The 57,671-nt window shown below is 71.1% G+C and carries 43 protein-coding genes (1 of these 43 running past the window's edge); 25 read left to right on the top strand and 18 right to left on the bottom strand.

All coding sequences use genetic code 11. The features are described 5' to 3' along the window. From NRP21_RS16490 to glgX, 3 genes are all read left to right on the top strand, one after another. On the top strand, window positions 1-686 hold the 3' portion of the coding sequence (locus NRP21_RS16490) for an efflux RND transporter periplasmic adaptor subunit (protein WP_257717315.1). The gene continues 484 nt to the left of window position 1, outside the view; the window shows 686 of its 1,170 coding nt (coding positions 485-1,170); its start codon lies off the left edge, out of view; its stop codon occupies window positions 684-686. After that, a complete protein-coding gene (locus NRP21_RS16485; protein WP_257717314.1) occupies window positions 683-3,799 on the top strand; it encodes an efflux RND transporter permease subunit in 3,117 nt (1,038 codons plus the stop codon). Before NRP21_RS16490 ends, NRP21_RS16485 begins: the two co-directional genes overlap by 4 nt. Window positions 3,800-3,965: 166 nt before the next feature. Beyond that, the gene (gene glgX / locus NRP21_RS16480; RefSeq protein ID WP_257717313.1) at window positions 3,966-6,101 is read left to right on the top strand and encodes a glycogen debranching protein GlgX; all 2,136 of its coding nucleotides are present in this window, start codon (window positions 3,966-3,968) and stop codon (window positions 6,099-6,101) included. 369 nt (window positions 6,102-6,470) lie between these two features. On the opposite strand, the gene NRP21_RS16475 is transcribed toward glgX, so the two are convergent. Together NRP21_RS16475 and NRP21_RS16470 are read right to left on the bottom strand one after the other, a co-directional pair. Further along, entirely contained in the window at window positions 6,471-7,391 is a 921-nt protein-coding gene (locus NRP21_RS16475) for a LysR family transcriptional regulator (protein ID WP_257717312.1), read from the bottom strand. A gap of 75 nt (window positions 7,392-7,466) precedes the next feature. After that, window positions 7,467-7,898, bottom strand: coding sequence for a DoxX family protein (locus NRP21_RS16470; protein ID WP_257717311.1), 432 nt, complete (start codon window positions 7,896-7,898; stop codon window positions 7,467-7,469). A 188-nt stretch (window positions 7,899-8,086) separates the two neighbouring features. On the opposite strand from NRP21_RS16470, the gene NRP21_RS16465 reads away from it, so the two are divergent. Together NRP21_RS16465 and NRP21_RS16460 are read left to right on the top strand one after the other, a co-directional pair. Beyond that, window positions 8,087-9,010, top strand: a complete 924-nt coding sequence (locus NRP21_RS16465; RefSeq protein WP_257717310.1) for a ring-cleaving dioxygenase — start codon at window positions 8,087-8,089, stop codon at window positions 9,008-9,010. Window positions 9,011-9,057: 47 nt separating this feature from the next. Further along, a complete protein-coding gene (locus NRP21_RS16460) occupies window positions 9,058-9,672 on the top strand; it encodes an alpha/beta hydrolase (RefSeq protein WP_257717309.1) in 615 nt (204 codons plus the stop codon). 105 nt (window positions 9,673-9,777) lie between these two features. Here NRP21_RS16460 and NRP21_RS16455 read toward each other — a convergent pair whose 3' ends face one another. The 13 genes from NRP21_RS16455 to NRP21_RS16395 form a co-directional block, all read right to left on the bottom strand. After that, the gene (locus NRP21_RS16455) at window positions 9,778-10,758 is read right to left on the bottom strand and encodes a transglycosylase SLT domain-containing protein (protein WP_257717308.1); all 981 of its coding nucleotides are present in this window, start codon (window positions 10,756-10,758) and stop codon (window positions 9,778-9,780) included. A 243-nt stretch (window positions 10,759-11,001) separates the two neighbouring features. Next, a complete protein-coding gene (locus NRP21_RS16450) occupies window positions 11,002-11,490 on the bottom strand; it encodes a hypothetical protein (RefSeq protein ID WP_257717307.1) in 489 nt (162 codons plus the stop codon). Next, window positions 11,487-12,047, bottom strand: coding sequence for a type II secretion system protein GspM (gspM, locus tag NRP21_RS16445; RefSeq protein ID WP_257717306.1), 561 nt, complete (start codon window positions 12,045-12,047; stop codon window positions 11,487-11,489). Before gspM ends, NRP21_RS16450 begins: the two co-directional genes overlap by 4 nt. Further along, complete coding sequence (locus NRP21_RS16440) at window positions 12,044-13,141, bottom strand: PilN domain-containing protein (RefSeq protein ID WP_257717305.1); 1,098 nt, start codon at window positions 13,139-13,141, stop codon at window positions 12,044-12,046. Before NRP21_RS16440 ends, gspM begins: the two co-directional genes overlap by 4 nt. Further along, entirely contained in the window at window positions 13,138-13,743 is a 606-nt protein-coding gene (locus NRP21_RS16435) for a prepilin-type N-terminal cleavage/methylation domain-containing protein (RefSeq protein WP_257717304.1), read from the bottom strand. The genes NRP21_RS16440 and NRP21_RS16435 overlap by 4 nt, the downstream gene beginning before the upstream one ends. Then, the gene (locus NRP21_RS16430) at window positions 13,740-14,108 is read right to left on the bottom strand and encodes a type II secretion system protein (protein WP_257717303.1); all 369 of its coding nucleotides are present in this window, start codon (window positions 14,106-14,108) and stop codon (window positions 13,740-13,742) included. The genes NRP21_RS16435 and NRP21_RS16430 overlap by 4 nt, the downstream gene beginning before the upstream one ends. Beyond that, window positions 14,089-14,523 (bottom strand): GspH/FimT family pseudopilin, encoded by a 435-nt coding sequence (locus tag NRP21_RS16425; protein ID WP_257717302.1) that lies wholly within the window; start codon window positions 14,521-14,523, stop codon window positions 14,089-14,091. The genes NRP21_RS16430 and NRP21_RS16425 overlap by 20 nt, the downstream gene beginning before the upstream one ends. A 5-nt stretch (window positions 14,524-14,528) precedes the next feature. Then, complete coding sequence (gene gspG, locus NRP21_RS16420; protein WP_257717301.1) at window positions 14,529-14,975, bottom strand: type II secretion system major pseudopilin GspG; 447 nt, start codon at window positions 14,973-14,975, stop codon at window positions 14,529-14,531. A gap of 10 nt (window positions 14,976-14,985) precedes the next feature. After that, window positions 14,986-16,416: a type 1 periplasmic-binding domain-containing protein gene (locus NRP21_RS16415; protein ID WP_257717300.1), complete on the bottom strand. Its 1,431-nt coding sequence runs from the start codon at window positions 16,414-16,416 to the stop codon at window positions 14,986-14,988. Next, on the bottom strand, window positions 16,404-17,018 hold the full coding sequence (locus tag NRP21_RS16410; protein ID WP_257717299.1) for an SCO family protein: 615 nt from the start codon (window positions 17,016-17,018) through the stop codon (window positions 16,404-16,406). Before NRP21_RS16410 ends, NRP21_RS16415 begins: the two co-directional genes overlap by 13 nt. A 1-nt stretch (window position 17,019) precedes the next feature. Further along, window positions 17,020-17,664: an SCO family protein gene (locus tag NRP21_RS16405; protein ID WP_257717298.1), complete on the bottom strand. Its 645-nt coding sequence runs from the start codon at window positions 17,662-17,664 to the stop codon at window positions 17,020-17,022. Further along, window positions 17,661-19,553 (bottom strand): YncE family protein, encoded by a 1,893-nt coding sequence (locus NRP21_RS16400; RefSeq protein WP_257717297.1) that lies wholly within the window; start codon window positions 19,551-19,553, stop codon window positions 17,661-17,663. The genes NRP21_RS16405 and NRP21_RS16400 overlap by 4 nt, the downstream gene beginning before the upstream one ends. 11 nt (window positions 19,554-19,564) lie before the next feature. Then, window positions 19,565-24,781 carry a cupredoxin domain-containing protein gene (locus tag NRP21_RS16395; protein WP_257717296.1) on the bottom strand — a complete coding sequence of 1,739 codons (5,217 nt, stop codon included), beginning with the start codon at window positions 24,779-24,781 and terminating at the stop codon, window positions 19,565-19,567. Between the two features lie 478 nt (window positions 24,782-25,259). On the opposite strand from NRP21_RS16395, the gene NRP21_RS27920 reads away from it, so the two are divergent. The 17 genes from NRP21_RS27920 (at window position 25,260) to NRP21_RS16300 (ending at window position 51,134) form a co-directional block, all read left to right on the top strand. Next, window positions 25,260-30,488, top strand: a complete 5,229-nt coding sequence (locus tag NRP21_RS27920; protein ID WP_308219907.1) for a M10 family metallopeptidase C-terminal domain-containing protein — start codon at window positions 25,260-25,262, stop codon at window positions 30,486-30,488. 82 nt (window positions 30,489-30,570) lie between these two features. Beyond that, window positions 30,571-34,938 carry a calcium-binding protein gene (locus tag NRP21_RS16375; RefSeq protein ID WP_257717295.1) on the top strand — a complete coding sequence of 1,456 codons (4,368 nt, stop codon included), beginning with the start codon at window positions 30,571-30,573 and terminating at the stop codon, window positions 34,936-34,938. 248 nt (window positions 34,939-35,186) lie between these two features. Then, a complete protein-coding gene (locus NRP21_RS16370) occupies window positions 35,187-35,738 on the top strand; it encodes a prepilin peptidase (RefSeq protein WP_257717294.1) in 552 nt (183 codons plus the stop codon). Continuing rightward, window positions 35,723-37,426, top strand: a complete 1,704-nt coding sequence (locus NRP21_RS16365) for a GspE/PulE family protein (protein WP_257717293.1) — start codon at window positions 35,723-35,725, stop codon at window positions 37,424-37,426. Before NRP21_RS16370 ends, NRP21_RS16365 begins: the two co-directional genes overlap by 16 nt. A 4-nt stretch (window positions 37,427-37,430) precedes the next feature. Then, on the top strand, window positions 37,431-38,663 hold the full coding sequence (locus tag NRP21_RS16360) for a type II secretion system F family protein (RefSeq protein WP_257717292.1): 1,233 nt from the start codon (window positions 37,431-37,433) through the stop codon (window positions 38,661-38,663). Next, a complete protein-coding gene (gspD, locus tag NRP21_RS16355) occupies window positions 38,660-40,981 on the top strand; it encodes a type II secretion system secretin GspD (RefSeq protein ID WP_308219906.1) in 2,322 nt (773 codons plus the stop codon). The genes NRP21_RS16360 and gspD overlap by 4 nt, the downstream gene beginning before the upstream one ends. Next, window positions 40,956-41,789 carry a general secretion pathway protein GspK gene (locus NRP21_RS16350; RefSeq protein WP_257717291.1) on the top strand — a complete coding sequence of 278 codons (834 nt, stop codon included), beginning with the start codon at window positions 40,956-40,958 and terminating at the stop codon, window positions 41,787-41,789. Before gspD ends, NRP21_RS16350 begins: the two co-directional genes overlap by 26 nt. Window positions 41,790-42,227: 438 nt before the next feature. Beyond that, complete coding sequence (locus tag NRP21_RS16345; RefSeq protein WP_257717290.1) at window positions 42,228-44,096, top strand: ABC transporter ATP-binding protein; 1,869 nt, start codon at window positions 42,228-42,230, stop codon at window positions 44,094-44,096. 147 nt (window positions 44,097-44,243) lie between these two features. Next, window positions 44,244-44,543 (top strand): AtpZ/AtpI family protein, encoded by a 300-nt coding sequence (locus NRP21_RS16340; protein ID WP_257717289.1) that lies wholly within the window; start codon window positions 44,244-44,246, stop codon window positions 44,541-44,543. Window positions 44,544-44,558: 15 nt separating this feature from the next. Further along, window positions 44,559-45,314 (top strand): F0F1 ATP synthase subunit A, encoded by a 756-nt coding sequence (locus tag NRP21_RS16335; protein WP_257717288.1) that lies wholly within the window; start codon window positions 44,559-44,561, stop codon window positions 45,312-45,314. A gap of 46 nt (window positions 45,315-45,360) precedes the next feature. Continuing rightward, window positions 45,361-45,600, top strand: coding sequence for an ATP synthase subunit C family protein (locus NRP21_RS16330; protein WP_043832786.1), 240 nt, complete (start codon window positions 45,361-45,363; stop codon window positions 45,598-45,600). Window positions 45,601-45,661: 61 nt separating this feature from the next. Next, window positions 45,662-46,429, top strand: coding sequence for a F0F1 ATP synthase subunit B family protein (locus tag NRP21_RS16325; protein WP_257717287.1), 768 nt, complete (start codon window positions 45,662-45,664; stop codon window positions 46,427-46,429). Beyond that, a complete protein-coding gene (locus NRP21_RS16320; protein WP_257717286.1) occupies window positions 46,429-46,935 on the top strand; it encodes a F0F1 ATP synthase subunit B family protein in 507 nt (168 codons plus the stop codon). The genes NRP21_RS16325 and NRP21_RS16320 overlap by 1 nt, the downstream gene beginning before the upstream one ends. Before the next feature lie 402 nt (window positions 46,936-47,337). Continuing rightward, window positions 47,338-48,921 carry an ABC transporter substrate-binding protein gene (locus NRP21_RS16315; protein ID WP_257717285.1) on the top strand — a complete coding sequence of 528 codons (1,584 nt, stop codon included), beginning with the start codon at window positions 47,338-47,340 and terminating at the stop codon, window positions 48,919-48,921. Between the two features lie 93 nt (window positions 48,922-49,014). Beyond that, window positions 49,015-50,169 carry a homoserine O-acetyltransferase MetX gene (metX, locus tag NRP21_RS16310; RefSeq protein ID WP_257717284.1) on the top strand — a complete coding sequence of 385 codons (1,155 nt, stop codon included), beginning with the start codon at window positions 49,015-49,017 and terminating at the stop codon, window positions 50,167-50,169. A gap of 49 nt (window positions 50,170-50,218) precedes the next feature. Beyond that, window positions 50,219-50,821: a methionine biosynthesis protein MetW gene (metW, locus tag NRP21_RS16305; RefSeq protein WP_257717351.1), complete on the top strand. Its 603-nt coding sequence runs from the start codon at window positions 50,219-50,221 to the stop codon at window positions 50,819-50,821. Window position 50,822: 1 nt separating this feature from the next. Beyond that, window positions 50,823-51,134 carry a hypothetical protein gene (locus NRP21_RS16300; RefSeq protein ID WP_257717283.1) on the top strand — a complete coding sequence of 104 codons (312 nt, stop codon included), beginning with the start codon at window positions 50,823-50,825 and terminating at the stop codon, window positions 51,132-51,134. Between the two features lie 306 nt (window positions 51,135-51,440). Here NRP21_RS16300 and NRP21_RS16295 read toward each other — a convergent pair whose 3' ends face one another. After that, window positions 51,441-51,788 carry a hypothetical protein gene (locus NRP21_RS16295; protein ID WP_257717282.1) on the bottom strand — a complete coding sequence of 116 codons (348 nt, stop codon included), beginning with the start codon at window positions 51,786-51,788 and terminating at the stop codon, window positions 51,441-51,443. Between the two features lie 87 nt (window positions 51,789-51,875). Continuing rightward, complete coding sequence (locus NRP21_RS16290) at window positions 51,876-53,408, bottom strand: LutB/LldF family L-lactate oxidation iron-sulfur protein (protein WP_456300240.1); 1,533 nt, start codon at window positions 53,406-53,408, stop codon at window positions 51,876-51,878. 83 nt (window positions 53,409-53,491) lie between these two features. Between NRP21_RS16290 and NRP21_RS16285 the strand changes: the two genes are divergently transcribed. Further along, window positions 53,492-54,703: an MFS transporter gene (locus NRP21_RS16285; protein WP_257717281.1), complete on the top strand. Its 1,212-nt coding sequence runs from the start codon at window positions 53,492-53,494 to the stop codon at window positions 54,701-54,703. Between the two features lie 303 nt (window positions 54,704-55,006). Here the strand turns inward: NRP21_RS16285 and phaR are convergent, their stop codons facing one another. Next, a complete protein-coding gene (gene phaR / locus NRP21_RS16280) occupies window positions 55,007-55,645 on the bottom strand; it encodes a polyhydroxyalkanoate synthesis repressor PhaR (RefSeq protein WP_408639637.1) in 639 nt (212 codons plus the stop codon). Window positions 55,646-55,824: 179 nt separating this feature from the next. Between phaR and NRP21_RS16275 the strand changes: the two genes are divergently transcribed. Together NRP21_RS16275 and NRP21_RS16270 are read left to right on the top strand one after the other, a co-directional pair. Next, window positions 55,825-56,502, top strand: a complete 678-nt coding sequence (locus NRP21_RS16275) for a hypothetical protein (RefSeq protein ID WP_257717280.1) — start codon at window positions 55,825-55,827, stop codon at window positions 56,500-56,502. A 70-nt stretch (window positions 56,503-56,572) separates the two neighbouring features. Beyond that, the gene (locus NRP21_RS16270) at window positions 56,573-57,550 is read left to right on the top strand and encodes an alpha/beta fold hydrolase (RefSeq protein ID WP_257717348.1); all 978 of its coding nucleotides are present in this window, start codon (window positions 56,573-56,575) and stop codon (window positions 57,548-57,550) included. Window positions 57,551-57,671 lie beyond the last annotated feature (121 nt).

Here is a 57,671-nt window from a genome sequence, read left to right as displayed (position 1 = left end):
CGCAGACCCGGCTGACCCTGGAATTCGCGACCATCCGGGCGGAGGCGGGCGGCCGGCTGGGAGCGCTTCCGGTGAAGGAGGGGAACTTCGTGCGGGCGGCGGAGGGGGCGGTGCTGGCCACCATCACCCAGACCGACCCGATCAACGTGGCCTTCTCCGTGCCCGAGCGCTGGCTGGCGGAACTGCGGGAGGCGCAGGGGCGCGGCGAGCGGCCGAAGGTGCGGGCCCAGGCACCGGGCGACAGCGCCCGCCCGGCCGAGGGCGAGCTGATCTTCGTGGACAGTTCCGTGGATACGGCCACGGGCACGATCGGGCTGAAGGCGCGCTTCGCCAACGCCCCCGCCCGGCTGTGGCCGGGGCAGTACCTTGAGGTGGTGATGGTGCCGCGGGTGGAGGCGCAGGCCGTCTCCGTGCCCGTGGCCGCGGTGCGCGTTGGGCAGGGGGGCAATTTCCTCTACGCCCTGACGCCGGAGAACACCGCCCGGCGGGTGGCGGTGAAGGTGGTGCGCTACGCCTCCGGCCGCGCCGTGATCGAGGGCGGGGTGGCGAATGGCGAGATGGTGGTGACGGAGGGCATCGAGCGGCTGCGCGACGGCGCGCGGGTGGCGGTGCGGAACCCCGGCGGCCCGCCGGGGGTGCAACCGCAGGCGGAGGCAACCTCCGGCCGGCAGGCGAGCGCCCGATGAACCTTTCCGCGATCTTCATCCGCCGCCCGATCATGACCGGGCTGCTCTCCGCCGCCATCGTGCTGGCGGGGATCATGGGCTACCGGCTGATGCCCGTGGCGGCCGTGCCGCGGGTGGACTTCCCCGTGATCACCGTCTCCGCCCAGCTTCCGGGCGCGAGCCCGGAGACGATGGCAACCAGCGTCGCGCTGCCGATGGAGCGCGAGTTCTCCACCATCACGGGGATCGATTCGATCTCCTCCACCTCCGGCCAGGGCACGACGCAGATCACGCTGCAATTCGTGCTGAACCGGAACATCGATGCGGCGGCGCAGGACGTGCAGGCGGCGCTGACCCGCGCGCAGCGGCGCCTGCCGATCGAGATGACGACGCCGCCCTCCTACCGGAAGGCGAACCCGGCGGATGCGCCGGTGGTGCTGCTGACCCTCTCGGGCGGCGACGTGCCGCTGTACCAGCTGAACGACATCGCCTCGACCCTCGTCTCCCCCGCGCTCTCCCGCGTGCCGGGGGTGGCGCAGGTGGTGACCTATGGCGAGCAGCTGTTCTCCGTGCGCGTGCGGATGCGGGCGGACCGGCTGGCCTCCATGGGGCTGACGCTGGACCAGGTGAGTAGCGCGGTGGCGACGGCCAACTCCAACACGCCGGTCGGGACCCTCTCCGGCCAGCGGCAGCAATTGGTGCTGCGGGCGAATGACCAGCCGCCGGACGCTGAGGCCTTCGGCAAGCTGGTGGTGGCCGGGCGCTCCGGCGCGCCGGTGCGGCTGGCCGACATCGCGGAGGTGGTGGACGGGGTGCAGAACGACCGCATCGCCTCCTACCGCAACGGGGTGCGCGGGCTGACGCTGGCGGTGCAGCGCCAGCCGGACGCGAACACGGTGGAGGTGGTGGACGGGGTCTTCGCGGCCCTGCCGGAGCTGCAATCAGCTCTGCCGCCAGGGGCGCGGATCGACGTCTCGCTGGACCGCTCGCTCTCCATCCGGGCGGCGGTGCACGACGTGCAGGAAAGCCTGTTCATCGCCATCGGGCTGGTTGTGCTGGTGGTCTGGCTGTTCCTGCGCCGGCTGCTGGCGACGCTGATCCCGATGATCGCGGTGCCCATTTCACTCTGCGGCACCTTCGCGCTGATGTACGCGATGGGCTACGGCATCGACAACGTGACCCTGCTGGGGCTGACGCTGGCCGTCGGCCTGGTGGTGGACGACGCCATCGTGATGCTGGAGGCGATCATTCGCCACGTGGAGGAGGGGATGAACCCCTTCGAGGCGGCGATGAAGGGATCGCGCGAGATCGGCTTCACCATCATCTCCATCACCCTCTCGCTGACGGCGGTGTTCCTGCCGATCCTGCTGATGGGCGGCGTGGTGGGGCGCGTGTTCAACGCCTTCGCGGCCACCGTGACGCTGGCCGTGGCGGTCTCCTGCTTCGTCTCCCTCACCCTCACGCCGCTCATGGCCTCCTGGCTGCCGGCGCATTCCCACGACGCCAAGCCCGGACGGGTGGACGCCTTCCTGGAGGCGGGGTTCCGGGGGATCGAGCGGGCCTATGCCTGGCTGCTGGACCTGGCGCTGCGTTTCCGGCTGGTGGTCTGGGGTGTGTTCTTCGCGTCCCTCGTCGCGGCCGGGTGGCTGGCCATGGCGATGCCGAAGGGCTTCTTCCCCATCGAGGACACGGGGCTGGTCAGCGTCTCCACCGAGGGGCCGCGCGACGCCTCCTACGAGGCAATGACGGAGATGCAGGGGCAGGTTGCCGCGACCATCGGCCGCAACCCCTATGTGAAGAGCGTGTCCTCCAACATCGGGGCGGTCGGGCAGAGCCTTTCGGTCAACCAGGGGCGCATGTTCGTGGAGCTGAAGCCCCGCGCCGAGCGGCCGATGGTGACCGAGGTGATCCAGGGGCTGCGGCGGGAGGTTTCCCAGGTGCCGGGCATGCAGGTGTTCCTGCAGCCCATCCAGAACCTGAACTTCGGGGCGCGGCAATCCCGCACCCTGTACATGTACACGCTGCAGGGGTTGGAATCGAAGTCGCTGTACGACTTCGCCCAGCGGCTGGCGGCGCGGCTGCGGGGTAACCCCCTGCTGCAGGACGTGAACACGGACCTGCAGCTGGATGCGCCCGTGGTGAACGTGCAGGTGGACCGCGACCGGGCGGCCGCGCTGGGCGTGAACGTGGACCAGGTGCGGCAGGCCCTCTACTCCGCCTTCGGGGCGCGGCAGATCTCCACCATCTACGCCCAGGCCAACGCCTATCCCGTGATCGTGGAGGCGCTGCCGGAGGACCAGCGGGACGAGAACGGGCTGCAGAAGCTCTATCTCCGCTCCAACACCGGGCGCCTGGTGCCGCTCTCGGCCCTGGCCACCATCCAGCGCGGCACGGGGCCGCTGACGGTGGGGCACCAGGGGCAGCTGCCGGCCGTGACGATCGGCTTCAACCTGCCGCCCGGCGTGGCGCTGGGGCAGGCCACCGACGCGATCCGGGCGACGGAGCGGGAGATGCAGCCGCCGCCGGGCGTGATCGGCGCCTTCTCCGGCACGGCGCAGGTGTTCCAGCAGGCGCTGGCGGGCCAGGGCATGCTGATCCTGGCAGCTGTCATCGTGATGTACGTGGTGCTGGGCGTCCTCTACGAGAGCCTGGTTCACCCGCTGACCATCCTCTCCGGCCTGCCGGCGGCGGCGCTGGGGGCGCTGGCGACGCTGTGGCTGTTCCACATGGACCTCTCCGTCATCGCGGTGATCGGCGTGCTGCTGCTGATCGGGCTGGTGAAGAAGAACGCCATCATGATCGTGGACGTGGCGCTCAGCCGGCAGCGAGAGGGGGCGGACCCGCGCGTGGCGGTGCGGGACGCCTGCGTGCTGCGGTTCCGGCCGATCCTGATGACCACGCTGGCGGCGGCGGCGGGCGCGGTGCCCATCGCGGCGGGATGGGGCGCGGCCGCCGAGCTTCGCCAGCCGCTGGGCCTGGCGGTGGTGGGCGGCCTAGCGGTGAGCCAAGTGCTGACCCTCTTCGTGACGCCCGTGCTCTATCTCGGCTTCGACGCGCTGGAGCGGAGCGTGAAGGGGCTGCGGCGCGGGCGGCGGGTGCCGCACGGGGCGGCGCACCCGGCCCCGGCGGAGTAGCAGCGAGGGCCGCTGCGGCCCTAAGGCCGCGGCGGCGGAAAAAATGCAGGGGCCGGGGGGATTCGCGTCCCTCCGGCCCTTTTGCCGTCAACCGCCGGGCCTGCCGCCCGTTCCGCTGTCCGCGATCGACGCCCTGGGGCGCGGGCATATTGGACGGAACGGGACGTTGGCAGAGATCATCAAGGGCCGGATCAAAGAGGGCTCGCCCGCCAAGCGCGGGGCTCACTGGGACGGGGGAGGCACGAACTTTGCCCTCTTCTCCGCGAATGCGACGAAGGTGGAGGTCTGCATCTTCGACGGCAGCGGGGAGAAGGAGATCGAGCGCGTCGAGTTGCCCGAGTACACGAACCAGATCTTCCACGGGTACCTGCCCGATGTGGGGCCGGGAACTTTCTACGGCTACCGCGTCCACGGCCCCTACGAGCCGGAGGCGGGGCACCGCTTCAATCCGAACAAGCTGCTGCTGGACCCCTATGCCCGCGCCCATGCGGGGTCCCTGACCTGGGATCCGGCCGTTTTCGGCTACAAGATGGAGACCGGCGACGATCTGACCTTCGATGAGCGCGACAGCGCGCCCTTCATGCCCAAATGCGTGATCGTGGACCCGAACTTCGACTGGCAGGGCGAGCCCGGGCGGCGCTTCGTGCCCTGGGACCACACGGTGGTCTACGAGACGCATGTGAAGGGCTACACGAAGCTTCACCCGGAGGTGCCGGAGAACCTGCGCGGCACCTACGCCGGGCTGGGGCAGAAGCCGGTGGTGGACTACATCAAGTCGCTCGGCGTCACCTCGGTCGAGCTGCTGCCGGTGCACACCTTCATCAACGACGACTTCCTGCTGCAGAAGAACCTGGTGAACTACTGGGGCTACAACAGCATCGGCTTCTTCGCGCCCGACCCGCGCTACGCCTCCGATGTGCCGAACAGCCTGCGCGAGTTCAAGGAGATGGTGGCGCGCTTCCACGAGGCGGGCCTCGAGGTGATCCTCGACGTCGTGTACAACCACACGGCCGAAGGGAACGAGAAGGGGCCGACGCTGTCCTTCAAGGGCATCGACAATGCCAGCTACTACCGGCTGCTGCCCGACCAGAAGCGCTACTACATCAACGACACGGGCACCGGGAACACGGTGAACCTCTCCCACCCCCGCGTGATCCAGATGGTGGCGGACAGTCTGCGCTACTGGGTGCAGGAGATGCACATCGACGGGTTCCGCTTCGACCTCGGCACCATCCTGGCGCGTGAGCCGCACGGCTTTGACGAGCAGAGCGGCTTCCTGAAGGTGTGCCAGCAGGACCCGCTGCTGCAGACCGTGAAGCTGATCGCCGAGCCCTGGGACATCGGCCCCGGCGGCTATCAGGTGGGCAGCTTCCCCGCCGGCTGGGCGGAGTGGAACGACAGCTTCCGCGACACCGTGCGCGATTTCTGGCGCGGTGAGGCGAGCGCGCAGGCGCTGGCACCGCGGCTCTGCGGCTCGCCGGACAAGTTCAACCACAGCGGCCGCCGGGCCTGGGCCAGCGTGAACTTCGTGACCGCGCATGACGGGTTCACGCTGAACGACACGGTGACCTACAACGAGAAGCACAACGAGGCGAACGGGGAGGACAACAAGGACGGCCATTCCGACAACCGCTCCTGGAACTGCGGGGCGGAGGGGCCGACCGACGACCCGGAGATCAACGCGCTGCGGGAGCGGCAGATCCGGAACATCCTCTCCACCCTCGTCCTCTCCCAAGGGACGCCGATGATCCTGGCCGGGGACGAGTTCGGGCGGACTCAGGGCGGGAACAACAACGCCTACTGCCAGGACGACGAGATCAGCTGGGTAAACTGGGCGATCGAGGAGAAGGGGCAGACCCTGATCCGCTTCACCCGGAAGCTGCTGGAACTGCGGCACAAGTACCCGATCCTCCGCCGCACGCGCTTCCTGACCGGGGAGATGAACGAGGAGCTGGGCGTCCGGGACGTGACCTGGATCAACGCCAACGGGTCCGAGATGCAGCCTGTCGACTGGGACAACGAGACCACCAAGTGTTTCGGCATGCTGATGGACGGGCGCGCGCAGGTGACGGGCATCCGGAAGCGTGGGCAGGACGCCACGGTGCTGATGGTGATCAACGGCCACCACGACGTCGTGGAGTTCACCCTGCCGGAGGCGGCAGGCTGCCAGGGCTGGACGCTGCTGGCGGACACGAACATTCCCGAAGACGAAGAGGAGCGCGCCTTCGAGTGCGGTGCGACCTACCAGGCGACAGGGCGTTCCGTGATCCTGTTCCTCCTGCAGGCTGAAACGACCGGGTGAGACTAGCAGGGGGCGCCGCCCCCTGAACTCCCGGGCAAACGCAAAGCGCTTGTCCCGGGCCAGAAGTCTCTGGACCTGCATCGGACTGCTGCAGGCCTGACCCAAAATCAGGTTCCGGGCGAGGAGCCCGATCCTGCCCCTGCAGTCGCCTCGGCTCCACCGGCCGAGGCGCACCGCCAGCGAAGCCCAGACCAGCTGGTAGAAAAAGATGATGGAGAGGGGTCCAGGGAGAGGAAGAATTCCTTCTTTCTCTCCCTGGGACAGACCAGCGCCAGAGGATCAGACCAAAAGACGGCGCTCAGCCTGAATCCGGGAATCCGGCGGAGGGCTTTGCGCCGGTGCCGAGATCCAGCCCCCGCACGTCACGCCTCATGTTCCGGGGCTAGTGTCGCGTGGTGCTCCGCCTTCGATGAGGGTGCGTCTCGCCGCGACCGCCGCGGCGAGGTGGTCCAGCAGTGCGCGCACGCGCGGCGTGTGCCGCAGGTCGGGGTGGGTGAGGAGCCAGAGGTCGGAGGCGTAGGCCGGGTCGGGTGGCGCGAGGCGGGTGAGGCCCGGCCAGGAATCCCCGAGGAAGCAGGGCAGGTGCCCCACCCCGATCCCCGCAGCCACCGCGTGGGCCAGGCCGAGCACCGTGTCGAAGCGCGCGGCCAGCCGCCCGGGGGCGACGGCGGCCTGGGCGAAGCGCACCACCCTCAGCCCCGACAGGTTGTCGCCGAGGCAAACCCAGCGCGCGCTTTCCGCCGGGTCCGGCGGGTGCTCCGCCCCGGCCGCGCCGTAGAGGGCCCAGGCGATGCGCGCGGCGCGGCGGCCGACCAGCGCGTCCGGCGGGCTGTCCGTCGCGCGCACCGCCACGTCCGCGTCGCGGCGTGAGAGGTTCAGCGCGGCATTGCCGGTGACGATGTCCAGCCGGATTGCCGGGTTCGCCGCGCGGAAGCCGGCGAGCATCGGCATCAGGAGATCCGAGAGCAGGCTGTCGCTGGTGGCGATCCGCACCTCGCCGGAGGGCGCGACGTCCTGGCCCGCCAGGCGGCGCGTGACGGTGGTGATGTCCTCGTCCACCCGCGCCGCGAGGGCTGCCATCTCCTCGCCCGCCGGCGTCAGCGCGTAGCCGCTGCGATGGCGCTCGAAGAGCGCCTGGCCGAGCGTCGCCTCAATCGCCTTGAGGCGACGGAAGACGGTGGAGTGGTCCAGGCCCAGCCGTACCGCGGCGGCGGGCAGGTTGCGCGTGGCCGCCACCGCGTCGATCAGGCGGAAGTCGTCCCAGGCGAGGGTTCGGGCGGGTTCCTTCACGGCGATGGTCCTGACGCACGAAGCCGGCGGCACGGGGAGCCGTGCCGCCGGCAGGGGGCGCCAATGCTAGGCCGTTCAGGCGGCAGCGGCGAGGGCCGGGCGGGAGGCGGGCACGGGCGTCGCACGGAGCGCCAGCGCGCCGTCTCCGGCCAGGGCCTGCACCAGGGCGCCGACGATCAGGAAGGCCGGGTATTCCCAGCCGCCGTTCGGCGCGTTGAACACCCAGCCATTGCCGGCATGCACCATCAGCGCGCCGGCCAGCACCGGCAGCAGCACGACGGAGACGGCGCGGGCGTAGAGGCCGAGGATCAGCGCAACGCCGCCCAGGGCCTCCGCCACGATGACGGGCAGGGCGAGGCTGGGCGGGAAGCCGGCCTGCGCCATGAAGCCGGCGAAGCCCGGCACGGTGAAAACCGCCACCTTCAGCCAGGCATGGGCGATGAACATCACGCCGAGCGAGAGGCGCAGCAGGGTGAGGGCGTAAGGGGCGAAACGAGGGTCGGTCATCGGGAATCTCCGTTGCGACGGGTTGACTGCGCCGCAAGGTGGCTGGCGTTCGGGTGCAACACTATTCCGCATCCGGCAATGGCGGGATTGCGTGAGTGCAATCGGTTTGCCCTGTCCATCCGGCCCCGGCCTGCACAATTGTGGGGCCAGCGGAGCCGCAGGGGCTCCACCCCACAGGAGCAGCCATCATGGCGACCAACGGCATCCACCACGTCACCGCCATTGCCGGGCAGGCGCAGCGGAACCTAGACTTCTACACCCGCGCCCTCGGGCTGCGGCTGGTGAAGAAGACCGTCAACTTCGACGATCCCGGCGCCTACCACTTCTACTACGGCGACGCGGCCGGCAGCCCCGGCACGATCCTCACCTTCTTCCCCTGGGAGCACGCCGCCCCCGGCCGGGCCGGCGCGGGCGAGCTGCAGGAGACGGTGTTCCGCATCCCGCAGGCCGCGATCGGGTACTGGACGGCGCGGCTGGTGAACCACGGGTTGGAGCGCGCGACGCGCTTCGGGGAGACCGTGCTGACCTTCCGCGACCCGGACGGCCTGCGCCTGGCCCTTGTCGGCATCCCCGGCATCGAGGCCGAGCCCGCCTGGGACAATGGCGAGGTGCCGGTGGAGCATGCCGTCCGCGGCTTCCACAGCGTGTCCCTGATGCTGGACCGCACCGAGCGCACGGGCGCGATCCTGACGGACGTGTTCGGCTTCCGCGAGGTGGCGAAGGAGGGGAACGTCACGCGCTACGCGGTGGATGGCACGGCCATCGGCGGCATCGTGGACCTGCAGGCGGTCGGCGGCTTCCTGCCGGCGCGGCTCGGGCGCGGCTCCGTCCATCACCTCGCCTTCCGCGCGGCGGACGACGCGGCGGAGATGGAGATGGTGCGCAAGCTGGCGGAGAATCACGGCCTGCACACCACGGAGCAGAAGAACCGCGATTACTTCCGCTCCGTCTACTTCCGCGAGCCCGGCCACGTGCTGTTCGAGATCGCGACGGACATCCCCGGCTTCGCCGTGGACGAGCCGGCCGAGAGCCTCGGCGGCGCGCTGAAGCTGCCGAAGTTCCTCGAGGGGCACCGCGCCGCGATCGAGGCGGCGCTGCCCGTCCTCGCCTGACATCCCCCATGCGGGCCGCGCCCCGGCGCGGCCCAGGAGGCACGGCCATGAGCGCCACCACGGACTTCATCCACGTCTTCGAGCCCGGCACCGATCCTGCCCGGCCGCCCGTGCTGCTGCTGCACGGCACGGGCGGCAACGAGAGCGACCTGCTGCCGCTCGGCCGCATGGTCGCGCCCGGCGCGGCGCTCCTCTCCCCGCGCGGGCAGGTGCTGGAGAACGGGATGCCCCGCTTCTTCCGCCGCCTGTCGGAGGGGGTGTTCGACGAGGACGACCTGCGCCGCCGCACGGACGACCTGGCGGCCTTCATCCGGGACGCGCAGGCCCGCCATGGCATCGCCGCGCCGGTCGCGCTCGGCTTCTCGAACGGGGCGAATGTCGCGGCCAGCCTGCTGCTGCGCCATCCCGGCCTGCTGCGGGGCGCGGCGCTGCTGCGGGCGATGGTGCCCTATGCCGAGCCCCCGGCGGCCCGGCTGGAGGGGACGAAGGCCCTGCTGCTCTCCGGCGCCGCCGACCCCATCGTGCCCGCCGCGAACAGCGAGCGGCTGGCGGGGATTCTCCAGGCCGCGGGCGCGTCGGTGAAGCACCACGCGCTGCCGCTGGGGCACGGCCTGTCCCAGATGGACGTGGCCCTCACCCGGGACTGGCTGGCGGCGCTCTGAACGGCAGGGCCGTGCCCTGTGGCCAGGAGATGACGCGGTGGCACCGGCGGCCGGAAGCGCCGGAAGATGCCGGGCATCTCCTCGGGGCGCAGCGGCACGGGCCCGTTACCGCGCGCCGGCCATCGGCGATGCCACGAGGGCGACATTGCGGGCGGAAGAGAGGGTGCGGAAGCCGGCGCCGCCTTCGGCCCGCATGAGGCCGGACCGGGCGCGCATGCGGATCTGCTCCAGTTCCAGCCGCTGGGCGGCCAGGGACGCCATCGCAGCCCGCTGCTCCTGCGTCAGCCCCCTGTACTGGCGGCTGTCGCTCAGGGCCTGCACGGCCGCGGCGGGATTGACGGCGCTGAGCAGGCGGATCGAACCGAGATCGTTCTCGGCCATGAGGTGCCGCTCCAGCCGTTGTGCCTCCGCCCTGTCGAGGCCCGCCGTCAGGACACCTCGCAGGACGTTCGCGGTTCTCGTCGGCGTCGGCGTCAGTGTCGGCATTTGCGGCGCGGGAAGGCTCCTCGTTCCGCCCGGCTCGCTCCGGGCCAGGGCGACCTTGCGGCTATAAGCCCCGCCGCGCTCCGGCTCGGCCGAATGGTAGCGTGCTATGGCCTGTTCCCAATCCCCCGTGCGGGCGTGCAGCTGCAGCAGGAAGCGGATGGCATAGGCCAGGTTCGCCTGCGGGTCGAAGGCCTGGTCGAGGCTGGCGAAGGCATTCGGATGGTGAAGCAGGTTCACCTGCATGCAGCCGACATCGATGGAGCGCATGCCGCGGCGGAGCAGCGCCGACACCTCGTTGATGGCTGCCGCCTTGCTTGGCGCGGCGCGGCCGGCACCCTCCGCGTTGTAGGACCAGGGCCAGGGTTCGGCACGGCCGGTGCGCGGGTCCCGCCCGCCGCTCTCCACGAGCGCGATGGCGCCGAGCACGCCCACGGGAATGCCGGAGGCCGGCTCGGCGGCGGCGATCGCCTGGCGGCACGTCGTCCAGTCATCCTGCCGCCCTGGATCCTGGGCCGGCTGCGCGCCCGGCCGTCCCGGCCATGCTGTGAGAACGACGAGCAGGAGCGCGGCGGCAAGGGCGAGCGACGCTTCATGCTTCATGCGCGACAATTCCGAAGTCGTTTCGGATATTCTGGCGCAGGATGCAGGTTTTCGCGCGCGCTTCTCGTCTCCTGATCCGAATGGCGCGTGAGCGCGGCCGGAAAGCAACAGCGTCGTCGGGAGGGCTGCCCTGGCAGGCCCAATCGCCCGGGCCGCCGAGCCGCAGGGGCGGGCCACCTGGCCATGCGACCCTATGCCGGCATCGTCCCGGCGCGTCCTGCGCCTCCCGATCGGCCTGCCGTCCTAGTTGCTGCGCACGACCCCCACCGCCGAAGGCACGCGCGCGCCGAGCGACAGGGATCGCGTGCCGCGCATCAGTTCCACACCCTCCCCGGAGATCCGCTCCACCTGCCAGCCATCCACCTGGTCGCCCACGGCGACCCGCATGAGCCGGCCGTCGGCAAGGCGGAGCAGCGCGAGGGAGCTTTCCGCGCGGACGATCACGCCCGATGCGGCCGTGGGCGGCGGTGCCTCCTCCGGCTGTTCGGCGACCTCCGGCGCGGCCTTCGCCGGAGGCCGGCGCCCCATGGAGAAGAGCGGGCGTTCGCTCTGCTCGGACCAGGGGCCGGCGGGGGGATCGGGTGGCGGCACGATGGCGATCCCGGAGACGGCTCCGGTGGTCGCAGCCTGACCGATGGCGGGGAGCGACGGCAGGGTCACGGCCTGCTCGCGCGTGGAGAGGTAGCCGAGGCCGAGGCAGGCCGCCGCCAGGAGCGGAAGGCGGAGCATCATCGAGGTGTCTCCTCTCGCCGGGTGCCGAAGAGTTCGATCTGCACGTCGAGGGGCCGGTTGGGGCCGTTCCCCGCCGTGGTCAGGGTCAGGGTCTGCACCTGCAGCAGCGCCTTGCCGGTCTCCAGCTCGGCCAGCAGGTTCTGCAGGCCCTCAGGGTCGGTCTGCAGGCGGGCCCGCACGCCGACCCGCCCCTTGCCGCCGTCGCCGCGTCCCTCGGGGAGCGTCTCGATGCTGTTGATCGTTCCCCGATGGCGGCCGGCCGCCTCTCGCAGCCGCCGCTGCAGCTCCGCCCCGGCCAGCGCGTAGCTGCCGCCGGAAAGGTCGGTGACGCCGGACAGGGCCTGCCGGAGGGCTGCCGCCTCGGCGAGGAGCGCGGGCTCCCTTGCCGCCACGCTCATGGATCGGGCAGCGACCGCCATCGCGTTCTCGGCACGCGCGGAGAGTTCCGCGCGGGCGTCCAGCCACGGCACCACGACGAACAGCCACGCCACGGCGGGAATGAGCGCCAGCAGGGCCAGGGCGACCAGCCGGCGGACCGGCTTAGAGAGGTTCATCATCCGGACGGCTCCCGCCCTGCGAGGCGCTGGGGCACCGGGGCCGGCACGACCCGCAGCCCGATCTGGAAGCGGTCCGCCACCTCGCGCTGGGCGCGTGTCACGGGCGCCGCGAAGCGGACCTCCTTGAAGATGGAGGAAGTGTCGAGCAGCTCGAGCAGCGTGTCCGAGCGCGCCGCGAAGCCGGAGACGATGAGCTGGTCGCCGGTGAGCCGAAGCTCGGACAGCCAGACATCGTCCGGAAGGAGCTGCGCCAGCTCCTCCACCACCGCGACGCTGGCGGGGCGCTCACCGCGCAGCTGCGAGGCGGCTGCCAGGCGCGCGCGCAGGGCCGCCGTGTCGGAGTCCAGCGCGAGGACCTGCTCCGCCACCTTGCGCGCGCTGGCCGCGCGCGCCTCGATGGCCGCAACCGCACTCTCCTGCTGGCGCAGCCCGGCCTGCGCGAACTGCAGCCCGAGGAGCAGGATGACCCCCATGAGGCACGCCTCGGCGGGGCGGCGCCAGCGCAGCTTCGGCGGCGCCAGCCTGTCCAGCGAAATGGCCGGCCACTCGGCGGCCGGATCGACCCGCGCGACGAGTGCAGCCGATCCCGCCACGCCCCGGACATCCGCGGCGACGGAGGCGATGAGGCTCCGCGGCAGCACGGCCACCTCCACCTCGATCCGCTGCGCCTCGGGCAGGCGCCGGAGGATGCGCGCGGCCCACACCACCTCGCTCGCGGCGAAGGGCACGTGCTGCTCGATCTCGAAGTCCAGCACCGCGTTCAGCCGGGACTCGGCCATCGCGGGAAGCAGCAGCGTCCGGCGCAGCATCCAGGAGGACGGCACCGCGACGACGAGGCTGTCCTCCGAGGCGAGGGCGCGCAGGCCGCGGCTCCGGCCGGCGGATCCCTCCTGCGGCGGGAAATCCGCGATGCGGCGCCAGCCCTGGCGTGTCGCCCTCGCGAGGAAGGGCTGCCCCTCGCGCAGGTCGAGCAGGAGGCTCGGGCCGTGACCCTTGATGCGGGCGGGCACCATGTCCGAGAGCTCGCTGCGCCACCACTTCAGGAACTCGGAGCCGTGGGCGCGAGCCGAAGAGAGACTTGTCAGAGCCGTCATTCCGCGCGCTCCTCCCTCAGGCTTGCCAGGCGTGGCGCCACGATCATGGGCGGCCATCGCCGTGTGTCGTCATTCGCAAAGGACACCCGCATCTCGATCGCCGCCGGAAGCCGCGCGGCATCGGACCAGAGGTCGCGCCAGGCGGGCGCCTCCGGTCCGCGGGGGGTGCCGAAGTAGCGGAGCCGCAGCTCCGCGGCACGGTCGATCAGGAGGCGCCCCTGCAGGCCCTCGCCGCCCGCGTGGCCCGTGAGGGGCCGCCAGAGCAGGCGCAGGCCCTCCTCCTCCCGCCGCACCTCCACGAGCGCGGGGCCGGCCACCCCGAAGCGGGCGGGCAGCTCCGTGACGAAGGCCACGCGGTCGGGGTTGCCCTGGAACAGCACGGCGGGCTGGCCCCCCGGCCCGATACCGATGAGCGGCATCGCGCCGACCAGGCGCAGGCGCAGGAGATCCTGCACGGCGGCCAGCGCGCCCTGGTCCGCGGCCGCGACCTTGCCGGCCTGCCCGATGAGGTTCAGCGTCGAGAGCCCGAGCGCGGCCACCAGCCCGAGCACCACCAGCCCGACCAGCGTCTCCACCAGCGTCATGCCGGGGCGGGTCATCATGGCCGTGCCGCCGGGCCCGGGCGGAGCGTCTCGAGGATCACGGGGCCGAGCACGACGCGCACGGGGCGCAGCACCACGCCGCCCGCGCCTGCCTGGCCAGGGCCGATCTCGATGCTCCACCGCCCTTCCGGAGCCTCGCCGGCCTGGCGTCCCTCCCGCGCGGCGCCCGGCGGGGCATAGGCATCCAGCAGGGACTGCGCCGCCAACACCGCCGAGAAGTCCGCCTCGCGCTCTCCCTTGGACCGCATGGCGTTGCCGAGCGCCGGCAATACGGCTGCCACGGCCCCGCCGATGACGAGAAGGGCGATCAGCGCCTCCACCAGCGTGAAGCCGGGCCTGTGCAGGCTAGCGGGAGGGCTGGACATGACCGGTCATCCAATCCACCGCGACATCCGCGGCGCTGCTGCTCTGCACAATCCTCACCCGGCCGCCGGTCGAGCCTCCCTCGGCATCGAACAGGATGGCGATGCGGCCATCCGGGCGGAGCCCTGCCTGCGTCGCCTCCACGATGAGGGCCGAGCCCGAGGGCAGGTAGCCGGTGCGGCCGCCGCTCGCCCGGCGGAAGCTGCCGAGCTCGGTGTCGAACACCACGCCCGTCTCCCGCCCCGTGCGCCGGGCCTCCATGCGCGCTTCCCGCAGCATGGCCGCCGCGTCGTCGGCGGCCGCCCTGAGCAGCGCCCCGCGGCCCGCGCCCCACAGGCGCGGCAACGCGGTCGCGGCCAGCGCGAGGATCAGCAGGACGACGAGCGTCTCGATCAGGGTGAAGCCGGGGCTGCGCATGGCGGCTACCAGCTCGTCACGTCCGAATCTTCACCGCTGCCGCCCGCGCGGTCGTCGGAGCCGAGGGTGAAGAGGTCGTAGGGCCCGTGCTCGCCGGGGGCGCGGTAGCGGTAGGGGCGGCTCCAGGGGTCCAGCAGCTGGTCGGCCTTGCGCACGTAGGGGCCGTTCCAGCGCGGCGCGCCCGACGGCGCCTGCATCAGCGCGCCCAGCCCTTCCTCGCGCGAGGGGTAGCGGCCGACATCGAGGCGATACAGGTCGATCGCCGTCATCAGGCCTTGCAGCTGCAGCTTCGCCGCATCGTGCTTCGCGCCGCCGAGATAGCGCATCGCCTGGGGCGCCGCGACGGCAGCCAGCAGGCCGAGGATGACCAGGACCACGAGCAACTCTACGAGCGTGAAGCCGGGCCGCCTGGCAAGCCACCCCGATCCTCCACGCACACCCAGAACGCGCACCTTCGCCTCCCTATTCCGCAGCTTTGTTGTCAGACGCACGGAGAACCGAACCTTCGCCATCGATACGCACCACCAGAATTCTTTCCGCCCGGGGCCGGGCACCGTTCACGAGCCGGATCTGCGGCAGTGAGCCCGGCTCGAACGGCTCGGCCGCGAAGGCCGCCACCAGCCGCTCCCTGGTGAGGCGGCGGCCGGCCCGGCGCAGCGCTTCGACGAGGACCTCGCCCGCCGCGTGGCCGAGGCGGCCCGTCAGGCCGCTCGAGGCCGCGCCGCTCGCGGCGAAGCGGGTTCTGGACATGCCTTCGCCCTCCTCCGGCGGCACGCCGAAGCCGGCCAGGACCGGGCGCCCCAGGGCCGCGGCCGCGGCCTGCGCCGCGCTGCCGCCCACCGCGCCCGGCACGAGCAGCGGCATGTTCTGCCCCCGCAACAGGGCTGCCGCCTCCGGCAGGCTGTCCGGCCCGAGGAGCAGCAGGACCGCGGAGGCGCCTTCCGCGCGCCGCGGCAGGTCGTGCACCGACCCGATCGGCGGAACGGCTTCGCCCAGGTCGCCGACGCGGTCAGCGATGCTCGCGGCCAGCCGGCGCTCCGCCGCGCCGTCGCCCGCGACGATGAGGGCCTTGCCGGGATCCCCGGCCTGGCGCAGCAGCGCGATGGCCTCCTCGGCCGCCCCGGGGAGCAGGGCGAAGCTCCCGCCCGGCCTGGCCAGGCCCGCGCGCGCGGACAGGACGGGCACGCGCTCCGCGGCCGCGATGGACAGCACATCCTCGTTCACGCCGCCCGGCAGCGCGGAGACAAGGGCGAGCACGCCGGCGTCGAGCAGGCGGCGCGCCTCCTCCGAGGCGTCGCGCGCCCGCGCGGCGGCGGCCCGGACGACGGTGACGCGCCGGCCGAACACGCCGTCGGGCGCCGCGCCCTCCAGGGCCGCCTCGAAGGCCGCGGCGAAGGCCTCGCCGGGCCGGCCGGGCGGCAGCAGCAGGGCGACGCGCAGGCTCCGCTCCTCGACGCCGGGGACGGCGATCCCGTCCAGCGCCCTCAGATAGGCCGCGAGCGCCCGCCCGTCCTCAAGGCTCAGCCCGTAGCGGGGCATGACCGCATCGAGCGTGCGGCCGCCCGCGGCCGTTCCCTGCACCACGGCCCGCAGCAGCAGCGGCTCGTCATAGGACGGGCGCAGGGATGCCGGCCGGGATAGGGCCGACCAGACGATCGGCGGGGGGCGCAGGCCGGCCTCGGCCTGGCCGCCGCCCCCGTCCCGGCCATGGCAGCCGGCACAGGGCAGGGCGGTCGCGGGCAGCACGGTCCCGCCCGCCGTCGTCACCTGCGGCGGCGGCGCGCCGGGGCGTGCGCCACGGGTGAACAGCGCCTCCCCGTCCTCGACAGGGCCGGCCTGCACCGCTCCGGCCAGGGGCAGGAGCAGCAGGGAGAGGGCGGTCAGCCCGCGCATGTGGTGGGGTCCACCACCTGCGGCGCCGCGGCCAGGTCCGTCAGCTGCACGGCCGCCGCCGGCGGCTGGACATCGGGGCGCAGCTTCATCCAGCGGCGGGCCCCGACATTGCCGGCGAGCATCAGCGTGGTGTGGCGGTCCGGGCGCGCCTCATCGACGGCCTGCCCGAGCCGCTGCGCCACGTCGCGCAGGTCGCCCGCGCCGCCGGTCAGCAGGGTCCAGTCCTCGTAGTTGCCGAAGCGGGCGGCCCAGGCCTTGAGCTTCGCCGGCGTGTCGCGGTGCGGATCGGTGGTGAGGTGCACGATCCGGGGCGGCGCGCCCGCCTCCTTCGCCGCGTCGGCGATGGCGAGGCTGCGCGCGGCGAGGAGCGGGCAGGCATCCGGGCAGCTGGTGAAGATCCAGCCGATCAGGACGGTGCGCCCGCGCAGCACGTCGTCGTAGAACCGCACGCGCTGGCCTTCCTGGTTCGTCAGGACGCGGTTGCTGAAGTAGTCGCGCTCGCGCTGGTCGCACTCCAGCGCGGCCGCCCGCCCGGCGCGCAGGCCGAGGGCCAGTGCGGGCGCTGCCAGGAGCAGATTCCGGCGGAGGATCCGGTCGGTCACGCTAGGCCTTCCTTGCCGCCAGAGCGGCCTCGATGGTGTTTGCGATGGCTTCGGGCGAGGGAATGCCGAGGAGGCGGCGCACCTCCCGCCGCAGCGGGTCCAGCACGACGACCATGGGGGAATGGCTCTCCCCGGCGATGGGGCCGCCGAGGCTGCGCAGCACCTCGTCGAGCTGCGTCTCCGGCACGTTGACGAAGCTCCAGGCGGGACCGGCCCCGAAGCGGGCCGCGTACTCGTTCAGCTGCTCCGGCGTGCCGCCGAACGGGTCCAGCGCCACGCTGACCAGCCCCGCCTCGCGCGACAGGCGCGGGCCGAGGGCCTCCTGCGCGCCGGCCATGGCGGCCGAGATGGCGCTGCAGAAGGTGCCGCAATCCGTCAGCACGAAGTCGATGGCGACCACCCGCCCGCCGAAGACCTCGGAGACGAGGCGCCGGCGCCGGCGGTGCGAGTCCGTCACGCGCGCGTCGGGGATGCCCTGGCGCAGCCGGATGGCCGCGCTCCCGGGCGGCGCGGCCTCCGCCTCCGCGTGGACGTGGGCGTGGGCGTGGGCGTGCTCCTCGCCCGCGCCCGCTGCCCGCGCGGCGGCAAGGCCGAGCAGCAGGCCGAGCGCGGAGCGGCGCCCGAGGGGGATGAGGGATCGGCTCATGGGGACTCCGCCTGGAGCATGATGTGGGGGAGGGTTCCGGGCTCGAGCCCGAGGGAAGGGGATTCGACGTAGAGGTTCACGGTCCCGGCCTCCGGCGGGGCCACTGCCTCGGCCTCGTAGAGCCCGTCGCCGAGGGGCCGGAGCGGCACCGAGGTCTGCCAGTGCCCGGCGAGCTGCACGACGCGCACCGTGAGGTCCCCCGCCTCGCGCCACTGCCCGTTGTCCGACGGCCCGCGCAGGCGCATGCGGAGCGGGGCGGGTGCGCCGGCGTGCAGCGCGCGCCCGGCCGGTTCCTCGAGTTCCAGGCGCAGGCGCTTGCTCAGCGGCAGCCCCTCCTCGCCGCCCAGGTCGATGCTGAAGCAGTGCAGGAAGCCGCCGCCCTGCACCATCACCGGCAGCACGTAGCGCCCACCCACCGGGAAGATGGCCTGGGTCTCGTAGCGGCCCGGCGCCGTCTCGCGCAGCGCGTGGTCCACGGCGGTGATGGCCAGCGGGCGGCCCTGCGGGACGCGGATGACGCCGGCCGGCGCCGCCATGCCCTCCATGTAGTAGTGCACCACCCGCTCGTTCGGCGCGGCGATCAGCATCGCCGCCCCGCCGGGGCCCGAGGCGACCATGGGCCCGAGAGCCTCGCCCGCGACCAGGCCGCTCTCGCCCGCGGCGATGCTCGTCACCGCCGGCGTGCCGGCCTCCACGAGGCTGCCGAGCGCGACGAGGGACACCGTCGCGCCGGCCTCCGACTGGACGTAGGCCTGGGTGCCGCTGAAGCCCACGCTGAGCGGCGCGCCGCCCAGCGGCACGCGGTGGGCGACGGCGCCGCGCGCCAGGTCGATGACCGTGACCCGCGCCTCGCCGGGCTCCGGGACGAAGAGGAGGCGCCCGGCCGGCTCCAGGAACAGCCCCGCCGCGCCCGGCGCCACGGGCCAGAGGCCGACGACGCCTCCGTCCTGCCCGAGGGCGAGGACGCGGCCCTCGCGGGGGTCGAGCAGCAGCATGGCGTCCGCGAGGGAGGAGAAGATCATGTCGCTGAACCCGCCGCCGAGCTGCGGTAGCGGTTCGGAGGAGCCCTCCCGCAGCAGGGAGACGCCGGCGGAGGAGGCGACCGCCGCGCGGCCGGTCCCCGCGGATGCGATCGCGTGGGGCCCGGGGCCCGCCGGCAGCCGCGCGACGACGGAACCGGACTGCCGGTCCACCGCCACCACCTCGTTGCTTGTGCCTTCCGCGCCGTCCTGGCCGACCCAGAGGCGCACGCCATCCGGATCCAGCGCCATGCGGGCCGGCCGCCCCCCCACGGCGAGGCGGCGGCGCTCCCGCCAGCGCATCGTGTCGATCTCCACGACCTCGCCAGTATCGGGCAGGGCGACGAAGAGCGCGTCACGGGCCTGGTCCTCGGCCCAGCCACCCGGGCGCGCCCGCAGGTTGATCACGGCGAGCGACCGCGTGCGCGAGGTCCCGCCCACGGGGTCGAGCACCTGGACCGCGCCGGAATCGCTGGCATAGGCGATGTGCCAGGCATTCAGGTCCACGTCGGCCCTGCGCCCGAGCCGGTTCTCGATGAGGGTCCGCACCCGCTCGCGGCATTCGAGTGGGCGGTTGCTCTCGCGCTGGGCCCAGGCGGCCGGCTTCAGCCCTCGGGCGGGGCCGCCGCCTTCGGAGGTGAAGTTCAGGGCCACGACCGCCGGCTCTCCGGGCCGGAGGGACGGGCCGCCCGCCGGGCGAACCTCCAGCTTCAGTTCGAGGCCCGCGGCGCTGTGAGACGCCACGACGGCGGGAACCTCCGCCGCCGAGGCACCCCCCGCCGCCAGGGCGAGGAGGGCGGGCAGAAGCCCGCCCCCCGTCCTGGACCGCCGGGAGCGCGCCGGCAGCAGGGCCGGCGCTTCCCTATCCATGCGCCCCTTCCTCACGGCGTCACCCGCAGGATGCCCCAGACGCCGTTGTCGAAGACGTCGGGGGACTGGTTCCGGAACAGGTAGTCTCCGGTGACCAGGCTGGGGCCGCCCGCCTTCTCGATCACGACGTTGTAGTGCATCGCCGGCCCGATCGCGTCACGGCTGCCCGTGGCCGGCGAGGGGCGGTAGTCCTGCTGCGTCCGGACGCCTTCGATCCGCTGCGAGGGCACGATGCCCTGTGCTGAGGAGCCGGAGGTGTAGGGCGACATGGACCAGTTGTGGCCGTGCAGCGTGAAGGTGCCCGGCCGCGGGTGGCCGCCCGGCTGCAGCAGCCGGAAGCGGAGCTCCTGCCCGGCCTTGGCGGTGAAGATCGGCGTGACCGGATCCGCACCACCCACGCGGGTGTTGGACAGGGCGTTGTTGAAGTTCAGCCGGCGCGTGATCTCGAAGTTCTCGCCGGGGGCATGGCCGACACGCAGCCACATGGGCTCCGCGCGGTAGTTCAGGCCGGCATTGCCCGAATCCTCGGCATCGTCGAGGCCCTTGCAGCCGGTCGTCCGCACGCTCTGCGGAGCGCCCGCATCCCCGAACTCCACGTCCGGCTCGCCTGCGCCAACCGGGCAGACAGGCTTGTTGCTGGCCCGCAGGTTCAGGTCGTTCTGGAACATCAGGACGAGGTCACGGAACTGCCGCCCGCCGGGCATGGTGACGGTGGCGGCCATGCGCGTGTTCGCATCCGTGGCCCAGCTGGAGCCCTGGGGCAGGATGACCATGCCGGCGATCAGGCCCTTGCCGCTATGGCGCAGCCGGTCCGACGGCATGAGGTTCAGCGCCCCGAACTCGATTGGAGTCGCGATCAGGTTGTTGGTGGGGTCCATGGTCAGCAGGCCGGCATACCACCGGTAAGTCGTGCTCTCCCCTACCGCCACGGTCTGGTTCACCGGCCGGACCGCCCGGGGCGGAACCCGGTTGGAGCCGATGTTCTGGCCGTCACTCCGGGTGATGTCGGTCGCGAGGAGCTGGGGGTTGAGGCCCACCTCCATCGACGGCCGCACCTGGTTGGCATTGAACCGCTCGACCAGCATCGGGAAGCCGTTGAAGCCCTGGTTCGCTGCGGACACGACCTGGGCGGCCCAGTTCGTGGGCAGACGGTTGGTCAGGGTCACCTCGATGCAGTCGCCGGCATTGGCGCGCAGCAGCAGCGGCTCCACCGGAACGTCAGGCTTCAGCTTGCCGTTGGTGAGGTCACTGTCGAGCACGTAGAGCGCCCCGGTCGGGTCCGTGATCGGCCCGCGCTGGGCCGCGTAGTTGCCCGCACGGTTGTTGTAGACGATGCCGGAGGCGCCGATCGCACTGCTCGCCGCCACGGCCGAGACCGCGTAACGCCGCACGGGCGCGTCGGCCGGGCAGACGCCGTTGAAGTTGGCCAGGTTGCGCACCGTTCCCGTGGTGCCGAGCTGCACCGTCTCACCCGTGCTGATCGTCTGGGCACGCGGCGCGGGAGGGATGTTGTTCGGCAGGGGCTTGAGGTCGCCCCGGCGCGATTCATAGGCCCGCAGCAGGCCCCACACGCCGTTCCAGTACCCGTCGGCGCTGGCATCGGCGGTGTAGAGGTGATCCGTGTGCGGCCCGATATCGCCCTCGGGCGGGACGATAGGCATGTCGAACTCGAAGTGCTCGGAGATCGCCTGCATGTGGGAGGAGCGCCAGCCCGAGTTGGGGTCGTTCTGGTTCATCAGCCAGCGCAGCCCGCTGAACTGGATGACGTGCCCTTCCTCATGCGCGCCCACCATCATCCGCACCTGGACCCGGTCCCGCCGATAGGCGCGCAGCATGGGGGTCCAGGGATCGCCCTCCGCCAGGCCGGCGGTCAGCGGCGGGTAGATGTTGGGCTGGCTGTTGAACTGCGTCATGGCCCGGGTGACGTCGGACCGGAAGGCGTAGGAGGGGTCGCCCGCCTTGCCTGCGGCCTGGGACTGGGTGTTCGGGTTGTAGAGGCGCAGCGACAGCGGCTCGTTCCGGTAGTTCAGCAGGAAGGTCCCGGTATCCGCGGCCGAGACCGCCTCCGGGCAGGGCGCCGGCCCGCCGCCCGGGCAGTCGTTCTCCCGAAGCTGCAGGAAGGGCAGCCCAACGCGAGAGCGCGCGGGCGGGTTGATGGCCCGCGCGGGATCCGGGCCGGTGCTGCCGCCGCCCGCCTCATAGGCGCTCGCGAAGTCCGCCACCTGGAGGACGAACTCACGGTAGGAGTCCTTCGGGTCGGGGGTGCGGACGTTCGCCATCCAGCTGGTCGGGCCGCCATCCTCGCGGGTGCCCCGCTGATTCAGCGCGGCCCCGGTCTCGGGATGCGTCCAGGTCGTGCCCGTCGGCGCGACCACCAGTGCGGCGTAGAGACCGTTCTGCTGGTGCGTGGAAGGACCGAAGTGATCGTGCGTGAAGACGGTGCGGAGCGTGTTGTCCTTTCCGTTCTGGTTCACGATGGGATCCGCGTACCACCGCTGCACCGTTGTCTGCGCGCCCACCCAGTTACGACGGGCGTTGTTGGGATCGTTGGGGTCGTTGGGATTATCGCGGGACTGGGGGGGGCCAGCGGCCGGGAAGAAGGGGTGCACCACCGCCGTCGGGCAGAAGGCCGAGGTGACGCCATCGGCGCAGTTGTAGTTCGTGCGGATGGCGTGGATACGCTCCCGCACCTCAGCCGGCGCCAGCGTGCCGTCCTCGTAGTTCCAGCCATTGCCCGAGCCGTCGGCGCTCGTCACGTCGAACTTCACAAGGTGGATGTGCTGCCCGACGACGTCCGTCGGCGTGCGCACCTGGAAGTCGTCCACTTCGCTGACGCTGGGTATCAGGTTGGTGTGGTGAACCTCGACGCAATCACCGGAGTTGGCGCGCATCACCAGGGGCTCGGGGGCCCGCTGCCGGTTCTGGGTCGGCATGACGTCGTCCCAGAGCGAGAGGATGCGGCCCTGGCTGAAGTGCCAGCCCACGCGGTTCATCACCAGATCGACCTGATGTGCCGCCACCTTGTACCGGCGCGGGTTGCTGGCGCCCGGCGCAGGATCCCCGTTGTCGAGCACGCAGGGATCGGCGAAGGGCGCGCCAGGCGCTGGGGGGCGGCCGTTGGTGATGAAGTTGCGGCGCGTGCCCCCGCCCTCGCCCGTGAGGGCGTAGCTCGGGTGGGCGCGCTGCGCGTGGAACGCCATCGCGGCCCGCTCGACGGGCTCGCCGTCCTGGCTGAGCCAGCGGATCTCGAGCCGGTCGCTCACCTTGTCCAGGTCCAAACGATCCAGTTGCGCCGTCGCGCCGCCGCCCACCACGACATGCCGGCGCAGGCCGCCATCATGCACGAGGTCGAGTGGGGCCTGCGGCGGGCGGTGGCCGGCCTGCCCCGCGATGAAGAACGGGTAGCCGGGATTGCCCTGCTCGGAGCCAGCCGGGGCCCCGTCGAAGACCGCCTGGCCGTTCGCGATGCGCACCGGCGCCGGCAGCGGCGCAAGGGCCATGGTGGGGATCGGCACGATCGCGGGAATCGCGGTCCCGGCGAGGATCTCGCCGTCCGGGAGCGCCCGCGCGGTCGGCAGCGCGACGCCCCGGCTGTCCAGCTCGGTGCCGCGCTCGAAGGTGTCGTGCACGCGCCACATCCCCCACATGCCCTGGGCGAAGTGCGGGTAGAGGTGGCAGTGGAAGATGCTGTCGCCCACGGTCTGGTTGCGGTTGCCCGAGCCATTGAAGGCGATCTCGTAGGTGTAGCCAGAGCCCGGCGAGATCAGCTGGCTGTCCAGGTAGGAGGAGCCGGGCTCGTCCGGGTTGTAGAGCCACTGATGCGCGTGCAGGTGGAAGATGTGCTGCTCCTTGCCGATGTGCGTGTTCCGCAGGATCACGCGGTCGTTCAGGTAGCTGCTGAAAACGTTGGAGGGGTCGTCCGGGTAAAGCGCGCGCTCCGAGCGCCTCGCGTTCGGATCGCGCCTCCGCCCGGTGCTGTCGAGCTGGGCGTTGGCCGGGTTGTCGACCAGAAGCGCGGGGTCGCCGCCCGCCCAGGAGGTGAGGAAGAACTCCTCGTACTTGCACTCCGCGCACTGCGCGGTCGGGCCAACGCCGAAGCGGTTCGACAGGATCTGCGCGCCCACGCCCGTGACGCCGTAGTTGACGCCGAAGGCATCCCCGACGCTGTGCAGGGTGTGCCCCAGCTCCTCGTCCTCGAACTCGGCGAAGGCCTGGATGGACTTCATCTCGTCGTGGAACTGGATGACGAACTCACGGTACGGGTCGCGGCGGTCGCGCGTTTCCGCCGTTCCGCCGGCCGAGGCTGCCTGCGGCACGGTCCGGTTCGGCTCCAGAACCGGGTTGTTGAGGAAGGTTCCCTCCGGGAAGCGGCCGCGGCCCGGGCCAGTGATGATGGCGCCCAGGTCGCCGTGCACCAGCTGGTTTCCGTCGCGCATCGCGAGGATGGGCAGGTTCCTCAGCCCGGCGATCGGGTAGTCCGCCGGATAACGGGCGAGGTAATCGATATCGGGATAGCCGGTATCCACGCCATCCACGGTGAGGTTGAGAAGCGTCTTCCCGTCAGGGCCCCGGCGCGTCGCCAGATCGAGGTCGGCGCGGCTGACCTGGCTGCGGTACCACTCCGCGCCCTTGGGCTGCACGGCGACGGCGCCGAACATGCCGAATGAGGCGGAGCCGGTGTTGCTCTCGCCGCCCGTCATCACGGCCGGATTGTAGAAGGAGAAGATCCCCTCGCGAGAGGCGAGGAGGCGATAGGTCCTTGATCCGCCGGGGTTGGCGAGGCTTGTGGGGTTGGCGCCGACGAAGGCGCCGTCATCGGCCATATTCGGCGAGGTGTAGTTCAGCCCGGCGACGTGCAGGCCCGCCTGCCGCGTGGCCGGCTGGTCCACCGAGACGTTAGGAACCGAGATCGGCGTGGAATTCAGCAAGTTCTGGAAGTTGATGACGAGGCAATCGCCGACGTTGGCACGGAGCACGAGCGGCCGCGGGCGCTTGCCCGGCCGCAGCATCACGTTGCCCGGGGTCAGCGAGCTGCTGCCGTTCTTGGAGACCACGTCGCCTCTCAGCGCGTAGATCATGTAGCCCGGATGGTGCCCACCGTAGCGGTTGAACTGCACGGCCTGATCGAGGGCGACGACGTCGGCGGTGACCGTGTTGCCGCTTCCGCACGCGCTCTGCGCCGCTGCCTCGCCCGCCGCCAGCACCGGGCCAGCAAGCGTCAGCGCCAAAATGGACCGGAATAGGACCGTCCTGGTCCTATCTGGGCCGGTCCACCTCGCCCTCATCATCATCTCTCGTTCCTCTTTGCGTTACGAGTAAGAAACGTGCTGACGCCTCTTACACTACAGGTTAACGACAAGGAGGCGGCCCGTTTAACAGAACGAAAACGTAGTGCAAATTTACGCAAACAAAGAAAACGCATCCAACTGTTCTCGGGCCGCTACTTGATCGTCTCGATGACGGAATCAAACAGTTGCATCGTTCCAAATCAAGAAGTATTTATCACGCCGTTGAGAGCGGGTCCTGGAAGGCCAGGACGCCAAGCCGAATCGATCATGCCGTTGATAAAGAACGGCTTTGTGGAATCACGAGAACGATCGAGAAACGAGGGGAGTGAGACACCGATGCTTCGCATTCCCCTCACGGCAAGGTGTTCGCCGTGCGTTGCAACCTTTTTCGAACGAGCTGAATAAGGAGTGCTGATCCATGGCGACGACCGCACCCAGCGCCTGGGGAACATCGATCGAGGATCTGGACGGGTTCAACGTCAATGAGCCGACGTTCGGAGCCGGAACGATCCAGTCTGGCGCGGCGGTCTCGAACAATGCGGGCCAGAACTTCGGTGTGGCCTACCGGATCGACATCCTCGATCCAGTGACGGAACTCCCGGTCAACTCGCACATCCGGTTGCAGGCTTTCGACCAGGCTCTTGATACGCTGACCACGGTCTCGCCGGGGCCGGTGCAGCTGGACAATGGTCGGGGCGTCATCCTCGGTGGCCCGAGCGTGGTGGGCTGGGGCGACGGCTACGCCGCGGTCTGGCAGGAGCAGGTGGCCGTCGGGAGTCCCGTCACCCTCCAGGCCCGCGTGAGCGGCCCGACGGGGCTGGTGGGGGCGGAGTTCACGCTCACCCGGCCGGCAAGCCTGCCCGCAGGCTTCCGGCAGCACAGCGTCGCTCTCTCCTCCGGCAGTTCACTCGACACCGAGGACGGGAGCAGCCCCATCCCGGGCTTCACCGCGGTCTGGGTCCAATCGGTTCCCGGCGCCGAGGGCCGGATCATGCTCCAGCGCTACGAGGTTCTGCTCGGCGCCGGCGGCACCCCCACATCGGTCGTGGCGGCCGGCAGGGACGGGCGGGACGGCGGGGCCGATGGCGACGCCGCGCTCAACCTCGCCGCGGGGCGCGATCCATCCGTCGCGACTCTCAAGGGCGGCGAAACGGTTGTCATCTGGATCGGGGCAAACGGCAGCCTGCACGGGCAGGTGAGGAATGCCACCTCCGGGGACGTCATTCCATCCGCGACCGCCGCTCTCGAGGCAGCGCTGACGGATGTGGCCGTGCCCGCGGACCAGCTCGCGCGCGTGACCGCGCTGGGTGACGGCGGCTTCGGGATCTTCTGGGTGGAAGGCACGGCCGGCGCCTTCGTGGCGAAGGGCGTTCCCTTCCTCCAGTCCGGCCCCGGGAGCTGGACCGTAGGGCAGGAGGCGACCATCGCCGACCTGCCCCCCGAATTCAACGGGAGCCTCACCGTCGCCGGTGACGTCGAGCAGGGGGGAGGCGGCGTCGTCTCCTTCGGAACCACGGATGGGCGCATCCTGGTGCAGCACTTCGCGCGCGAGGCTGGCACGGACGTTTTCGCCATTCCCGCCACTGGTCCCTACGGCGCGTTCCAGGACGACGGATCGCTGACCTCGCGCCCCTTCGGCGTGACGGGCCTGGCCGATGACCGTGCGGTGGTGGTGACCCAGGACCCGACAGGGGACATCGTCGCCCAGATCCTCGACACGCGCGAGCCCGGCCTCACCCTGGTGGGTGACGAGGCCCCGGCGGGTGGCCCCGCAGGGCCCGACTCAATAGCCGACCTGATTGTCGGCACCGTCGGCAATGACGTGGTCATCGCCGACCGGGGCGATGCCACCGGGAACGGTGCCGACGACACCGCCTTCGGAGCCCTCGGCGACGATACTCTCTATGGGGGCGGCGGGAACGACAGGCTGAACGGGAACGAGGGAACGGACGTGGCCGCCTATCGCGGCGCCAGGCAGTTCTACTCCATCACCATTAACAGCGATGGCAGCTACACCGTGAAGGATATGCGCCCCCTCTCCGGCGGGGCGCATGATGGACAGGATATCGTCAAGGCGATCGAGCAGCTCGCCTTCGGTGCGCAGGCCAGCGGAACGGGCGTCACCTTCGACCCGGACGCGCTTCTTCCGACGGGCCTGTTCTTCGACGCGAACGCCCTGCCAACCGGCGACGAGATCGTCGGCGCGAATGGCGGCGCGGGGAGCGATACCCTTGACGGCACCGGCGAGGCCGACCGAATCGACGGCCGCGACGGCGATGACGAGCTGAGCGGCGAGGGCGGCGCCGACTTCCTCATCGGGGGGAGCGGAGACGACGACCTTCACGGCGACGACGACGACGACACGCTTCTCGGCGGAAGTGAGAACGACACGCTGGATGGCGGCGAGGGCAATGACGTCCTCCTGGGAGGCTTCGGGACCGACAGCATCGATGGCGGCGACGGATCCGATACCATTTCGTATCAGGGCGAGTTCGCGGGCTTCCAGATCAACCTGCTCACCGGAGAGACGCGCAGCGACCGGAACCCGGCGACGGGCGAGACCACCGCGATGGCCGTCGAGGACCGCTTCACCAGCATCGAGAACGCCATCGGGGGCGAGGGCAACGACCTCATCACCGGGAATGATGGTGCGAACGCGCTGAGCGGCGGTGGCGGGAACGACACGATCGGGGGCGGGCAGGGTGCCGACACCCTCTTCGGGGGTGCCGGAGATGACCAGCTGACCGGCGGGCTCGGGAACGATGTCTTCGATGGCGGAGATGGCGACGACACGATCATCGACCTGAGGAACGAGGGAACGGCCGACAGGGTCAACTTCGGTGGAACCCGCTCCTCCTACCTCATCACCTACAATGCCCAGAGCCAGGTTTTCGCCGTCCAGGACCTGCAGGGCTCCGGTGGGACCGACACGATCAGCGGCATCGAGCTGTTCCAGTTCGCGGACGGGCAGTTCACCGCCCGGCAACTCATCGACAGCCTGCCGACAAACGGCGTCGTGATCGACGGTACGCCCGGCCCTGATTCGTTCAGCGGCACCCCGGGGGACGACGTCATCAACGGCCTGGAGGGGGCCGATACCCTGTCCGGACTGGATGGCGCCGACACGCTGGTGGGCGATCTCGGCGACGATGTCCTGCTCGGCGGCTTCGGAAACGACGACCTGGTCGGCGGCGACGGTGCCGACACGCTCGACGGCGGCATCGGCAACGACACGATCGACGGCGGTACGGGCCAGGACAGGCTGATCGGCGGGAACGGCGCCGACAATCTGGACGGCGGCGAGGACGACGATCTCCTCGAAGGCGGAGACGGATCCGACACGCTGGATGGCGGATCCGGTGCCGACGCCATGATCGGCGGAGCGGGGAACGACATCTACATCGTCGACAACGTCCTCGACACCGTCCTGGAGAACGCCAACCAGGGCATCGATCTGGTTCGGGCCTCCGTCAGCTACACGCTCAGCGACTTCGTGGAAACTCTCGAGCTGACCGGGACCGAGAACCTGGATGCGACAGGGAATGCCGGCGAGAATGTCATCCGCGGCAATGCCGGCAACAACCTGATTGATGGCGGCGGCGGTCGGGACATCATGGAAGGCGGCGAGGGCGACGATATCTACATCGTCGAAAGCGTGCTGGACGTGGTGCACGAGCTGGAAGGCGAGGGCACGGACACCGTGCGCATCGCCGCCTCAGCACCAGTCGCGACCTGGGTCCTCAGCAGCACCGACGGGCTGGCCACGAGCTTCATCGAGAACCTGGAACTGGGCGGCACAGCCAATCACAACGGCACCGGCAACGAGCTGGCCAACCAGATCACGGGGAACACCGGCAACAACCTTCTCCAGGGCGGCGGGGGTGCCGACACGCTGATCGGCGGCGGCGGGGTTGATACGCTGCGCGGCGGATCCGGCGACGACATTTACGTCATCGACGGATCCGAGGATGTCGTCAGCGAGGTGCAGAGCGGCAAGGATGCCGGCGGTGCTGACACCGTGAGGTCCTCCGCGAGCTACACTCTCGGCAACTTTCTGGAGAGGCTTGAGCTCACCGGCGCGGCCATCAGCGGCACCGGGAACAGTCTCGCCAACGAGATCATCGGCAACGAGCAAAATAACATCCTCGATGGCGGGGCCGGCGCCGACACCATGCAGGGCGGGCTCGGTGACGACGTCTATGTCGTGGACAATCTGCTGGACCTGGTTTTCGAGGCGGCAGAGGAGGGAACCGACACCGTTCGCTCCTCCGTGACCTTCACCCTCGGCGCGACGTTCGAGAACCTGGAACTCGCCGGGGCCAGGGCCATCAATGGCACGGGCAACGACGTCGCCAACGTGCTCACCGGCAACAGCGCCAGCAACGTGCTGGCCGGCGGCGCCGGCGACGACACCCTGCTCGGCGGAGCCGGGAATGATCGGCTCGAGGGCGGTGCCGGGGCCGACTCCATGTCCGGTGAGGCCGGCGACGACACCTATGTCGTTGACGACGTTCTCGACGTGGTGAACGAGGCCGAAAATGGGGGCGCGGACACCGTGCGCTCTTCTGTCGACTTCGTCCTGGGCGCGAATGTGGAGAACCTGCAGCTCACCGGTGATGCCGCGATCAGTGGCACCGGCAACGAACTGGCTAACCGCATCGTCGGCAACGCGGCCTCCAACACCCTGGACGGCGGATCCGGCCAGGACCGGATGGAGGGCGGCTTCGGCGATGACGTCTACATCGTCGATCACGCGCTGGATCTGACGATCGAGGCGGCGGGCGCAGGCACTGACACCGTCCGTGCCTCCGTCAGCTTCGTTCTTCGGGCAAATCTGGAGAACCTTGTTCTGACCGGTCCGGCGCTCAAGGGCAGCGGCAACGACCTTGCCAACTCCATCACCGGCAACGAGCTCAGCAACTCGCTGTTCGGCCTGGACGGCGCCGACACGCTCTTTGGCTTCGATGGCTCTGACCGGCTCGATGGCGGCACCGGCGCGGATGCCATGTTCGGCGGTGCCGGCAACGACACCTACTACGTCGACGATGCGGGAGACACGGCGAGCGAACTCGCCGCGGACGGGAGTGATGCCGGCGGCGTCGATACCGTACGCTCCTCGGTGAGCTTCACACTGGGCGCCGGCATCGAGAACTTGGTTCTCACGGGCGCCGCCAGCATCGATGGTGGCGGCAACGATGGCGCCAACAGCATCACCGGCAATGCGGGCGCCAACAGCCTGTCCGGCGGCGGCGGGAACGACATTCTCGTCGGTGGTGCGGGCGATGATACCCTGACCGGCGGTGCCGGTATGGACATGCTGACCGGCGGCACCGGGGCGGACATCTTCGCCTTCACGGCGGTAACCGATGCCAACACCGTGCCGGACCGGATCATGGATTTCCAGCAGGGTGCCGACAGGATTGACCTCTCGGCATTCGACTGGGGCGATCTGACCGGTCCCAGCCCCTTCGTTGGCGGGGCCGCCTTCTCGGGTACCCGTCCCGAGGTCCGCTACAACGCCACGACCGGCACCCTCCTCCTGGACATCGACGCCGACCGGGCGACCGACCTGAGTGTCCGATTTGTATTCGGCTCCGGCCTCGCCGCCGGAACGCCTCTCACCGAGAGCGACTTCATCTTCGGCTGACGAATCTCGCCGGCGCGGGGCCGCGTCCCGCGCCTCCTCAACCCAGGACATCTCGATCCACGGCATAGGTTAGGAAGCAGACATGACCACTCCGACCCCTTGGGGCCTGACGGACACTGACCTCGACGGCTTCAACATCAACCGGCCTAGCACCGGTGATGCGCCGGATGGCAGGCAGTTCGCGCCGGTTGTTGCGGACAACCATGGCGGCGAGCAGTTCGCCGTGGCCTACCTGGAAGATTCCAGTGGCCAGACTCATGTCCGATTTCACGCTTATGACAGCGCCCTGGGCGAGATGACGGAGGTCCTGACCGGGCCGCTCACCATGGATGATGGTGAGGGCGAGATAGGCGACCTGAGCCTCGTGGGTATCGGCGACGGCTTCGCCGCGATCTGGCAGGAGACGAACACGGTCGATACGCCGGATGGGCCGGTGACGACGGTGGCCCTCAAGGGCCGCGCTACGGGGCCTGTCGGGATGCTCGGGGGGGAGTTCACGATCTCGTCCCCGCTGACGATCGACCCGGAGGATCCGAACCCGACCGTGCCGCACAGCCTGTCCACGATGTTCTACGAGAAGGTGGTCGGCGCGGGAGAGGCGCTCGGGTTCACAGCTGCCTGGGTCGAAGGACCCGAGGGGGAGCCCGGCGTTATCAAGCTGCAGCGTTTCCAGGTTACGACGAACGCTCTCGGCGAGCCGACCGGGGTCACTCCCGCGGGCCTCGATGGCGAGTTCGCGACGGGCAGCAACGCCCCCGTCACTCTCGAGGTCACGGGCCGGGACCCCTTCGTCTCCGCCCTGCCGGACGGTGAGACGGTGCTCGTCTGGGTCGATGATGCGAACCAGGTTCGCGGGCGCGTCTACGGGCCCAACGGCCCGGACTCCGCCAATCCGACCGCGCTGGACATCCTTGACCTCGGCTTCACGGTGTCCGGGACCGGCGTCGTGCGCGTCGTGGCGCTGGAGGAGGGCAGCTTCGGCGTGTTCTGGTCCACGGACACGGGCATCAGCAGCCAGGTTTTCACGCCGAACCTGGACCCTGCCACCGACTGGTTGGCAGGGCCGGTGCAGAACAACATCGTCACCTTCCCCGCCGGCCATGACGGCAGCTTCACCGTCAACAACTTCGGCGGGGAGGGCAGCCCGGGTGGTGTGATCTCCTACAAGAACGGGGACGAGATCTCCGTCCACCATTTCGACGCGAACGCGCAGGCGCTCGGCGTGGCTTTCGTCTCGGACATCCACACTGACGGGAATGGTGGGTACGGGATCGCGGGCCTGGTCGGCGGCCCTGCTCCCCTCGGCGGCCGCGCCGTGATCGTGGGGATCAAGCAGGACGATAACGGGAGCCCCTCGGACTCGGCCGGCGATATCTTCGCGCAGATCATCGACACGCGGGTCGGCTTGAATGGTGAGCCCGAAGGGCCACTGGTCGGTGACCGGGACCGGGGTGGTGGGCGCGTGGATGCGCGGCCCGATATCATCATCGGCACCGCGGCAGACGATTTCATCATCGCCGACCGGGGCGACACCCGCCGGGGGCAGAGCGCCGACGACCAGGTTCGTGCCGCAATGGGTGACGACACGGTGTATGGTGGCGGCGTTGCCGATATCCTGGATGGTGGCGAGGGAGACGACGTCTCCCTCTACAATGGCGGGCGGAACCAGTACTCCGTCACGGTGAACGGCGACGGCAGTTTCACCGTCAAGGACATGCGCACCGGGGTGATCGCCAGGCCAGACGGCCAGGACATCCTCCACGGTTTCGAGCACCTCGCCTTCAATACCGTGGTACCGACGACTTTCCCTGCCGGTGGCAACCCGGCGAGCTACGTCGTCACGGACCCCGCGAACTGGGTCGGCATGGGCCAGTTCTTCGGCGCGAACGGGGAACTGCCCATCGCCCAGGGGGATGGCGCGCCGGATGATGGGACCCCGACCCCCTGGAGCAAGACCGACTCTGATGGCGTCGCCACCGCGATCAGCGCCACGAACCTGCCGGCCCCGGTCTCGGCGACTGCGGTCGGGCTGCTCGGAGGGTACGGTTTCGTTTGGCAGGCCGGTGGAAACGTTTATCTCAAGGCCTATGACACGCTCGGTGATCCCGATGCAGCATTCGGTGGCGGGACCACGGCACGGGTCCTCCGGCTCGACCTGGGCGGCCTCAGCACGGGCAATGCCGAGGGTGTCGAGGACCTGACCGCCGCCATGGCCGGCAATGCCGGCGTGGTCGCGGTCTGGGAAGAAGGTGGGACCATCAGGGGCCGCTTCGCTTCCGCCATCACCGGCGTCGATCCGATCGATGTCGGCGGCGAGTTCCGCGTGACGGCCCCGGGCCGCGTCGGGAACCAGTTCTTCGGAAACCACCAGGCGAAGGTCTCCGGCTACGAGATCGTCGACGCCAACAACGACACGCAGGAGTACGGCTTCGGCGTCGTCTACACCAAGTCCGCCCTCGTCAACGGCCAGCCCGAGACGGAGGGCGAGATCTGGCTGCAGCGCTTCACCCTCTTCTCGGTGCCGGAGGATCCGAACCGGGACCTCGATGTCGATGGTGAGCGGGCGCCCGTCTCCGTCGGGCTTGATGGCATCCAGGACACCAGCCCCGATCACGAGGGGGCGGCCGATGATACCGGCTTCAGGCTCACCGCGGACGGCGCCAAGGGCCGCAATGCCTCCCTCACGATCCTGCACGACGGCGAGATGCTGGCGGTCTGGGTCGAGGGAGACGTGGTGAAGGCCAGGATGTTCCGGCCGGAGATCCTCTCCGACGGGCATGTCGCCTATACCGAGGTGGATCTCGACCTGCCGGAGCTGCATATCGCAGCGGGTTCGGTGCCCGAGGTAGTCGGGCTCGGGCTCAACTTCGCCATCGGCTTCACCGATGCGAGCGGCCATTACAGCGCGCAGGTCTATATCGCCAACGGGGAGTCCTTCGAGGTCGGCGAGATTGCACGGTTCAGCCCTGACTTCGCGATGGGCGACCGGCACCTTGTCGCCACCGACCTCGATGGCACCAGCTTCGCGCTGCTGGTCGAGAATCTCGATACGGGCACTGTCGAGGGCCAGCTCTTCGGCATCGCCGGCGGCGAGGGCGGTGCTCCCGGCCAGCCCGGTGACGTCTTCCCGATCGGGGAGGAGTTCACGGCTTTCGCGGCCGCCTCGGGGGCCGGGACGGGCGGACATGGCTTCACCGCCTCGGCGCTCGATGATGGCCGGGTCGTGGTTGCGGCGGCCGGCACGACCGCCGTCTTCGGCGGGCTCTACGACACCCGCGTGCCGGGCGAGCAGATCATCGGGCCGCGGGACGGCGTGGGGACCGACCTGCTGGTCGGGACCATCCACAACGACGTCATCGACGGGCGCGATCTGGACGACGAGCTGCACGGCGGCCTGGGCGACGACATTCTCCTGGGCGGCAGCGAAAACGACCTCCTGTTCGGCGATCAGGGCAGTGACACCCTCGTCGGCGGCAGCGAGAACGACACGCTCACTGGCGGCGACGGCAACGACCTGCTGATGGGCGGCTTCGGCACCGACCAGCTGATCGGCGGCGCGGGCGAGGACACGATCTCGTTCCAGGGCGAGTTCGCCAGCTTCCAGGTCACGCTCGTGAACGGCCTGGCCACCGGCATCGTATTCAGCGACCGGAATCCAGGAACCGGCGCCGTCAACGCCATCAACCCCGCAACCGGCCAGCCGCGCTTCCTGCAGGAGGACACCTTCAACAGCATCGAGAACGTCGTCGGCGGGGAGGGCAACGACGTCATCACCGGCAATGCCGGCGCGAACAAGCTCTGGGGCAATGGCGGGAACGATCGGCTGGACGGTGGCCGGGGTGCCGACGAGATGTCCGGAGGTGCCGGCAACGACACCTATATCGTGGATAACGCCGGCGACAGGATCGTCGAGGGAACTGGCGGCGGCCTTGATCGTGTTGAAGCCTCCGTCAACTTCTCCATCGCCGATATGGCCAATGTCGAGACCCTGGTGCTGACCGGGACCGCCCGCAACGGAACCGGCAACGGGGAGGCGAATCTGATCACCGGCAATGCCCAGGCCAACAGGCTTGTCGGTGGTGCCGGCGACGACACCCTGATCGGTGGAGCCGGCGCCGACACGCTCGTTGGCGGGGAAGGCGCGGACCTGTACCGGCTTGACACCGCCATGACCGCGCTGGACAGGATCGAGGGGTTCGAGACCGGCATCGATCGGATCGAGCTCGACGATGCCCTCTTCGCGGCGCTCGGCCCGGCCGGGACGCAAATCAGCAGCAGTGCCTTCGTGATCGGGACCCGCGCGGCGGATGCCGACGACCGGATCATCTACAACGCCAGCGCCGGCACCCTCTTCTACGACGCTGACGGCAATGGTTCGGTCGCCCAGGTTCGCTTCGCCACGGTCGCACCCTCGACCGTGATCACCGCGGCGGACATCTGGGTGGGCTGAACCAACTGGATCGGGGAGGCCGCGACCGTCCCGCGGCCTCCCCGCCCCCGGCGCAACCCGTGGCGGGTGCCTGGAGAGTCTCTGACCCGCCTCCTCCGGCCCGGTGAGCGTTGGATTCTGGTTGTACATAGTTGCACATAAGATATTGTTGCTTGCGCTTGACGACACGGCACAAACGATCGAGTTGGTATGTCCTGGTTTGAGATCCCATATGCCTGCGGCGGGCCTGGCGCGGCCTCACTCGTCCGATGAGGCCGCGTAGCGCCTCGGCAGGCTGGGCGCATCCGGTCGTGTGCGGCGCGGCACTGGCGCCCCTGGCCGCCTTTCTCCCGGCGACAATCTGGCCGGCCGCTGCCCTGTTCGGGGGCCTGCTGGTGGCGCTCGCCTGGCTCGATTGGCGGGAGGGCGTCGTGCACGCGCTTCTTGTCCTTCCCCTGGCCGCTGGCGGCCTGCTCTGCGCCGCTCTCATGGGGGCGGGCCCGCTGATGGCGGCCCTGGCCGGTGCCTCCCTCGGCTATCTGAGCTTCCGGCTGATCGAGGAGGGCTTCCGGCGGCTCCGCGGCCGTGACGGGCTGGGCCGGGGCGACGCCTGGGTGCTGGGTGCCGCCGGTGCATGGGTTGGCCCAGGGGGGCTTGGCCCGATCGTGGCGGGCGGGGCGGCCATCGCGCTCCTGCTCGTCCTGCTGCGCGACCGGCGCCTCGCACCGGACGCGGCCCTGCCCTTCGTCCCGGCCCTCGCCCTGGCGTCGTGGGTCACCTGGGTCGCGATCGGAGGTGCGCCGTCATGGACGTCGGTGTAGCCGGGGATCTCGGGGAGGCCGAAGGGCGCCTGATCCGCCACCTGCTGGACCGCAAGCTGCTCGCCGCCTCCGCCGTCGCGCGCGCGGAGGAAGCCCGCCGCGCCGCGAACGAGGCCCTGATTCCCGCGCTCCTGACCCTCGGCCTCATCGGCGAGGATGTCCTGGCCTCCGCCGCGGCGGAGGCGCTCGGGCTGCCTCTTCTCGGGCGCGACGACCTGCCGCTTGACGCGCCCTTCCTGGACCGCCTGCCGCTCCGCTTCCTGCGGCGCGTCCGCGCCTTCCCGGCCAGGGTGGAGGATGGGCGGCTCCTGCTGGCCCTGGCCGACCCGCTCGACCACTTCGCTGTTCAGGCGGCGGCGCTCGCCACGGACATGGCGATCGCCGTCGCGGTGGTCACGCCCGCCTCCATCGAGGCCGCGCTCGCCCGCCTCGAGGAGGCCGCGAAGCCGGCCGAGGCCGTGTCGCAGGATGCCACCTCCGGCACGCCGGAGGATGCGGCGCGCCTGCGCGATCAGGCGAGCGAGGCGCCGGTGGTCCGGCACGTGAATTCCCTGATCCTGCAGGCCGTGGAGAGCGGGGCCTCGGACATCCATCTCGAATCGACCGAGGCCGGCCTGCGGACCCGGCTGCGCGTGGACGGCGTGCTGAAGGATTGCGGCACGGTGCCGCAGGCGCTCGGCGCGGGGGTGGTTTCCAGGCTGAAGATCATGGCGCGGCTCGACGTGGCGGAGCGGCGGCTGCCGCAGGACGGGCGCATGCGGCTCGCGGTTCGCGGCCGGGACGTGGACCTGCGCGTGTCCATCATCCCGGCGCTGGACGGCGAGGGCGTCGTGCTGCGTATCCTGGACCGCGGCGCCGTCTCGCTGGACTTCGAGGCCCTGGGCTTCGCGCCCTCCGAAATCGCGGCGCTGCGCGAGCTGCTGGCCCAGACCAGCCGCATGGTGCTCGTCACCGGCCCGACCGGCAGCGGCAAGACCACGACGCTCTACGCCGCCCTCGGGTCGGTGGACCGGCAGCAGCTCAAGGTCTGCACCATCGAGGACCCGGTGGAGTACCGGCTGGAGGGCATCTCCCAGGTGCAGGTGCGGCCGCAGATCGGCCTGACCTTCCCGAACGCGCTCCGCGCCATGCTACGCCACGACCCCGACGTGATGCTCGTGGGCGAGATCCGCGATCCCGAGACCGCGGAAGTGGCGGTGCAGGCCGCGCTCACGGGCCATCTTGTGCTCGCCACCCTGCACACCAACGACGCGCCCTCGGCCGTGACGCGGCTGATGGACCTCGGCGTCCCGGAATACCTGATCGCCTCCGTGCTGCGCGGCGTCCTCGCCCAGCGGCTGGTGCGGACGCTGTGCGCCGCCTGCCGCGAGCCCTACGAGGCGCCGGCGCCGGTGGTGGAGCGCCTCGGGCTGGACCGCATTGCCGGTGGTGGGCCGATCCTGCTGCACCGGCCCGGCGGCTGCCCGGCCTGCGGCGACACCGGCTATCGCGGCCGCACCACCGTGCTCCAGATCATGAACGTCAGCCCGGGGCTGCGGGACTTGGTGCTGCGGCGGGCGGATGCCGGCTCGCTCGGCGTAATGGCGGAGCGCGAGGGGATGCTGAGCCTGCAGGCGGCGGGGCTGGCCAAGGCCCTGGCCGGCATCACCACGGTGGAGGAAGTGCTGCGCGTCGCGGGGGGAGGCTGATCCCTTGGCCGCCATCCAGCACTTCGACTACGTCGCCCTTGCCGCGGACGGGCGGACGCTGCGCGGCCGCGTGGAGGCGGAGGACCAGCGGGCCGCGGCCCGCCGCATTCAGGAGGGCGGGCATCTCCCGATGGAGATCCGCCCGGCCGGCGAGGGCTCGGCCCTCGCCGCGCCGGGATCGGGTGGCGGCCAGAAGCTGCGGCCGCGCGAGCTGGCCCGCCTGACCCGCGGGCTGAGCCTGCTGCTCTCCGCCGGCCTCCAGCTTGATGTCGCCCTCGATGCGCTGGCCGGGTCGGAAAAGTCCTCCGCGCCGCGGCGCCTGCTGCGCGGCCTGCACGATACGGTCCGAACCGGCACCTCGCTCTCGGCCGCCGTCGCCGCGCGGCCCGCTGCCTTCCCGGGCTGGTACGCCGCCGCCATCGCCACCGCCGAGGGGACGGGCAAGCTGCCCTCCGTCCTGGACCGGCTGGCCACGGAGACCCTCCGGCTCGAGCGCGTGGCGGAGCGGATCCGCTCCGGCCTGACCTATCCGGCGGTGGTGCTGCTGCTGTCCGTGGCGGTGGTGATCGTGCTGATCACGGTCGTCCTGCCGGCGCTCGAGCCGCTCTTCTCGGCGGCCGGCGGGCGGCTCCCGGCCTCCACGCGCTTCATGCTGGATGCCTCGGCCTGGCTGCGGGAGTGGGGCGCCGTCGGGCTGGCCGGGCTGCTCGCGATCGGGCTGCTCGCCTGGCGGGCCCTCTCGGCCCGGGAGGCGCGGCTTTGGCGCGATGCGCGGCTGCTTCGCATGCCATTGGTGGGGACATTGATCTGGCGTTCGGCGACGGCGCGCTTCACGCGGCTCCTGGGGGTGCTGCTGAGCTCCGGCGTGCCGCTCGCGGAGGCCATGCAGCACGCGGGGGCGGCTGCGGGGAACACGGCCGTTGCGGCCGGGCTGGAGCGCGCGCGGGCGCATCTCTCGGCGGGCGCGGGGTTCGCCGCCGCGCTCACGCGCGAGGAGGCCTTGCCGCGCCTGGCGATCACGCTGGTTGGAATTGGGGAAGAGGGGGGGCGGTTGCGCGAGATGTTGGAGGAAGTGGCTGTCATACACGAGGAGGATGCCGAGCGCGCGACGGAGCGCCTGCTCGTCCTCCTTGTGCCGGGGGTGACGCTGATCCTGGGCGGGCTGGTCGCCGGGATCGTGCTGACGACGCTGAACGCGATTCTCGGCGCGAATTCCGCCGCCCTGGGCAGCACGTGACGGCGCTGTTCCGAACGCCGGTCCGGGCGCTGACGCTGGCACTGGCGCTTGCCGCATGCGCGGAGCCGGAGCTCCGTGGCCCCGCGGCCTTCGACGAGGCGATGCGGCGGCTGGAGGAGGCGGGCCAGCGCCCGGCGCCCCTCCAGCCACCCGCGGTCGGCGCCACGCCGCCGCCGCCGGCAACGGCCGCGCGGGCGCGCCCGGCGATCGTGGATACCGCCAGCACGCCGCGCGGGCCGGCGCAGATCAACGCGCCGCGGGGCGCCGCGCTGTCGGGTGGCGGCACGGTGACGCTGAACTTCGTGGAGGCGGAGCTGCCCCAGGTGATCCAGGCCGTGCTGGGCGACCTGCTGCGCCAGGACTACACGATCGACCCGCGCGTGAGCGGCACCATCACGCTGCAGACCCAGCGGCCGGTCCCGGAGACGGCGGCCCTCTCGCTCCTCGAATCGGCGCTCGAGGCCAACGGCGCCGCGCTGCTTCGGAATGATGCCGGCTACCGGGTCGTGCCGCTGGAGGGGGCGCTGCAATCCGGGCCCCCGGTCAGCCTGCGCACGGGCGGCGCCGCGCGAGAGCCCGGCTTCGGCATCGTGGCGCTGCCGCTGACCTATGCGCGCGCGGCCGACCTGCAGCGGGTGCTGCAGCCCCTCGCGCCGCGCGGCGGCTCCGTCGTCGCGGACGAGGCGCGCAACATCCTGTTGCTGGCCGGCACGGGCCCGCAGCTCGCCAGCCTGCTGGAGACGGCGCAGAGCTTCGATGTCGGCTGGATTGCGAACCAGTCGCTCGCCCTCCTGCCGTTGGAATCCGCCCCCGCCGCGCTGGTGGCGCAGGAGATCACCTCGATCTTCGGCAGCCAGGGAAATGCGCGGGAACCCCTGCGCGTGGTGCCGGTGGCGCGGATGAACGCGGTGCTCGTGGTCGCCGCGCAGCCGCAGCAGCTCGAGCGCGTGCGGCGCTGGGTGCGCAACCTGGACGCGGCCGGCATGGGCAGCTCGCCACAGCTCTTCGTCCATCGTGTGCAGTACGTGCGGGCGGCCGAACTGGCCACGACGCTGCGGCAGCTGCTGCAGGGCGGCGGGCGGGGGCCGGAGGCCGGGCAGCTGCTGGCGCCGGGCCAGCTCGGCGTGCAGTCGGCGGGCGGCTCCATCGCCCCGATCACCAATGCGCCGCTCGGCGCGACGAGCGGACTCAACGGCCAGGCCGCGCCGAATGCTGTCGGGCTGGCAGGGAACGGGCTGGCCGGGAACGGCTTGGCGGCAGGTGGGCTGGCGGGCGGCGCGGCGAATGCCGGGCCGCTCGCGGCGGCCGGCGGCCTGGCCATGCCGGGCCTGCCCCCGGGCCCCGGCTTCGGGGACGGCGCCGGCGGCGGTGGCGGCGACCGGAGCGGCCTGCCCGCGGCACCGGTGCGGATCGTCGCCGACGAGGCGCAGAACGCCCTGATCATCTACGCCAACCAGACCGACTGGCGGCTTGTCGAGCGCGCGGTCCTGCTCCTGGACCGGCCGCCGACGCAGGTCGCGGTGGATGCCGTGATCGCCGAGGTGACGCTGAACCAGGGGCTGGAATACGGCCTGTCCTGGTTCTTCCGCACGGGCCGGTTCGAGTTCCGCCTCTCGGCCACCGATGCGGGGACGGTGGCGCAGACCTTCCCCGGCTTCAACCTGCTCTACTCCGGCGGGGCGGATGCGAGCGTCGTGCTGCACGCGCTGGCGAGCCTCACCGACGTGCGGGTGATCTCCTCGCCGCAGGTCATGGTGCTGTCCAACCAGACGGCCCGGCTGCGCGTGGGCGATTCCGTGCCGATCGTGACGCAGCAGGCCACGGGCGGCGGCCTGACGGACAACCGGATCGTCAACTCCGTCTCCCTGCGGGATACCGGCGTCTCCCTCGACGTGACGCCGCGGGTGAACTCGGTGGGCGGCGTTCTCCTCGATGTGGACCAGGACGTCTCCGACGCCGTCCCGACCACGACGAGCGGCATCGACAGCCCGACCATCCAGCAGCGGCGCCTGCGCACGGTCGTGTCGGTGGCCTCGGGCCAGACGATCGCCCTGGGCGGGTTGATCCGGGAGTCGGACAGCGACACGCGATCCGGCATCCCCTTCCTCGTCAACATCCCCGTGCTGCGGGAGCTGACGGGCGTGAGGAACCGCACCCGGCGGCGGACGGAGCTGCTGGTCCTGCTCACGCCGCGGGTGGTCCAGAACACGGAAGACCTGCGCCGCGCCACGGAGGAGTTGCGGAGCCGCATGCTCAACATGGCGCCGCGCGCGCCGACGCAGCCCACCCGCTATGACGCCCTGCCGCCGATCCGCTAGGCGAGAGGGCTCGGCGCTCGTCTTCGCGCTCTGGATCGCGCTGCTCGTCGGCGTACTGGGGACCGTGGCGATGCGCCTGGCGGCGGCGGGCGCCGGCGCATCGCGGATCGAGGTGGACCTGGCGGCGGCCCGCGCGGCGGCCGAGGGTGGCATCTGGGCCGCGGCGCACCGGCTCGCCCTGCAGGAGCCGGCGGCGCGGCCGCCGAGTGCTGCTTTCGCCTTTCCCCTGGGCCGGAGCGAGGTGGCGGTGCAGGCGGCCGACGAGGAGGGCCGTGTTGACCTGAACGCAGCGCCCGAGCCGCTGCTGGCCGCACTGTTCCGGGCCGTCGGGGTCGAGGAGCGGGCGGCCGGAGTGCTGGCCGGGCAAGTCGTGGAATGGCGTACCCAGTCCCCGGCGCAGCGAATGCCGGCCGGCGATGCCCGCGAGGCGGATCAGCGCCGCCCGACTTTCCGCAGCACAAGCGACCTGGCTGCAATCCCGGGTGTGACGCCCGCCCTGGTGGCCGCCGTGCGCGACGGAGTGACCGTGCATACCGGCCGTTCCTGGCCGGCCAGGAGTTCGGCGCCGCCCCTGGTCCAGGCGGCCCTGCTTCAAGCCGACGATGCCCGGTCCACCATGCCGGCCCGCGCGGGCGTGTTGAGGACGCCTTCGGCCTCCAGCGGTGAGGCCGGCCGGCGCGTGATCTGGCGCATCGAGGCCAGGGCCCAGACCGGCGCCGTGGAAGCGCGCGTCACGGCGGTGGTGAACGTGGCAGCTGCCAACGGTGTCCTCGGGCGGGTGTTGGAGTGGCAGCCGGTCCATCCCTGAGGGCGGCGGCTTCCGTGAGCTTCGTCCTGACCATTCGCAGTTTTCGCCCCATCCGGCGTTCAACGCGCCGCGGCCGGTACGGGCAAACCACTGGCGGCTGCAGGACTCTCGCTCGTGGTTGGGTCTTTTCCTGACCTGTCCGGCCCCAAGGGGCTCCGCCCCTTGGATCCCCGCCAGGAGGCTAAGCCTCCTGGACCTGCATCGGGCTGCCGCGGGGACTGATTTGAGACGGGGTCTCCGGTGAAGGGTCTGACCCTGCCCTTGCAGTCGCCTCGGCTCCACGAGCCGAGGCGCACCGTCAGCGAAGCCCAGACCAGCTGATAGAAAAAGATGATGGAGAGGGGTCCGGGGAGAGGAAGAATTCCTTCTTCCTCTCCCCGGGACAGACCGCCACCGCAAGGCTGTCACCCTGGCCCGGGCGGGCCTAAATGCCCGCCCATGCCTTTCCGCGCCTTCGAATCCTTTCTCGACCCCGTCGCGCCGCCCGGGGCGAAGGCGGCACGGATCGGCGGCGTGCCGGTGCCGGAGGGGCCGCCCCCCACCGCGCTGCTGGGCTTCTACTGGCACTTCGCCCGGCAGGCGCGGGTGCTGGTGGCAGCCCTCTTCGCCACGGGCTTCATCGTGGCGGTGCTGGACAGCCTCATCCCCGTTTTCATCGGCCGGCTGGTCGCCCTGCTCGGCGCCCACGCGCCGGACCGGCTGATCCCGGAGGCCGGCTGGGCCCTCGCCGGGATGGCCGTGGTGATGCTGCTGCTGCGCCCGGCCTCCATCCTCGCCCAGAACCTCGTCGCCAATCAGGCGATCAACCCCGCCTTCACCAGCCTCATCCGCTGGCAGTCCCATCGCCTCGTCTCCCGCCAGGGCTGGCCCTTCTTCCAGGAGGACTTTGCCGGCCGGATCGCGAACCGGGTGATGCAGGCCGGGCCGGCGCTGCGGGAATCCGTGACCCAGGCAGTCACGGCGGTCTGGTACATCCTCGTCTATGGCTCCTCCGCCGTGATCTGGCTGGCGGGGGCGGATTGGCGGCTGGCGCTGCCCATCCTCCTCTGGTTCCTCGCCTACGCCGCCTTTCTCCGTGTGGTCGTCCCCCGGCTGCGGGACCGCTCTCGCGCGGCCTCCGAGCAGCGCAGCCTGCTCACGGGCCGGATCGTGGACGCCTACACCAACATCCTCTCCATCAAGCTCTTCGCCCGGGCGGAGCGGGAGGATGCCTTTGTGGCGGAGGGGGTGACGGGCCTGACCGCCGCCTTTCAGCGACAGATGCGGCAGATCACCGTCAACGCCGCCGTTCTCTCCGCCCTCAATGCCCTGTTGCTGGTGGGCATGGCGGTGCTCTCCATCCGCCTCTGGATGGCCGGGGAGATTGAGGCGGCCACCGTCGCCACGGCCCTGCCCATGGCCTGGCAGATGGCCAACATCTCGGGCTGGGTGGCCTTCAACGTCGGCGCCATCTTCGAGAGCATCGGCGTGGTGCAGGAATCCATCCGCACCATTGCCGCCCCGCCCACTGAGCCGGACCCGCCCGGTGCCGTTCCCCTGGCCGTGCGCCGGGGCGCCATCCGGTTCGAGGGCGTGCACTTCGGCTATGGCCGCGCGGACCGCGCCGTGCTGGACGGCTTCGACCTGGATATCCGCCCGGGTGAGCGGGTGGGCCTCGTCGGCCGGTCAGGCGCTGGCAAGACCACGGCGGTGAACCTGCTGCTGCGCTTCTTCCACCCGGAATCCGGCCGCATCACGATCGACGGCCAGGACATTGCGGGGGTGACGGCGGAGAGCCTGCGCGGCGCCATCGGCATGGTCACCCAGGACACCGCGCTGCTGCACCGTTCCATCGGCGACAACATCCGCTTCGGCCGGCCGGAGGCGACGGACGAGGAAGTAGCCGCCGCCGCGCGCCGGGCCGAGGCGGACGGCTTCATCCGCACGCTGTCCGACTGGCGGGGCCGCACGGGCTACGAAGCCCATGCCGGGGAGCGGGGCGTGAAGCTCTCCGGCGGCCAGCGCCAGCGCGTGGCCATCGCCCGCGTGCTGCTGAAGGACGCCCCGATCCTCGTGCTGGACGAGGCGACGAGCGCCCTCGACTCGGAGGTGGAGGCGGCGATCCAGGAGGGGCTCTCCACCTTGATGGAGGGCAAGACGGTGATCGCCATCGCCCACCGCCTCTCGACGCTCGCGCAGCTGGACCGGCTGGTGGTGCTGGAGGAGGGCCGGATCGTGGAGAGCGGCCCGCACGAGGTGCTGCTGGCCCGGGGCGGCCCCTACGCCCGCCTCTGGGCGCGGCAGTCCGGCGGGTTTATCGGTGCCTAGCGAAAAGGGGCGTGAGACCGGAGCCGTTGCAACAACGCGCGGGAAGCGGCTGTTAAGGCACCGTTGCAGGCCCGCGCCGGCTTGACTTCACATGGACGCCAATTTAGGGACCCCCTGCCTTCCGGGGGACAACCGCGGAGGAGCAGAGTGGAAAACCGGGACGGCTTCGACGACCGGCTGAGGCAGGCCAGGACCCGCCAGGGCCTGGACCCAAAGCCCCGAACAGGGGGGGAGGGCGGACTGCCGACGGGCCCGTGGGGAATTGGCTTCCGCGCGGGGGTCGAGGTGGTTTCGGCGCTGGTCGTGGGCGCGGCACTGGGCTTCGGCCTGGATCGCTGGCTCGGGACCTTTCCCTGGCTCTTCCTCGTCTTTTTCTTCGTGGGCGGTGCCGCCGGGGTGCTGAACCTCTACCGCTTGTTTAAGCCCCGCCCGGAAGCCGGACCGTAGAACAGGGACCAAGACGTGGCCGCCGAAGGCAAGACGATCGACGCGCTGAGCCAGTTCGAGCTGGTGCCTGTCCTGGGCCCCATCGGCCGCGCCGTGGGCTTCTCCCAGTCCAACGCGCACATGCTGCTGGCCGTGGGCCTCATCACCCTCCTTTTCGTCTACGGCATGCGCCACCGAGCCCTCGTCCCGGGCCGGCTGCAGTCCGCGGCGGAGATGCTCTACGAGTTCGTCGAAGGCGTCGTCGTCGGCCAGGTCGGCCATGAGGGCCGCCGCTACTTCCCCTTCGTCTTCGCGCTCTTCATGTTCGTCCTCTTCGGCAACATGCTGGGCCTGTTGCCCTACGCCTTCACCTACACCTCCCACATCGCCGTCACCTTCGGGCTGGCCTTCCTGGTCTTCGTGGTGACCACGGTGGTGGCGCTGGCGATCCACGGGAAGAAGTTCTTCGGCTACTTCTTCCCCGAGGGCGCGCCGCTCTGGCTCGCTCCCATCATCATCCCGGTCGAGATCGTGTCCTACATCTCCCGCCCGGTGTCCCTCTCCATCCGTCTCTTCGCGAACATGGTCGCGGGGCACGTGATGCTGAAGGTCTTCGCGACCTTCATCGTGCTGATCGGCTCGCTGGGCGCCGTCGGCATCTTCGGCGCCGCGCTGCCGCTCGCGGTGAACGTGGCCCTGGTCGGCTTCGAGATCCTCGTCGCCTTCCTCCAGGCCTACGTCTTCGCAATCCTCACCAGCATCTACCTGCACGACGCGGTGCACCTGCACTAAAAGACGTGCCGGACGTCCCCTTTTCCAAGCAAGGAAAGACACTTCGATGAACGACCCCGCCGCCTATCTCGGTGCCTACAAGGCGCTCGGTGCCGGCCTCGCCGTGATCGCGCTCTTCGGCGTCGGCCTCGGCATCGGCAACATCTTCTCCTCGCTGATCAACAGCGTTGCCCGCAACCCGTCGGCCCGCGACGCGGTGTTCCCGATCGGCATCCTGGGCTTCGCCCTGACGGAAGCGGTCGCGCTCTTCGCGCTGCTCATCGCCTTCCTCATCCTCTTCGCCTGATCGGCTCCGCGGGGCGGCCGGGGGTTCCTCCCCCGGCCGTCCGCCGCGGAACGGAGACCGTATGATCCGCCTCCCGTTCGCCCAGCTCTGGCATGCGGCAGCCCTGGCCCTCCTGCTCTCGCAGGCGCCCGCCGCGCTCGCCCAGCACGTCACGGCCCCCGCGCCGACCGGCTCGGTGCAGACCAACGCCCCCCTCCCTGGACAGCAGGGCGAGAGCGTTGCCGTGCAGGCGGACAGCGACCGCGCCACCGCGGTGCGGGAGGCGAACCGGACGGCAGCCGAGTACGAGCACGCCGCCCGCGAGGCCGCCGATGCCGGCGGCATGCCGCAGCTGGATTTCGCCAATCCCCTGACCATCGCGCAGGTGATCTGGCTCTTCGTCATCTTCGGGCTGCTGGTCTTCCTGGCCGCCCACTACCTGCTGCCGCCGGTGGCGGAGGTGCTGGAGACCCGGCGCGCCCGCATCGCCTCCGACCTGGATGCGGCGCGCGACGCCCGCGCCCAGGCTGAGGCCGCCGAGGCCGGGCAGCGCGACAGCACCGCCCGCGCCCGCGCCGAGGCCCAGGCCTCCATCGCCGCCGCAACCCAGGCCGCCCAGGCCGATGCGGCGAAGCGGGCCGAGGCCCTGGCCGAGCGCCTGAACGCCCAGATCACCGAGGCCGAGACCCGGATCGGCGCCGCCCGCGACGCCGCCATGGGCGCCCTGCGCGAGGCCGCCACTGACGCCGCGGCGGCCCTGGTGCAGCGCCTGGCCGGGATCGAGGACAAGGCGGCGGTGGACGCGGCCGTGTCCCGCGAGCTGTCCGCCCGGAACATGGGAGCCGCGTGATGCACCACTACGAGCATTTCTGGCTGGACCCGAAGTTCTGGGTCGCCGTCTCCTTCGTCGTCTTCCTGCTCCTGCTGGGCCGGACGATGTGGAGCAAGGCTGCCGCCGCGCTCGACGCCCGCGGCGCCCAGGTGCGGGCCGAGTTGGCCGAGGCCACGAAGCTCCGTGAGGAGGCCGAGGCCATGCGCAAGCAGGCCGAGGCCGACCGCGCCGCCGCCCTGCGCGAGGCCGAGGAGATGGTGACCCGCGCCCGCACCGAGGCCGACCGCGTGGCCGCCGCCGCCACTGCCGAGGCCGAGGCCAACGCCGCCCGGCGCGAGCGCATGGCGATGGACCGCATCGCCGCCGCCGAGGCCAGCGCTCTGGCCGAGGTGCGGCAGGCCGCGGCCGAGATTGCCGCCGCCGCCGCTCGCTCCGTCATCGCGGAGAAGCTGACCGCCGAGGGCGACGCTGCCATGGTGGACAAGGCCGTGTCTGACCTGCCGAGGGCCCTGCGCGCGGCCTGACCGGCACGCCGCATTCCGATGCTTCACGGGGGCCGCGAGGCCCCCGTTTGCGTTTCCGGGCCTGCGAGGGGGGAGAGAGAAGGAATTCTCCCTCCCCCTTGAACCCCCACCCTCATCTTTTTCTTCGGGGCTGCCGCGGAATGCGGGGCTTGCGGTTCGCCGAGCGGCCATGCCGCTCGGCGCGGAACATGCCAGTCTGCGCCGCACTGAATTCGGAATGCCTGCGGCACCAGTCCCGCATCCCGCGGCAGCCCGAAAAAGAAAGATGATAGGGTTCAGGGGAAGAATTCTTTCTTCCCCTGTCGGGGGCTCGGGGGCGGAGCCCCCGACCGCGCACCCGTTCCCATTTGCTCGCCACCCGCCTAGCCTTCCCGGCCGAATCCAAGAACGGGGAGAACTGGGATGCGACGACTTCTGCTGGCGGGCGCTGCGGCGCTGGCCCTGGGCATGGGTTTCGGCTCTGCGGCCGAGGCGGCGACCTTCCGCTGGGCCAATGACGGCGACGTCAATTCCATGGACCCCTACGCGCGGAACGAGACCTTCCTCCTTACCTTCACGCACAACATCTACGAGCCGCTGGTGCGGCGGAACCGGGAGCTGAAGGTGGAGCCGGCGCTGGCGACCTCCTGGTCCCAGTCCTCGCCGACCGTGTGGCGCCTGAACCTGCGCCAGGGGGTGAAGTTCCACGACGGCACGCCCTTCACGGCCGATGACGTGGTGTTCAGCGCCACGCGCGTGCGGGCCCAGGGTTCCAACCTCACCTCCGTGCTCTCCTCCGTGAAGGAGGTGCGCAAGATCGACGACTTCACCGTCGAGTTCGAGACCCACGCCCCGGACCCGATCTTCCTCGAGGAGATCACCACCTGGGCAATCATGTCCAAGAAGTGGGCGGAGGCGAACAACGCCACCCAGGCCGTGGACCTGACCACGGGCCAGGAGAACTTCGCCACCCGCAATGCCAATGGCACCGGCCCCTTCATGCTGGCCAGCCGCGAGCCCGACCGGCGCACGGTGCTGCGCCCGAACCCGAACTGGTGGGACAAGCCGGAGCACAACCTGGACGAGGTGGTGTTCAACGTCATCGGCAATGACGCCACCCGTGTCGCCGCCCTGCTCTCGGGCGAGGTGGACATGATCTACACCGTGCCCCCTCAGGACACGGAGCGCCTCTCCCGCGCGCCGAACGTGCGGATCCACCAGCAGGCGGAGCTGCGCACCGTCTTCCTCGGCTTCGACCAGGTTCGCGACGAGCTGCTGAAGAGCGACGTGCGCGGCAAGAACCCCTTCAAGGACCTGCGCGTGCGCCAGGCCTTCCAGCTCGCCATCGACCTGGAGGCCATCAAGTCCCGCATCATGCGGAACCAGTCCCGCCCGACCGGCCTGATGATCGGCCCGGGCGTGAACGGCTGGAGCGAGGGCGCGGACCGCGTGGTGCGCCCGGACATCAACCGCGCCAAGCAGCTGCTGGCCGAGGCCGGCTACCCCAACGGCTTCAGCGTGACGCTGGACTGCCCGAACGACCGCTACGTGAACGACGAGGCGATCTGCACGGCGGTGGTCTCCATGCTGGCGCGCATCGGCGTGAAGGTGAACCTCGCGGCCCAGACCCGCGCCCGCTACTTCGCGGAGATCCTGGCGCCCCGCTACAACACCAGCTTCTACATGCTGGGCTGGACCCCCACGACCTACGACGCCCACAACACGCTCTACAACATCATGGCCACCCGCGGCGGCCAGCGCGGCGTGTTCAACTCCGGCGGCTGGAGCAATCCCCGTTTCGACCAGCTGACGGACCAGATTGCGGTGGAGACCGACCTCGCGAAGCGCCAGCAGCTGATCGACGAGGCGATGAAGCTCCACGCCGACCAGGTCGGCCACATCCCCCTGCACCAGCAGGTCGTGGTCTGGGCGGCGCGCAACAACATCACCCTGCAGCAGATGGCGGACAACTACTTCCCGCTGCGATACGTGCGGGTGGGCCAGTAGCCCGCCCGGCGCCGGGGGAGGGGCAGCCCTCCCCCGGTCCCTATCTGGGGCGCCGCCTTGCCGTTCCGCGGCGGCACTCCTAATCCTCCCGGTATGAGCGAGGCTGCAACCACTCTGCCGGACGTGGATCACCAGCGGGTCGTCTTCCCTGAGGGGCTGGCGCTCGACAGCGGGGTGATGCTGGCGCCCATGGCGGTGGCCTACCGCACCTATGGCACGCTGAACGAGGCCCGCAGCAACGCGATCCTCGTCTGCCACGCCCTTACCGGGGATCAGTACCTGGCGGAAACCCAGCCTGTCACGGGCAAGCCGGGCTGGTGGTCCTCCATCGTCGGGCCGGGAAAGCCGATCGACACGGATCGCTACTTCGTCATCTGCGCCAATGTCCTGGGCGGCTGCATGGGCAGCACCGGCCCGCGGGAGGAGATGACGGACGCTGAAGGGCGCGGCCTGGGCCGCCCCTGGGGAGTTGATTTCCCCGCCATCACCATCGCCGACATGGTGCGCGCCCAGAAGAAGCTCGTGGAGCACCTGGGCATCGAGCGGCTGCTTGCCGTGGTCGGTGGGTCCATGGGCGGGATGCAGGCGCTGCAATGGGCGGCGCTCTATCCCCGCAGCGTCTTCGCCTGCGCGCCGATCGCGACCGCCTCCTATCACTCCGCCCAGAACATCGCCTTCCACGAGGTCGGGCGGGCCGCCATCCATGCGGACCCGGATTTCTGCCATGGCGCCTATTGGAGGGAGGGGCGGATCCCCGCCCAGGGCCTCTCGGTGGCCCGGATGGTCGCCCACATCACCTACCTGTCGGAGAGCGCGCTGACCCGGAAGTTCGGCCGCCGCCTGCAGGGCGCCAAGGCCCTGACCTTCCTGGAGGACGTCTTCGCGGTGGAGAGCTACCTGCGCCACCAGGGAAGCACCTTCATCCGGCGCTTCGACGCCAATTCCTACCTCACCATTACCCGCGCCATGGACTATTTCGACCTGGCGGCCGACCACGAGGGCGACCTGTCCCGCGCCTTCAAGGGCACGCCCACGCGCTTCCTGGTGGCCTCCTTCTCCTCGGACTGGCTCTTCCCCACCGCGGAGAGCCGCGCCGTGACCCGCGCCCTGAACCGCGCCGCCGCCCGCGTCTCCTTCATCGAACTGGAATCCGACAAGGGCCACGACGCCTTTCTGCTGGACGAGCCGGAGTTCCACGCGGCGCTGGCCGGCTTCCTCTCCGGTTCAGCCGACGCGGTGGGAGTCTGATCCCGTGGGGATGAAGCCGCGCGAGCCCATCCAGTACGTCGCCAAGAACATGCGCCTGGACCTCCGCCTGATCGCGGAGATGATCCCGGACGGCGCCCGCGTGCTGGACATTGGCTGCGGGGACGGCGCCCTGATCGGGCACCTGACGCAGGAGAAGCGCGCCGACGCCCGCGGCATCGAGATCGATATGAAGCAGGCGACCCAGGCGGTGGCCGCCGGTCTCGCCGTCATCCATGGCGACGCGGATGCCGACCTGGCCCACTACCCGGACGGTGCCTTCGACTACGTTGTCCTCTCCCGCACCCTCCAGGCCGTGGAGCGGCCGCGGGAGGTGCTGCGCCAGATGCTCCGCATCGGCACCCACGCCATCGTCTCCTTCCCCAATTTCGGCCACTGGCAGATGCGCTGGCGCCTCCTCTGGACCGGCCGGATGCCGGACACGGACACCTGGAACCGCCCGTGGTACGAGACGCCCAACATCCACCCCTGCACCATCCTGGACTTCGTCGCCCTCTGCGAGCAGGACGGCTACCGGGTGGATGGCTGGCTGGCGGTGGACGAGCACGGGCTCCGCGCCCCCTGGCGCGAGAGCCTGCGCCTGGCCAACCTCTTCGGGGAGCAGGCCCTCTTCCTCCTCAGCCGCAAGCCCTGACTTGCGCTACCCCGTGACCCCGGACGGCCGCTACTTCGTCGTCCGCGGCCGGCTCTGGCGCATGTCAAACCCCGCCCTGCCGGAGGACGAGCGCGCGGCTCTGACGAAGGAACTCATGGCCGCCCGTCGCGCTGTCGGAACAGCACTGCGCGCCGAGGACGAGGACGCCCTGCGAGCCGCCCGCGCCGCCGTGGACGCCACCAAGATCGCCCTCGGCGAGCGCGGCCCGGCGTGGTGGACCGATGGCGCCCCGGACTTCAACCGGCGCATGGCCGTGAGGACGCCCTATGCGGAGTGGTTCACCGGCCTCTGATGGGCGGTGTGCCAGTTCTGGTTTGTCGGAATACAGGAGGCTTTGCCCCCTAGAACCCCCACCGGGGTGGCAACGGCCACGCTGGACCCCGCGATCGGGCCGCTGCGGCTGCTCCGGATCACTGCCGCGCCGCAGGCTTTCCGATTTCATGGGCGCGGACCGGCATATCTCGCCCCGAGACGCGTTGGCCCTCGGCGGGCCGCAAGCTCCGCATTCCCAGGCAGCCTGAAAAGAAGAAGATGAGGGGTGGGGTTCCGGGGGAGGGGAGAATTCATCTCTCCTCCCCTGGCGCCGCCCGCTGAAAGTCTAGCGAACCGCGTCCCGGCGATCCTCGGCGCGCTCACGGAAGGCCTCGCGCTGGTCCTGGCGGTTTTCCCGCCGATCCTGGACGCGGTCGCGGACTGCCTCACGCTGGTCCTGAACGGCCTCACGCTGCTCCTGCCGGTTCTCCCGGCGATCCTGGACGCGATCGCGGGCGGCCTCGCGCTGGTCCTGGCGGTTCTCCCGGCGGTCCTGGACGCGGTCGCGGACAGCTTCACGCTGGTCCTGGCGGTTCTCCCGACGCTCCTGGGCCGCCGTCTCCGCGCTGGCGGGAAGGGACTGGATGGCCGCGACGCCGAGGAGGGCGAAGGTGAGAAGGGCAGTTTTCCGCATCGGCTGTCTCCGTGTTCCAGACATAGGCCGGGAAAACGCGGCACGGCGAAAGGAGGTTGCCCAGGATGTCCCCAGGGCGGGGCGGGGCTAGCGCCGGCCGCGCTGGGCGGCGGCGTAGCGGGCCATGAAGGTGCCGCCTGGCTCGGGCGCGGGCAGGTCCCGGCTGGCGGTCCAGGCTCCGGCCAACGGCAGGCGGCGGAAGCGGCCGGTGCCACGGCCGAGCAGCGCGAGGGTGCCCATGGCGAGGCGGGTGGCGGCGCGGTAGAGCGCCGGCCGCCGGGCGAACCAGGCCCAGATCCCGAGGCCGCGGCGGGCGGTGGAGGGGGTGAGATGGCGCTCGAACTCCCTTTCCCGCCAGTTCCGAAGCATCTTCGGCAGCGGGATCTTCACGGGGCAGACGCTCTCGCACCGGCCGCAGAGGGAAGAGGCGTTGGGAAGGTTCGCCGACTTCTCGAGGCCCACCAGGGCGGGGGTGAGGACGCTGCCCATGGGGCCGGGATAAACCCACCCGTAAGCGTGGCCGCCGGCGGCGTTGTAGACCGGGCAGTGATTGATGCAGGCGGCGCAGCGGATGCAGCGGAGCATCTCGTGGAAGTCCGTGCCGAGCATGTTGGACCGGCCGTTGTCGATCAGCACCACGTGGTACGCCTCCGGCCCGTCCGCGTCCGCCGCGCGGCGGGGCCCGGTGGAGAAGGTGGTGTAGACGGACAGGTCCTGGCCCGTGGCGGAACGGGCGAGGAGGCGCAGCAAGGTGCTGCAATCCTCCAGCGTGGGCACGACCTTCTCGATGCTGGCGAGCGCGATGTGGACGCGCGGCAGGGTCTGCGTCAGGTCGCCATTGCCCTCATTCGTGACGATGACGCTGGTGCCGGTCTCCGCGATCAGGAAATTGGCCCCGGTGATGCCGACATCCGCCTGCACGAAGCGCTCCCGCAGGGTCTGTCGGGCCTCGGCCATGATGTCGCGGCGGTCGTGGAACACGCGGTCCGCGGGCAGGTCCTTGTGGGCGGCGCGGAAGCGGGATTCCCAGTCCTCGCGGTTCAGGTGGAAGGCGGGGGCGATGATGTGGCTCGGCGGCTCGTTCACCAGCTGCAGGATGTACTCGCCGAGGTCGGTCTCGACGGGGGTGATGCCGTTCGCCGCCAGGTGCTCGTTCAGCCCGATCTCCTCGGAGATCATGGACTTGCCCTTGGTCACGGTGCGCGCATCCGCCTCCCGGCAGATCTTTAAGACGGTGGCGCGCGCCTCGGCCGCGTCGCGGCACCAGTGCACGCGGCCGCCATTGGCGACCACCTTCGCCTCGAAGGCCTCCAGGTAGTGGTCCAGGTTGGCCAGGGTGTGGTTCTTGATGTCGCGCCCGATGTCGCGCAGCGCCTCGAACTCCGGCAGCGCCGCCGTGGCCTGGGCGCGCTTGGAATGGAAGCCGCTGCCGCCGCGGCGCAAGGCCTTCTGCAGGTTGGCGTCCGCCAGGGCGCGGGCGGCGCGGCGCTTGAAGTCGGGGGAGGTGAGCGCGACCATGCCGGCACCATAGGGCAGAACGGGGCGGATCAGGAACGGCCACGCGTAGGGGGCCTGCCAGGGAAGCGCCTGCCAAGGGGCGGCTACCGGAGCGCTTGGCATCGGGCGGCGAAGCGGCCTAGAGAGCGGACAGGCGTCGTCAGAGCTGCCCGGGGAAGCGTCCTTCCGCCAGAGAGGACCCCCCGATGGCACGGAACGTTCCCCACACCCCACCCCACACGCCCCATGGCACCGGCGCCGCGGAGCTGGCCCTGGCCCTCGGCGCGCTCGCCCTCGGCATCAGCGAGTTCGCGGCCATGGGGCTGCTGCCCCAGATCGCCGCGGAGACGGGCGTCTCCGTCCCCCATGCCGGCCTGTCCATCAGCGCCTATGCCGTGGGGGTCGTCGTCGGCGCGCCGATGATCGCGCTGCTGCTGGCCCGCATCCCGCGCCGGCCGCTCCTTTCCGGCCTCGCCGTCCTCATCGCGCTCGGCAACCTCGTCAGCGCCGCCGCGCCGGACTTCCTCGGCGTCTGCGCCGCGCGCTTCCTCGCGGGGCTTCCGCACGGGGCCTATCTCGGCACCGCCGCCATGGTCGCCGCCTCCCTCGTGCCGTCGGCACGGCGGGCGAGCGCGGTGGCGCGGGTGATCCTCGGCCTCAGCGTCGCGAACGTGGTCGGCGTGCCCCTGGCCACCTGGGTGGGGCAGCTGGTGAGCTGGCGCGTGGTCTTCGCCCTCGTCGCTCTCGTCGCCCTGGGCTGCGCGCTGATGATCCGCATCTGCCTGCCCCCGATCGGCACCGGCCCGGCACTGGGCGCCCGGCGGGAGATCGGGGCCATGCTGCGGCCGCAGGTGCTGCTGGCGCTGGCCACCACCGCCATCGGCTTCGGTGGCATGTTCGCCATCTACAGCTACATCGCGCCCACGCTGACCGAGGTCACGCGCGTGAGCGAATCAACCGTGCCCGTGATGCTGGCCGTCTTCGGGTCGGGCATGATCCTCGGCAACCTGCTCGGCGGCTGGCTGGCGGACCGGGGCGTGATGCGCGCGGTCGGGATCATGCTGGCCGTGGGCTGCGCGGCGCAGTTCCTCTTCCTCTTCACGCCCGTCAGCCTGCCCCTGGTCACGCTCAACATCGTCCTCGTCGCCGCCACCAGCATGGGCCTGGGCCCTGCGTTGCAGACTCGCCTGCTGGATGTGGCGCCGGACGCCCAGATGCTCGCCGCCTCCCTCAGCCACTCCGCCTTCAACATCGCCAACGCCCTCGGCGCCTGGCTGGGCGGGGCCGTCGTGGCGGCGGGCCTCGGATGGACCGCGACGGGTGGGGTGGGGGCGGTGCTCACCCTCGCCGGACTGGCGGTGTTCGGCGCGTCCTGGGCGCTGGAGCGTGGGCGAGGGGCTGTGCCGGCCCGGGCCTGACGCGGCGGGATGTCCCGGGGAGAGGAAGAAGGAATTCTTCCTCTCCCCGGGCCCCTCTCCATCATCTCTTTCTGTCTGTTTGAGATTGTTCGGCTGACGGTGCGCCTCGGCTCAATGAGCCCAGGCGACTGCAGGGGCGGGATGAGGCCCCGATCGTCAGGCGCCACGCCTCAGGCCAGTTCCCGCGGCAGCCCGATGCAGGTCCAGCGGTCTCAGGCTCCTGGCTCGGGACAAACGCTTCGCGCTTGCCCGGGGGGCCAGGGGGCGGAGCCCCCTGGGGCCGGACAGATCAGGACGGGCTGATCAGCTCGCCTGACGTCCCGCGCGAAGCCGCGCCACTTCCTCGCGCAGGGAGGCGAGTTCCTCGCGCATGGCCTCGACCTCGTCGGCCGGGCCGGTGGGGGCGGCGCCTCCGCGGGCTGGGAACGGCGAGAAGAGGCTCATGGCGCGTTCCAGCATTGCCAGGTTCTGCTTGCCCATCTCCTCGAAGGGGGCGAAGGCGTTGAAGCCTCCCATGGCGGAGCCCATGGCTTCCTGGGCCGTGCGGCGCATCGCCTCCTGCTGGCGCGCGAAGGTGCCCATGGTGGCCTCCAGGTAGCGCGGCACCACGGATTGCAGGCTGTCGCCGTAGAGGCCGATGAGCTGGCGCAGGAAGGGGATGGGCAGCAGGTTCGTGCCCTTGCTCTCCTCCTCCACGATGATCTGGGTCAAGACGGAACGGGTGATGTCCTCGCCCGACTTCGCGTCGGAGACGGTGAAGTGGCGGCCCTGGCGGACCATGGCGGCCAGGTCTTCCAGCGTGACGTAGGAGGAGGTCTCGGTATTGTAGAGGCGTCGGTTGGCGTATTTCTTCACCACCACGGGCGGGCTTGCCGGGGTTTCCGACGCAGTCTCCGCCATGCTCTCCTGGGTGGTCGCTTGCGGCGCATCGATCTTGGCCATGGCCGGTGATCCTCCCCCGGCTGTCGCCGGGTCTGATGGTTCTGGGGCCCGGGCGCCTTGATGCCGGGCCGGGAGACGATGCTAAACCGGCTTTGCCGCGCTGCGGAAGGCGCGTCGCGCAGGTTCGGCCAGGGCTCCAATGGGCGAAAGCGCGGGCGGGGATGCCAGCCGGGGAATGCATGAGCGGTTCGAAGAGCGACGGGACGGAGGAGGGGGCGCCGGACCTGGCGCGCCTGGCGGCGGATTGGGTGGCGCTGTGGCAGGGCGAGATGGCGGCGATGGCGGCGGATCCGGAGCTGCTCACCGCCTGGGCGGCGTCCATGGCGGCCTTCTCCCGCCACTGGGCGGCCCATTGGGCGGAGGCGTCCCGCGCCGCGCCGCCCTGGCCGGCGCCGGGGTGGCATCCGGGCCTCGGGGCTGCGGGGTTCGGAATGCCGGGCTACGGCCCGGGTCTCGGTGCGGCAGGTTTCGGGCCGGGCTTTCCGGGCGGGGGCGGGTTTGCGCCGCCCGGCTTCGGGGCACCAGGCTTCGGTTCACCAAGCTTCGGGGCACCGGGCTTCGGGCCGGGCGCGGGCCTCTCCCCACCCTGGCCGATGGGCTGGCCGGCAGCGCCCGCCCCGCCTTCCCAAACGCCCTCGCCGCCCGCGGGGGCGCCCGATGACGGCGCGGCGCGGCCCGCGGCCCCTGCCGGCGCACCTGTCCCTGGCCCTGAACCGGGCCCTGGTGACGATGGCGGCGATCCCCTCCGCGCCCGGCTCGACACCCTGGAGCGGGAGCTGGCCGGGCTTCGCGCCGCGCTCGGCGGCGGGGCGGGCGGAACACGCAAGGATCCTGCGGGAACTCGGCGCAAGCGCTGAGGCGGGCGGCTTCGCCGCCGCGGTCTGGCAGAGGCTGGCGCGGGAGGATGCGGCGCTGCTGCGGGGCATCATGGCCTATCGTGGCCACCCCTGGCGGCGGGAGATGCCCGACCCGCCCGCCCTGTGGTCCGAGGGGCCGGCGCGGCTGCTGGATTACGGCGGGGCAGGGCCCGTGGCGCTGTTCGTCCCCTCCCTGGTGAACCGGGCGACGGTGCTGGACCTGATGCCCGAGCATTCCATGCTGCGCTGGCTCTCCGGGCAGGGCGTGCGGGTGCTGCTGCTGGACTGGGGCGCGCCCGGCGCGGCGGAGCGGGGCTTCACCCTGACCGACTGGATCGCCGGGCGGCTGGAGCGGGCGCTGGAGGCGGCTGCCGCCGCCACGGGCGGGCCAGTTTCGCTGGTGGGCTACTGCATGGGGGGGCTGCTGGCGCTGGCGGCGGCGCTGCGGACGCCGGCCCGGGTCCGCGGCCTGGCCCTGCTAGCGACGCCCTGGGACTTTCATGCCGGGGAATCGGCCCCGCGCGCCCGGGCAGCGGCGGGGTTGCTGCCGGGGCTGGAACCCCTGCTCTCGGCCACTGGCACCCTGCCCGTGGACCTGTTGCAACTCCTCTTCGCCGGGCTGGACCCCTTCGGCATCGCGCGCAAGTTCCGGGCCTTCGGGCGGCTGGACCCCACCTCTCCCCGCGCCGCCCACTTCGTGGCGCTGGAGGACTGGCTGAACGACGGCATCCCCCTGCCAGCCCCGGTCGCGCGGGAATGCCTGGGCGGGTGGTACGGGGCCAATACGCCGGCGGCCGGAACCTGGCGCGTGGCAGGGGCGGTGGTGGAACCGCGCGCCTGGCGGGGCCCCTCCTTCCTCGCCATCCCGCGCGGCGACCGGATCGTGCCGCCGGAAAGCGCGCGGGCCCTGGCAGAACGGCTTCCGGACGCGACGGTGCTGGACGTGCCGGCCGGGCATATCGGGATGGCGGCGGGCATGAAGGCGGAAGCCGTCCTGTGGCGGCCCCTGCGGAATTGGCTGGCCTCGGCTGTGCGGCCATCGTCCTGATCTTTGGCTGACGGTTTGTCGGGGGGGGGGGGGGGGGGGGGGGGGGGGGGGGGGGGGGGGGGGGGGGGGGGGGGGGGGGGGGTGGGGGGGGGGGGGGGGGGGTGGGGGGGGGGGGGGGGGG

It is taken from the genome of Roseomonas populi (assembly GCF_024594815.1).
GTDB classification, from domain to species: domain Bacteria; phylum Pseudomonadota; class Alphaproteobacteria; order Acetobacterales; family Acetobacteraceae; genus Roseomonas; species Roseomonas populi.
This window is presented reverse-complemented; position numbering and strand designations above follow the sequence as displayed.

Bases quoted from the DNA above. Each gene is read 5' to 3' on its own strand.
- NRP21_RS16485 (WP_257717314.1), top strand. From the start codon at position 683: ATGAACCTTTCCGCGATCTTCATCCGCCGCCCGATCATGACCGGGCTG.
- NRP21_RS16470 (WP_257717311.1), bottom strand. From the start codon at position 7,898: ATGACCGACCCTCGTTTCGCCCCTTACGCCCTCACCCTGCTGCGCCTC.
- NRP21_RS16465 (WP_257717310.1), top strand. From the start codon at position 8,087: ATGGCGACCAACGGCATCCACCACGTCACCGCCATTGCCGGGCAGGCG.
- NRP21_RS16460 (WP_257717309.1), top strand. From the start codon at position 9,058: ATGAGCGCCACCACGGACTTCATCCACGTCTTCGAGCCCGGCACCGAT.
- NRP21_RS16455 (WP_257717308.1), bottom strand. From the start codon at position 10,758: ATGAAGCATGAAGCGTCGCTCGCCCTTGCCGCCGCGCTCCTGCTCGTC.
- NRP21_RS16450 (WP_257717307.1), bottom strand. From the start codon at position 11,490: ATGATGCTCCGCCTTCCGCTCCTGGCGGCGGCCTGCCTCGGCCTCGGC.
- gspM (WP_257717306.1), bottom strand. From the start codon at position 12,047: ATGATGAACCTCTCTAAGCCGGTCCGCCGGCTGGTCGCCCTGGCCCTG.
- NRP21_RS16440 (WP_257717305.1), bottom strand. From the start codon at position 13,141: ATGACGGCTCTGACAAGTCTCTCTTCGGCTCGCGCCCACGGCTCCGAG.
- NRP21_RS16435 (WP_257717304.1), bottom strand. From the start codon at position 13,743: ATGATGACCCGCCCCGGCATGACGCTGGTGGAGACGCTGGTCGGGCTG.
- NRP21_RS16430 (WP_257717303.1), bottom strand. From the start codon at position 14,108: ATGTCCAGCCCTCCCGCTAGCCTGCACAGGCCCGGCTTCACGCTGGTG.
- NRP21_RS16425 (WP_257717302.1), bottom strand. From the start codon at position 14,523: ATGCGCAGCCCCGGCTTCACCCTGATCGAGACGCTCGTCGTCCTGCTG.
- NRP21_RS16415 (WP_257717300.1), bottom strand. From the start codon at position 16,416: ATGCGCGGGCTGACCGCCCTCTCCCTGCTGCTCCTGCCCCTGGCCGGA.
- NRP21_RS16405 (WP_257717298.1), bottom strand. From the start codon at position 17,664: ATGAGCCGATCCCTCATCCCCCTCGGGCGCCGCTCCGCGCTCGGCCTG.
- NRP21_RS16400 (WP_257717297.1), bottom strand. From the start codon at position 19,553: ATGGATAGGGAAGCGCCGGCCCTGCTGCCGGCGCGCTCCCGGCGGTCC.
- NRP21_RS27920 (WP_308219907.1), top strand. From the start codon at position 25,260: ATGGCGACGACCGCACCCAGCGCCTGGGGAACATCGATCGAGGATCTG.
- NRP21_RS16375 (WP_257717295.1), top strand. From the start codon at position 30,571: ATGACCACTCCGACCCCTTGGGGCCTGACGGACACTGACCTCGACGGC.
- NRP21_RS16370 (WP_257717294.1), top strand. From the start codon at position 35,187: ATGAGGCCGCGTAGCGCCTCGGCAGGCTGGGCGCATCCGGTCGTGTGC.
- NRP21_RS16365 (WP_257717293.1), top strand. From the start codon at position 35,723: ATGGACGTCGGTGTAGCCGGGGATCTCGGGGAGGCCGAAGGGCGCCTG.
- NRP21_RS16350 (WP_257717291.1), top strand. From the start codon at position 40,956: ATGACGCCCTGCCGCCGATCCGCTAGGCGAGAGGGCTCGGCGCTCGTC.
- NRP21_RS16345 (WP_257717290.1), top strand. From the start codon at position 42,228: ATGCCTTTCCGCGCCTTCGAATCCTTTCTCGACCCCGTCGCGCCGCCC.
- NRP21_RS16330 (WP_043832786.1), top strand. From the start codon at position 45,361: ATGAACGACCCCGCCGCCTATCTCGGTGCCTACAAGGCGCTCGGTGCC.
- NRP21_RS16325 (WP_257717287.1), top strand. From the start codon at position 45,662: ATGATCCGCCTCCCGTTCGCCCAGCTCTGGCATGCGGCAGCCCTGGCC.
- NRP21_RS16320 (WP_257717286.1), top strand. From the start codon at position 46,429: ATGCACCACTACGAGCATTTCTGGCTGGACCCGAAGTTCTGGGTCGCC.
- NRP21_RS16315 (WP_257717285.1), top strand. From the start codon at position 47,338: ATGCGACGACTTCTGCTGGCGGGCGCTGCGGCGCTGGCCCTGGGCATG.
- metX (WP_257717284.1), top strand. From the start codon at position 49,015: ATGAGCGAGGCTGCAACCACTCTGCCGGACGTGGATCACCAGCGGGTC.
- metW (WP_257717351.1), top strand. From the start codon at position 50,219: ATGCGCCTGGACCTCCGCCTGATCGCGGAGATGATCCCGGACGGCGCC.
- NRP21_RS16295 (WP_257717282.1), bottom strand. From the start codon at position 51,788: ATGCGGAAAACTGCCCTTCTCACCTTCGCCCTCCTCGGCGTCGCGGCC.
- NRP21_RS16290 (WP_456300240.1), bottom strand. From the start codon at position 53,408: ATGCCAAGCGCTCCGGTAGCCGCCCCTTGGCAGGCGCTTCCCTGGCAG.
- NRP21_RS16285 (WP_257717281.1), top strand. From the start codon at position 53,492: ATGGCACGGAACGTTCCCCACACCCCACCCCACACGCCCCATGGCACC.
- phaR (WP_408639637.1), bottom strand. From the start codon at position 55,645: ATGGCCAAGATCGATGCGCCGCAAGCGACCACCCAGGAGAGCATGGCG.
- NRP21_RS16275 (WP_257717280.1), top strand. From the start codon at position 55,825: ATGAGCGGTTCGAAGAGCGACGGGACGGAGGAGGGGGCGCCGGACCTG.
- NRP21_RS16270 (WP_257717348.1), top strand. From the start codon at position 56,573: ATGGCCTATCGTGGCCACCCCTGGCGGCGGGAGATGCCCGACCCGCCC.